This window comes from Streptomyces mobaraensis NBRC 13819 = DSM 40847, from assembly GCF_017916255.1.
GTDB classification, from domain to species: Bacteria; Actinomycetota; Actinomycetes; order Streptomycetales; family Streptomycetaceae; genus Streptomyces; species Streptomyces mobaraensis.
Window position 1 is genome coordinate 797333 of the sequence record NZ_CP072827.1, and the last position, 56839, is coordinate 854171.

General features: G+C 74.3%; 45 protein-coding genes and 5 pseudogenes (2 of these 50 cut by a window edge). 24 read left to right on the forward strand and 26 right to left on the reverse strand.

Going from position 1 to position 56839, the window contains the following annotated elements:
* The 3 genes and pseudogenes from J7W19_RS03005 to J7W19_RS03015 form a co-directional block, all read left to right on the forward strand.
* On the forward strand, window positions 1–2 hold a 2-nt sliver of the coding sequence (locus J7W19_RS03005) for an ATP-dependent DNA ligase (RefSeq protein WP_004942573.1). The gene continues 1060 nt to the left of window position 1, outside the view; just 2 of its 1062 coding nucleotides fall inside the window; its start codon lies off the left edge, out of view; its stop codon straddles the left edge of the window (only 2 of its three bases are visible, at window positions 1–2).
* A gap of 137 nt (window positions 3–139) precedes the next feature.
* Window positions 140–523 (forward strand): hypothetical protein, encoded by a 384-nt coding sequence (locus J7W19_RS03010; RefSeq protein WP_004942575.1) that lies wholly within the window; start codon window positions 140–142, stop codon window positions 521–523.
* A 203-nt stretch (window positions 524–726) separates the two neighbouring features.
* A pseudogene (locus tag J7W19_RS03015) lies at window positions 727–1740 on the forward strand (glycoside hydrolase family 6 protein); the annotation flags it as partial.
* A gap of 411 nt (window positions 1741–2151) precedes the next feature.
* Here the strand turns inward: J7W19_RS03015 and J7W19_RS03020 are convergent.
* Window positions 2152–3219, reverse strand: a complete 1068-nt coding sequence (locus J7W19_RS03020) for a hypothetical protein (RefSeq protein WP_158688754.1) — start codon at window positions 3217–3219, stop codon at window positions 2152–2154.
* A gap of 155 nt (window positions 3220–3374) precedes the next feature.
* The gene (locus tag J7W19_RS03025; RefSeq protein ID WP_233478058.1) at window positions 3375–5447 is read right to left on the reverse strand and encodes a glycosyltransferase family 2 protein; all 2073 of its coding nucleotides are present in this window, start codon (window positions 5445–5447) and stop codon (window positions 3375–3377) included.
* A 188-nt stretch (window positions 5448–5635) separates the two neighbouring features.
* Between J7W19_RS03025 and J7W19_RS32670 the strand changes: the two genes are divergently transcribed.
* From J7W19_RS32670 to J7W19_RS03040, 4 genes are all read left to right on the forward strand, one after another.
* A complete protein-coding gene (locus tag J7W19_RS32670) occupies window positions 5636–5764 on the forward strand; it encodes a DUF6126 family protein (protein WP_221902538.1) in 129 nt (42 codons plus the stop codon).
* Window positions 5765–6040: 276 nt separating this feature from the next.
* Window positions 6041–6403, forward strand: coding sequence for a DUF6233 domain-containing protein (locus J7W19_RS03030; RefSeq protein WP_004942581.1), 363 nt, complete (start codon window positions 6041–6043; stop codon window positions 6401–6403).
* A 207-nt stretch (window positions 6404–6610) separates the two neighbouring features.
* A complete protein-coding gene (locus tag J7W19_RS03035; RefSeq protein ID WP_158688755.1) occupies window positions 6611–7576 on the forward strand; it encodes a hypothetical protein in 966 nt (321 codons plus the stop codon).
* 79 nt (window positions 7577–7655) lie between these two features.
* Window positions 7656–8045, forward strand: a complete 390-nt coding sequence (locus J7W19_RS03040) for a hypothetical protein (RefSeq protein ID WP_004942583.1) — start codon at window positions 7656–7658, stop codon at window positions 8043–8045.
* Between the two features lie 100 nt (window positions 8046–8145).
* Here J7W19_RS03040 and J7W19_RS03045 read toward each other — a convergent pair whose 3' ends face one another.
* On the reverse strand, window positions 8146–8559 hold the full coding sequence (locus J7W19_RS03045; protein WP_152264533.1) for a hypothetical protein: 414 nt from the start codon (window positions 8557–8559) through the stop codon (window positions 8146–8148).
* Window positions 8560–8833: 274 nt separating this feature from the next.
* Here J7W19_RS03045 and J7W19_RS03050 point away from each other — a divergent pair, with 274 nt between their 5' ends.
* Window positions 8834–9112: an acyl carrier protein gene (locus tag J7W19_RS03050; RefSeq protein ID WP_004942585.1), complete on the forward strand. Its 279-nt coding sequence runs from the start codon at window positions 8834–8836 to the stop codon at window positions 9110–9112.
* Window positions 9109–10332, forward strand: coding sequence for a beta-ketoacyl-[acyl-carrier-protein] synthase family protein (locus tag J7W19_RS03055; protein ID WP_004942586.1), 1224 nt, complete (start codon window positions 9109–9111; stop codon window positions 10330–10332). The genes J7W19_RS03050 and J7W19_RS03055 overlap by 4 nt, the downstream gene beginning before the upstream one ends.
* 98 nt (window positions 10333–10430) lie before the next feature.
* Here J7W19_RS03055 and J7W19_RS03060 read toward each other — a convergent pair whose 3' ends face one another.
* Window positions 10431–10643, reverse strand: coding sequence for a DUF5302 domain-containing protein (locus tag J7W19_RS03060; RefSeq protein ID WP_158688756.1), 213 nt, complete (start codon window positions 10641–10643; stop codon window positions 10431–10433).
* 120 nt (window positions 10644–10763) lie between these two features.
* Window positions 10764–12191: a hypothetical protein gene (locus J7W19_RS03065; RefSeq protein ID WP_004942589.1), complete on the reverse strand. Its 1428-nt coding sequence runs from the start codon at window positions 12189–12191 to the stop codon at window positions 10764–10766.
* A 348-nt stretch (window positions 12192–12539) separates the two neighbouring features.
* Between J7W19_RS03065 and J7W19_RS03070 the strand changes: the two genes are divergently transcribed.
* On the forward strand, window positions 12540–14009 hold the full coding sequence (locus tag J7W19_RS03070; protein WP_004942591.1) for a PP2C family protein-serine/threonine phosphatase: 1470 nt from the start codon (window positions 12540–12542) through the stop codon (window positions 14007–14009).
* A 55-nt stretch (window positions 14010–14064) separates the two neighbouring features.
* Here J7W19_RS03070 and J7W19_RS03075 read toward each other — a convergent pair whose 3' ends face one another.
* Window positions 14065–15564, reverse strand: a complete 1500-nt coding sequence (locus tag J7W19_RS03075; RefSeq protein ID WP_004942594.1) for a DNA-binding protein NsdB — start codon at window positions 15562–15564, stop codon at window positions 14065–14067.
* A 354-nt stretch (window positions 15565–15918) separates the two neighbouring features.
* On the opposite strand from J7W19_RS03075, the gene J7W19_RS03080 reads away from it, so the two are divergent.
* Together J7W19_RS03080 and J7W19_RS03085 are read left to right on the forward strand one after the other, a co-directional pair.
* The gene (locus J7W19_RS03080) at window positions 15919–17034 is read left to right on the forward strand and encodes a phosphotransferase (RefSeq protein WP_040889061.1); all 1116 of its coding nucleotides are present in this window, start codon (window positions 15919–15921) and stop codon (window positions 17032–17034) included.
* Window positions 17035–17260: 226 nt separating this feature from the next.
* On the forward strand, window positions 17261–19309 hold the full coding sequence (locus J7W19_RS03085; protein ID WP_004942597.1) for a peptidoglycan recognition protein family protein: 2049 nt from the start codon (window positions 17261–17263) through the stop codon (window positions 19307–19309).
* Between the two features lie 60 nt (window positions 19310–19369).
* Here the strand turns inward: J7W19_RS03085 and J7W19_RS03090 are convergent, their stop codons facing one another.
* The gene (locus tag J7W19_RS03090) at window positions 19370–19870 is read right to left on the reverse strand and encodes a hypothetical protein (protein WP_004942599.1); all 501 of its coding nucleotides are present in this window, start codon (window positions 19868–19870) and stop codon (window positions 19370–19372) included.
* A gap of 171 nt (window positions 19871–20041) precedes the next feature.
* Here J7W19_RS03090 and J7W19_RS03095 point away from each other — a divergent pair, with 171 nt between their 5' ends.
* Entirely contained in the window at window positions 20042–20773 is a 732-nt protein-coding gene (locus J7W19_RS03095; RefSeq protein WP_004942601.1) for a leucine-rich repeat domain-containing protein, read from the forward strand.
* Between the two features lie 138 nt (window positions 20774–20911).
* Here the strand turns inward: J7W19_RS03095 and J7W19_RS03100 are convergent, their stop codons facing one another.
* Window positions 20912–21148 (reverse strand): DUF397 domain-containing protein, encoded by a 237-nt coding sequence (locus tag J7W19_RS03100; RefSeq protein ID WP_004942602.1) that lies wholly within the window; start codon window positions 21146–21148, stop codon window positions 20912–20914.
* A 207-nt stretch (window positions 21149–21355) separates the two neighbouring features.
* Here J7W19_RS03100 and paaK point away from each other — a divergent pair, with 207 nt between their 5' ends.
* Window positions 21356–22642: a phenylacetate--CoA ligase PaaK gene (gene paaK / locus J7W19_RS03105; RefSeq protein WP_004942603.1), complete on the forward strand. Its 1287-nt coding sequence runs from the start codon at window positions 21356–21358 to the stop codon at window positions 22640–22642.
* A 110-nt stretch (window positions 22643–22752) separates the two neighbouring features.
* Window positions 22753–25185, forward strand: coding sequence for a penicillin acylase family protein (locus tag J7W19_RS03110; RefSeq protein WP_086025231.1), 2433 nt, complete (start codon window positions 22753–22755; stop codon window positions 25183–25185).
* A 67-nt stretch (window positions 25186–25252) separates the two neighbouring features.
* Here the strand turns inward: J7W19_RS03110 and J7W19_RS03115 are convergent, their stop codons facing one another.
* Entirely contained in the window at window positions 25253–25837 is a 585-nt protein-coding gene (locus J7W19_RS03115) for a CGNR zinc finger domain-containing protein (RefSeq protein WP_004942605.1), read from the reverse strand.
* Between the two features lie 158 nt (window positions 25838–25995).
* On the opposite strand from J7W19_RS03115, the pseudogene J7W19_RS33735 reads away from it, so the two are divergent.
* Window positions 25996–26835: pseudogene (locus J7W19_RS33735) on the forward strand (MFS transporter); the annotation flags it as partial.
* 544 nt (window positions 26836–27379) lie between these two features.
* Here the strand turns inward: J7W19_RS33735 and J7W19_RS03125 are convergent.
* Complete coding sequence (locus J7W19_RS03125; RefSeq protein WP_411848821.1) at window positions 27380–28357, reverse strand: NAD(P)-dependent oxidoreductase; 978 nt, start codon at window positions 28355–28357, stop codon at window positions 27380–27382.
* Between the two features lie 50 nt (window positions 28358–28407).
* Between J7W19_RS03125 and J7W19_RS03130 the strand changes: the two genes are divergently transcribed.
* The 3 genes from J7W19_RS03130 to J7W19_RS03140 all read left to right on the forward strand — a co-directional run bounded on the left by J7W19_RS03130 (window position 28408) and on the right by J7W19_RS03140 (window position 30548).
* Window positions 28408–28803: a winged helix-turn-helix transcriptional regulator gene (locus J7W19_RS03130; protein ID WP_004942610.1), complete on the forward strand. Its 396-nt coding sequence runs from the start codon at window positions 28408–28410 to the stop codon at window positions 28801–28803.
* A 201-nt stretch (window positions 28804–29004) separates the two neighbouring features.
* On the forward strand, window positions 29005–29949 hold the full coding sequence (locus J7W19_RS03135) for a thermonuclease family protein (protein ID WP_004942612.1): 945 nt from the start codon (window positions 29005–29007) through the stop codon (window positions 29947–29949).
* Window positions 29950–30092: 143 nt separating this feature from the next.
* Window positions 30093–30548: a nuclear transport factor 2 family protein gene (locus tag J7W19_RS03140; protein WP_004942613.1), complete on the forward strand. Its 456-nt coding sequence runs from the start codon at window positions 30093–30095 to the stop codon at window positions 30546–30548.
* A 125-nt stretch (window positions 30549–30673) separates the two neighbouring features.
* On the opposite strand, the gene J7W19_RS03145 is transcribed toward J7W19_RS03140, so the two are convergent.
* Entirely contained in the window at window positions 30674–33259 is a 2586-nt protein-coding gene (locus tag J7W19_RS03145) for a serine/threonine-protein kinase (protein WP_004942616.1), read from the reverse strand.
* Window positions 33260–33832: 573 nt separating this feature from the next.
* Entirely contained in the window at window positions 33833–34864 is a 1032-nt protein-coding gene (locus J7W19_RS03150) for a medium chain dehydrogenase/reductase family protein (protein ID WP_004942619.1), read from the reverse strand.
* Window positions 34865–35034: 170 nt separating this feature from the next.
* Between J7W19_RS03150 and J7W19_RS03155 the strand changes: the two genes are divergently transcribed.
* Window positions 35035–35721: a TetR/AcrR family transcriptional regulator gene (locus J7W19_RS03155; RefSeq protein ID WP_004942628.1), complete on the forward strand. Its 687-nt coding sequence runs from the start codon at window positions 35035–35037 to the stop codon at window positions 35719–35721.
* Window positions 35722–36435: 714 nt separating this feature from the next.
* Here the strand turns inward: J7W19_RS03155 and J7W19_RS03160 are convergent.
* Window positions 36436–37263, reverse strand: coding sequence for an ArsR/SmtB family transcription factor (locus J7W19_RS03160; protein ID WP_201768210.1), 828 nt, complete (start codon window positions 37261–37263; stop codon window positions 36436–36438).
* 288 nt (window positions 37264–37551) lie between these two features.
* Here J7W19_RS03160 and J7W19_RS03165 point away from each other — a divergent pair, with 288 nt between their 5' ends.
* Both J7W19_RS03165 and J7W19_RS03170 read left to right on the forward strand, forming a co-directional pair.
* On the forward strand, window positions 37552–37971 hold the full coding sequence (locus J7W19_RS03165) for a hypothetical protein (RefSeq protein WP_004942641.1): 420 nt from the start codon (window positions 37552–37554) through the stop codon (window positions 37969–37971).
* 397 nt (window positions 37972–38368) lie between these two features.
* Entirely contained in the window at window positions 38369–38908 is a 540-nt protein-coding gene (locus tag J7W19_RS03170) for an ATP-binding protein (protein WP_233478059.1), read from the forward strand.
* 4 nt (window positions 38909–38912) lie between these two features.
* On the opposite strand, the pseudogene J7W19_RS32675 reads toward J7W19_RS03170, so the two are convergent.
* From J7W19_RS32675 to J7W19_RS03185, 3 genes and pseudogenes are all read right to left on the reverse strand, one after another.
* Window positions 38913–39035 (reverse strand): annotated as a pseudogene (locus tag J7W19_RS32675) (DUF721 domain-containing protein); the annotation flags it as partial.
* Window positions 39036–39214: 179 nt separating this feature from the next.
* Entirely contained in the window at window positions 39215–40126 is a 912-nt protein-coding gene (locus tag J7W19_RS03180; RefSeq protein ID WP_078587901.1) for an alpha/beta hydrolase, read from the reverse strand.
* A gap of 755 nt (window positions 40127–40881) precedes the next feature.
* On the reverse strand, window positions 40882–41649 hold the full coding sequence (locus J7W19_RS03185; RefSeq protein WP_004956382.1) for a phosphatase PAP2 family protein: 768 nt from the start codon (window positions 41647–41649) through the stop codon (window positions 40882–40884).
* Window positions 41650–41951: 302 nt separating this feature from the next.
* Between J7W19_RS03185 and J7W19_RS03190 the strand changes: the two genes are divergently transcribed.
* Window positions 41952–43256 (forward strand): sensor histidine kinase, encoded by a 1305-nt coding sequence (locus tag J7W19_RS03190; RefSeq protein ID WP_158688843.1) that lies wholly within the window; start codon window positions 41952–41954, stop codon window positions 43254–43256.
* Window positions 43257–43658: 402 nt separating this feature from the next.
* Here J7W19_RS03190 and J7W19_RS03195 read toward each other — a convergent pair whose 3' ends face one another.
* Window positions 43659–44774: a hypothetical protein gene (locus tag J7W19_RS03195; RefSeq protein ID WP_004951590.1), complete on the reverse strand. Its 1116-nt coding sequence runs from the start codon at window positions 44772–44774 to the stop codon at window positions 43659–43661.
* A gap of 163 nt (window positions 44775–44937) precedes the next feature.
* Between J7W19_RS03195 and J7W19_RS03200 the strand changes: the two genes are divergently transcribed.
* Window positions 44938–45588 (forward strand): response regulator, encoded by a 651-nt coding sequence (locus tag J7W19_RS03200; RefSeq protein ID WP_040891834.1) that lies wholly within the window; start codon window positions 44938–44940, stop codon window positions 45586–45588.
* A gap of 38 nt (window positions 45589–45626) precedes the next feature.
* Here J7W19_RS03200 and J7W19_RS03205 read toward each other — a convergent pair whose 3' ends face one another.
* From J7W19_RS03205 to J7W19_RS03235, 9 genes and pseudogenes are all read right to left on the reverse strand, one after another.
* On the reverse strand, window positions 45627–46784 hold the full coding sequence (locus J7W19_RS03205) for an EstA family serine hydrolase (protein ID WP_004951587.1): 1158 nt from the start codon (window positions 46782–46784) through the stop codon (window positions 45627–45629).
* Between the two features lie 142 nt (window positions 46785–46926).
* Window positions 46927–48714 carry an FAD-dependent monooxygenase gene (locus J7W19_RS03210; RefSeq protein WP_004951584.1) on the reverse strand — a complete coding sequence of 596 codons (1788 nt, stop codon included), beginning with the start codon at window positions 48712–48714 and terminating at the stop codon, window positions 46927–46929.
* Window positions 48701–49510, reverse strand: coding sequence for a bifunctional 2-polyprenyl-6-hydroxyphenol methylase/3-demethylubiquinol 3-O-methyltransferase UbiG (gene ubiG, locus J7W19_RS03215; RefSeq protein ID WP_004951581.1), 810 nt, complete (start codon window positions 49508–49510; stop codon window positions 48701–48703). The genes J7W19_RS03210 and ubiG overlap by 14 nt, the downstream gene beginning before the upstream one ends.
* A gap of 38 nt (window positions 49511–49548) precedes the next feature.
* Complete coding sequence (gene asnB, locus J7W19_RS03220) at window positions 49549–51390, reverse strand: asparagine synthase (glutamine-hydrolyzing) (RefSeq protein ID WP_004951578.1); 1842 nt, start codon at window positions 51388–51390, stop codon at window positions 49549–49551.
* 98 nt (window positions 51391–51488) lie between these two features.
* Window positions 51489–51992, reverse strand: a complete 504-nt coding sequence (locus tag J7W19_RS03225; RefSeq protein ID WP_004951575.1) for an SRPBCC family protein — start codon at window positions 51990–51992, stop codon at window positions 51489–51491.
* Window positions 51993–52009: 17 nt separating this feature from the next.
* Window positions 52010–52699 (reverse strand): class I SAM-dependent methyltransferase, encoded by a 690-nt coding sequence (locus J7W19_RS03230; RefSeq protein ID WP_004951571.1) that lies wholly within the window; start codon window positions 52697–52699, stop codon window positions 52010–52012.
* A 93-nt stretch (window positions 52700–52792) separates the two neighbouring features.
* Window positions 52793–53629, reverse strand: coding sequence for an alpha/beta fold hydrolase (locus J7W19_RS33920; protein WP_459214091.1), 837 nt, complete (start codon window positions 53627–53629; stop codon window positions 52793–52795).
* A gap of 174 nt (window positions 53630–53803) precedes the next feature.
* A pseudogene (locus J7W19_RS33925) lies at window positions 53804–54118 on the reverse strand (acyl carrier protein); the annotation flags it as partial.
* A 126-nt stretch (window positions 54119–54244) separates the two neighbouring features.
* Window positions 54245–56839: pseudogene (locus J7W19_RS03235) on the reverse strand (type I polyketide synthase) (its annotated part continues 3618 nt past the right edge of the window); the annotation flags it as partial.

Below are 56839 nucleotides of genomic sequence, written 5' to 3' on the forward strand. Positions count from 1 at the left end.
GACCCCGGGGCCTGGCTCGACGCCCGTGCCCCCATACCGAGATATGCGGCGACATTGGATTCGAAGTGCCTATTCTCCATGGAATACGGGTAGTTGGTTCGCGAGAAAGCGATCCGAACAGCATGCCCTGGGGGGAGTCATGTCGGACGAACAGGCGGGCAGCGCCGTACGCGCGGGCAGCCCCGACTCGGCGGTCGACCGGGTGGCCGACTTCTACGGCGCCTACATCGACGCCGTCGACGACGGGACCGACGACCTGGGCTCGGAGCTCCGCGCCCACTACCTCACGGAGGATCTCCGGCAGCGGCTGGCCGCCTGGGAGGAGGCCAACCACGCCGACGGCGTCCTGCGCGCGCAGGACGTGCCCACCCGCTGGGAGGTCCGCTACCACGACTCCGGCGCCGGCCACCTGTTCACCACCGTCACCCTCACCTGGGGCACGGGCCCGGACGCCGGGCACACCCGGCTGGCGGTGCAGAGCGACCTGAGCACCAAGCTCATCTCGGACATCGAGGACGGCTGACGAGCGGTCGGCGGGGGCACAGGGCGCCCGGGGCCCTCGGGCGCCCTGCACCCCGATTCCACCCCGCTCACCCCCGGCACGAGCCGCCCCGCTCACCCGGCCGGCCCAGCGGCCGACCCACACGGCGCAAGCCCGCGCGACCTGACGGCCCGCCACCTTACAGCCTGGTACGACCACGGTTGCCCAGGTGAAGGGTGGAGCCCATGCGCACCACGTGTCCGGTCCGCGTTCTCGTGCACGCCCGGCGGGGCGCCGTTCTGCTGGCGAGCGCCGGGGCGGTGTGCCTGCCGCTGTGCCCGGGGCAGGCGGGGGCCGCGGACGGGGTGACGGCCGGGGCCTCCCCGTTCTGGGTGGAGCCCCTGAGTCCGGCGGCGCGTCAGGTACGGGTCTGGCAGGAGCGCGGGCGGGAGGGGGACGCGGAGGCGCTGCGACGCATCGCCGACCGCCCCGCGGCGGTCTGGCTGCCGGGGGACGACCCCCGGGCTGCGGCGGAGCGGGTGACGCGTTCGGCGGCGGCGGCCGGACGTGTTCCGCTGCTGGTCGCGTACAACATCCCGCACCGCGACTGCGGCCAGTACTCCTCGGGCGGGGCACCCGACGCGGCGGCGTACCGCCGGTGGGTGGCCCGGGCCGCGGAGGGCATCGGCGGCCGCCGCGCCTGGGTGGTGCTCGAACCGGACGCCCTCGCCCACCTGGCCGCGGGCTGCTCGTCCCCGCCGGAGGCGCTGGCCGAACGGCCGGTGCTGCTCGCCGAGGCCGTACGGGCCTTCAAGGCGCTGCCCCGGACGTCCGTGTACCTCGACGCGGGCAACGCGGGGTGGGTCTCCGACCTGGAGCGGCTGGCGGACCTGCTGCGCCGGTCGGGTCTGGAGCACGCGGACGGCTTCGCGCTGAACGTCTCCAACTTCCACACCACGCCCGTCACCCGCGCCTACGGGGACCGGCTGTCGGCCCTCCTCGGCGGGGCCCACTACATCATCGACACCAGCCGCAACGGCAATGGCCCGCTGCCCCGGCAGGAGGGCAAGGAGGACGCCGGCGACGAGGCGTGGTGCAATCCGCCCGGGCGCGCCCTGGGCGCACCCCCCACCACGGTGACGGGCGCTCCGCTGGTGGACGCCCTGGTGTGGGTGAAGCGGCCGGGCGAGTCGGACGGCGCCTGCCGGGGCGCGCCACCCGCCGGGCACTGGTGGGCGGAGTACGCGCTGGGTCTGGCGACGACGGAACCGACGCTGCCGGAGACGCCACCGGAGGCCACCGTGCCGCCCCCGGCGCCCGCGGCGCCGCCGGCGGCTCCCGCGTCGTCCCCCGCACCTCCGGCGCCTCCCGCACCCCCCGAGCCCGCTGCCCAGCCCTCACCTCCCGCCCAGCCCTCACCTCCGGTCCAACAGGCGCCTCCCACCCAGCAGGCGCCCGCCGCACAGCAAGCGGGCCCCGCCCCGGCACCGGCGGCGGGTCCCGGCGCGCCCGTACCGCCCGCCGCGCCCTCGGCGGCCCCACCGCCACCCACTACCCCGCAGACACCGGCACCACCACCCGTACCGGCCGCCGCGCCGCCGCTCCTTGCGCGCCCCCTGCCCGCGGCACCGGGCAGGTGACACCGGAGCAGGTGACACCGCCGTACCGCCTCAGAGGCCGCGGTCGGCCCCGCCGAGCCCGTCCGCGTCGACGCCCATCATCCGCATCAGGGCCTCGGTCATCTCGCGCGCCGAGAGCTTCCGTGCGCCCGAGGGCGCGTCGACCTCCACGGACGCGCCCGCGAAACCGACGGTCAGCGGCAGCGGCGCCCGTATGTCCGCGTCCAGGGCGGCCATGTCGACGGTGACGGCGGAGAGCCGGCCGCCCTTCAGGGCGACGTCGAAGACGACGTCCTTGTCCGGCACCTTCCGCGGCGCGCCCGGGTCCTCGCCCCTGCCCGCCGCGCGCAGCTGCTTCTCCAGCGGCTTGAGGGCCTCGGCGAGTCGCCCGGCGGCCGTGCGGGCGGGGACGGTGACCTTCACGTGCTCGGCGCCGTTCCTCTTCCCCGTGTCCTCGGTCTTGGCGTGGTCGGTGAGTGCCTTCCGGAGGGCGTCGGCGACCCGCTTCCGCGTCTTCGCATCCGGTTCGCCGAAGAGGCCCGCGTCCCCGTCCCGCTCCCGCTCCCGCTTCGCCGCCTCCTCGAACTCCCGCGCGTCGAGGACGACCCACTTTCCCTTGAGCGCGTCCCTGACCGCGGCCAGCGAGTCCGGCATCCGGTCGATCCTCTTCAACGCCTCCTCGAATGCGCGGCGTTCGGACCGGTCCGCGGCGTTCCCGGGTCTCGCCATCGCGGCGAACGCCTTGATGTCGCCGCGCAGATACATCCTTCGGTCGACCGACCGCAGCTCCGCCAGGATCGTGCCGTCCTTCCTGGCCAGCCGCCCGGCGGCGGACGCCCGGTGCGCGTCCTCCCCGCCGTTCCGCTCCTCCGGCGGCTCGTCGGAGACGACGGCGTATCGCAGCTTCAGGTCGGCGAGGATGCCGGCCGCCGCACGGTCGATCCCGCGCTTGCCGTCCCTTCCCTCCTTCAACGCGGCGTGGGCCGCGTCGGCGTCCGCGTCGAGCGCGAACTCCACGGCGACGGCCCGCTCCTCCCCCAGTCGCTCGAACGCTCTCTCCACCTTGGCGCCGGCGTCGAGCTTCTCCTCCGCGCCACAGGCCACCGCGGTGCTCGCCACGACGAGCGCGCAGCAGGCGACGGCCAGGCCGGTGTGTTTGGCAGTAGTGACGATCCCCCCAGATCGAATACCTGTTTGAGTACACTCAATTACAGACAGTGAACCCCTGTCAACAGGTTTCGGGCGGTGGCCGTCACCGGGATCCGTCCCGCCGGCTACACCGGCGTCCGCTGCCCCACCGGCCGGGCGGCCTCCGGTTCCTGGCCGCCGCCCTGGGTGCCGCCCGGGCCGCCGTCCGCCAGGGCGGGCAGCGGCCCGCGGCGGCGCTGCGCCCGCAGGCCCGCCTGCCACACGCCCAGCGGGATGAGCGTCGTCAGCAGCCCCAGGAAGGCCCAGACCCGCATCGCCGTGTGGGCGTGGCTGAGCACGACCGAGGCGAGGAGCGCGAACGCGAGGACGGCGCCCCAGGTCAGATGGGTGCGGAAGGTCAGCACCCGGTCCGGGCTGGCGGAGTCGCCCTTCGGCGTGACGACGAACCGGGAGCGGCGGCGCAACAGGGCCTCACCCAGCGACCGGGCGTACAGCGGCGCCGAGAGGGCGGACATCAGCATGCCCGCGGTGCCGGAGGAGCCGGCCGGTTCGTGGGGGCTGACGTTGTGGCGGCGGTTCCAGACGTAGAGGCCGACCTGGAGGGCCGCCGCGTCCCCGTAGAGCATCAGCCACACCTGGGACTCGACGTTGATACCGGACGCGCCGAGGGCGAGAAAGAGGACGCAGGAGACGGCGCCGAGCACCCAGTTGAGGGCCGCCATCGGGTAATAGGCCACCATGAGCGAGTAGTTGACGACGCGCCCGGGTGACATCGTCCAGACGGCCCGCCAGAACTGGCGGAGCAGCGTCTCGTAGGTGCCGCGGGACCAGCGCAGTTGCTGGGAGAAGAAGTCGGTCCAGGAGGAGGGCCCCTCGCCGACGGCGAGGACGTCGGGGGTGTAGACGGAGCGCCAGCGGCGGCCGGTGGCGGGGTTGCGGCGGCGGTGGATCTCCAGGCCGGTGGCCATGTCCTCGGTGATCGAGTCGTAGAGGCCTCCGATCTGGCGGAGGACACTGACGCGGACGCAGTTGCTGGTGCCGACGAACATGGGGGCGCCGTAGGCGTTGCCGGCCCGCTGGATGAGGGCGTGGAAGAGGAACTGCTGGCTCTCGGCGGCCTTGGTGACGGCGGTGGTGTAGTTGCCGTAGACCTGCGGGCCGACCACGAAGGCGACGTCGGGGTCGCGGAAGTAACCCATCATCCGTTCCAGGAAGTTGGGCAGCGGTACGTGGTCGGTGTCCACGCAGGCCATGAACTCGTAGTCGTCGCCGTGCGCGTCGAGCCAGGCGTTGTAGTTGCCGTGCTTGGTGCGGGCCCGGAAGCTGCCCGAGGGCTGGTTCCAGCGCTCGACGCCCTTGCGGGTGAAGTGCCGTACGCCGAGCCGCTCGCAGAGCCGCTTCACCTCGGGATCGTCGCCCTCGTCGAGCAGCCAGACGTCCAGCACGCCGTCGTGCCGGACCCGGACCGCGCCCTCCAGGGTGGCGCGGACCATGGACAGCGGTTCCTTGCCCGGGACGAAGCTGGTGAGGAACGCGACCCGGGTGCCCGGCTGGGCGCGGACCGGGACGGGGTCGCGGGCCACCCAGGTGGCGTGGGCGTTGGAGACCACGTTGACGAGGCGGAAGGTCTCGATGAGGCCGATGGAGAGCGTCATCACGGCGTCGGCGGCGCGCTCCCAGTCGTCGATGAACGGGCGCTCGACCCAGTGGTCCGGCTGCATCAGCCACACCAGCAGGGCGAGGGAGACCAGCGGGGCCGCCGTCACCAGCAGCAGGGCTCCGAGTTGTCCGCGGATGCCACCGGCGACCAGCCGCCGGTAGCGGACCCGGTAGACGCCGGCGGGGGGTTCGGTCAACTCGCCCGCCAGTCTGCTGAATCCGTCGTAGTCGTAGTCCGGCGGGGGTTCGGACGACGCGGGGGCGACCGGTCCGCCGCCGCGCGGGCCGTCGGGACCGCCGCCGCCCGGACCGCCCGGGGTGCCGCCGCCCGAGCCGGGGGTGCCGGGTCCGCCGGGGGCGGAGCCGCCGCGGCCACCCAGGGCGGGGACGACGTCGGCCGGTCCGCCGTCGAACGGCAGGCCCCCGGCGGCGATCCCGCCCGCCGGGAGGCCGGCGGCGGCCGCCCCCTCGCCGGACACGTTCGCGGCCTGCCCTCCACGGGCCGCCGCCAGCCGGGCCTCACGCGCAGAAACCGCCACCACCACACCCCCAGCCGCACAACGGACAGACGGGACCAAGCGGCATCAAGCTAACAAACCGACCCTATGATCATGTGACAAACGCACCGGACATGCCCTGCACTCCCCCACATGGCCCCGACCGCCACCGGCGGGCACCCGGGCGCCGTGACCTACGATGGTCGAACGGTGTTCGACAGGAGCGAGGCATGGCAGACAGCGAGAAGTACGCCGAGAAGGCGATCGGCTGGCGCGTGCTGATCTACATCGTCCTCGGCCACCTGCTGGCCGGTTTCATCTGGCTGCTCTTCTACCTCGGATCGCACGCCTCGCACTGACCCGCGGGCGGTGCCGGGCGACCGGTTGTTCACAAGGACAGGTGATTCCCGAACGTACGGAATCCCCTGTTCCCCAACCGTCCGATGCACCGTGCATACACGCCTGTCCTATGCCCGGCGGGAACGGCGCAGCCACGGCCGCCCGGCGCCGGTCACAGGGCCGCGGGCACATGCCGAAGCGAACCGTACACCCTGGTCAACCCGCAGGTGGGCGCAGTGAGATCATCCTTCGGATCAGGGGTCGGGAGGGCTTCCGCGCTGCTACTGTCCCCCGTCATGGAGGAGCTCTTCAGCCCAGACGAACTCGACCGTATCGAGGCCGCGGCGCATCGAGTCGGCCGCTCCCCGAACGACTGGATCCGCGAGATCGTGCTCAAACGTCTCTCCGGGGACTCCGATCAGACGCACATCTCCCAGCGGCGGACCCTGCGCCCCGATTTCGAGGACGCGGTCTGGCCCATCACCCTCTACCGCCGTTCCGGCGGTGTGCTCCAGGAACTGCACCACGCCGGGTGCTGGGTGCCGAAGGGCGGCGAGGACACCCTGACGACCGCCGAGGCGCGGGCCCAGATGGCCACCCACGACGTCCGCCCCTGCGATGCCTGCCAGCCCGAGCGGTTCCTCACTCCGTACGCCTGAGCACTCCCTCGAGCCCGAGCACCCCGTAGCCCGAGCACCCCGCACCTGAGCCTCGCGGCCTGCCAGGACCCGATCCCGGCACCCCGCGCCCCGCCGCGCCCGGGCTCCCGCGCCGCCCCGGCGCCCGGGCACTCGTACACCCGCGCGAGCACACCAACTACGCTGTCCACGTCAAGATCATCAGATGGCTGGGCGGGGTTGTTGGGCATGAGGGCAGGGACACGGCTCACCGGGTGGGCGACCGTGCTCGTCGGGTACGCCACCGCGCTGCTCGCCGTGCTGCCGTATGGCACCGTCTCCTTCGCCGAGCAACCGCCCAAGCACCACCTGCTCTGGATGATGGGCGCCACGGCGGTCTGCGCCCTCTGCTGGATCCTGGCCTCCCTGGTGACCCGCGCGCGCCGGCGGGCCGCGCTGCGCCGCGAGGCGTCCCGCCGACGGGCCGCGCGCGGCCGGGCGGCGCGCCGGCGGGCCTCCCGCCGGAGTTACGCGGCGTGGCCGGAACCGCCCCGGTCGCGCGCCCTCTCCTGGGTGCTGGGCCTCGGCCTCGCCCTCACCAGCGCCGCCGCGCTCAGCCAGGCGGTGGGTCCGGACGGCGCGCACGGCCGGTGGCTCGCCGAGGTGAACCGGGCCGGCGGGCGCACCCACCAGCTCACGGTCGCGAAGGTGATCGGCACCCCGCAGTCCACCGGCGCGGCGCAGCGGAACGTCGAGGAGTTCAGCTCGACGATCGTCGTCACCGTCCCCTTCGACTCCGGCCCGCGCCAGGTGACCGTCGACGGTGTGCGCACCCAGGGGGAGCTGGAGCAGGGCCGCTCCATCAAGCTCCTGTACGCGCCGAGCCGCCCCGACCTGGGTGTGCGCCCCGCCGGGGACGACGACCTCTCGTCCACCGTCGGCCGCGTCGTGGTCCGGCCGGTGATCTGGATCCTCTCCCTCGTCGCCGGGCTGAGCACGGCCGTCGCCATGCACCGCCGGGAGGCGGGGGTCGCCCGGGCGCGGCGCTTCGAGCCCTGGGTGCACCTGCCCGCCGCGGTGTTCCTGGCCGGCGGGGCGGCGCTCGCCGTCCCGCTGCTCACCGGTTTCCCGGACACCGCGACGGGCTGGGGCCTGGCCGCCGGCGCGGCGGCCGGTCCGTGGCTCGCCCTGGCCTGGGTCGTCCGGACGAGCTGAGCGTGAGCGCCGTCGGCGGGCGCGGGCCAACTCGGGTGGCCGGGCTAGGATTTGACGTGATCTTGAGGAAGGGGCGCCGATGGGTACCAGGTTTATCGAGGTGGACGAGTCACGGCGGGGCGAGCCGGGGGTGCGGAAGGGGGGCAGGACGCTGACGGTCGGAGACCAGTCCATCACCCAGGAGACATGGGTGAAGGTGGAGGCGTACGACGACCTCGACCCGACCGTGACCGAGGACGTCCACCTCCACACGTTCGCGGTCCCGGGCATGGACGTCCGGGTGGGGGCCTCGGAAGGCGACGGTGACGGCGGCGACTTCGAGACCAGACTCGTCCCCTCCGTCCAGTACTACCGGATAGAGCTGGGACCCGAGTCGCTGAACAGGCTCCACGAGGCGCTGGAGCCCTTCATCGCGGCGGCCCAGGAGTGCGAACCGCCGAAGCCGCGCAGGGCCCGCGGGGCGAAGTAGCACGTCGGCGGCGGAGGCGGAGGGCGAGGATCCCTTCCGGGAGGCTCCCGGGGAGGCCCCGGGAACCCCCGGCAAGGGGGAACTCGCCGTTCAGGAGCGTTCAGGAACGCCGGCGGCGGAACGCCTTGCGCACGAAGTGGATGATCAGCCAGATCGCGACGATCACCAGGATGATCACGACGATCAGGATGACGAGCAGGGCGATGCCCAGCTTCTTGAAGAAGCCCTTCTTCTTCTTTTTCTTCTCCTTGGCCAGGACCTGGTCCCCGGCGTCGGCCCGCTGGACCCGCGTCACCGGCGCGGCCTCGGTCCGCGCCCCCGCCTCGGCCGCGGCGGCCGGACCGGCGGCGGTCACCGTCCGTACCTGCTGTACCGTCCGGGCCTCGGGCCGGCTGCCGGCCGCCGTCGCGGGCGTGGCCAGCAGAGCGGTGCCCAGCGCCAGCGCGACGACAGCGGACATCCGGCGGGCCAGACGCCCCCGGTACCGCTTCCCGTGCCGCTGTTCGCTCTTCATCGACGCCCCCATCTATTGGTGCTGATTGTCTGTCGGACATCCGCCGGACGGCCGACACCGTCGTCGGCCGTCCGGCGGAACCCCCTATTATCCGCACATCACCGGAGGGCCGAGCAGAGCGCGTACGACGAGGGGTGGGCGCCGGCCGGCGGGTTGCTCCGGACAGGTGTCATCGCCCCGACCACCCCGCGCGCGTCGGCGATCGTCATACAGCCTGGTTGTTAGGTTGCCGCGGGTGAGCGACGTACGGGCCCTTCGGCAGTGAGGAACAGGCATGACGTCTCTGTACGAGCCCATCAGGTCCTGCTTGGGCCGGTACTTCGACATCCCGGTGGAGACCATCCGCCCCGAGAGCACCATGGAAGACCTCGGCATGGACTCGCTCGCCCTGGTGGAGCTGATGTGCGTGCTGAAGGACGACCTGGGGCTGCGGATCCCGTCCGGTGACGATCCGCTCTCCCTGCGGACGACGTTCGCCGAGGCGGTGGCCGCGGTGGAGGCGGCCCAGCGGGCGTCCGAGCCGGTCGCCGGATCCGCGGGCCCGGCCGCGTGAGCACCGGTTCCGTCGCGGTCACCGGCCTGGGGCTGGTCACCCCCGCCGGGGTGGGCACCGAGGCGACCTGGCGGGGGGTGTGCTCGGGGAAGCCGACCGCCGCCGTCGACCCCGAACTCGCGGGCGTCCCGGTCCCGATCAGCTGCCGCGTCCCCGCCTACGACGTCCGGGCCGTGGTCGGCCGCCAGACGTGGCGGATGGACCGCTTCGCCCACCTGGCCCTGACCGCCGCCCGGGAGGCCGTCGCCGACGCCGGTCTCGACCCGGCGACGTGGGACGGCGCCCGCGTCGGCGTCGTGGTGGGCGTCGGGACGGAGAGCAAGGAGACGGCGGCGCGGAGCTTCGTGAAGCTCCTGCGGGGCGACTACGAGGGCGTCTCGCCGCTCACCGTCCCGCGAGTCACCGTGAACGCGGCGGCGGGCGAGATCGGCATCGCGCTTCAGGCGCTGGGGCCCAGCATGGCGGTGACCACGGCCTGCGCCTCGGGGGCGACCGCCCTGGGCGCGGCCCGTGACCTGCTGCTGGCGGGCCGCTGCGACGTGGTGCTCGCCGGCGGGGCCGAGGCCCCCTGCCACCCCATGTCGTCGGTGTCGTTCTCGCAGATGAGGGCGCTCTCCACGCGGCTGCACGACCCGGCGGGGGCCAGCCGCCCGTTCGACGCCGACCGGGACGGGTTCGTCCTCGCCGAGGGCGCCGGGATCCTCGTCCTCGAACGGCTCTCCGACGCCCGGGCCCGGCGCGCGCCGGTGCGGGCGCTGCTGGCCGGGCACGGGACCTCCACCGACGGATACCACCACGCCGCCGCGCACCCCGAAGGGGCCGGTCTCGAACGGGCGTTCAGGGCCGCGCTGGCGGACGCCGGGCTGGAGCCGGCGGACATCGGACACGTCAACGCGCACGGCACCTCGACCCCGATGAACGACCGGATCGAGGGACACACCCTCAGCCGGGTGTTCGGCCACCACCCGCCGCCGGTGACCTCCGCCAAGGGCGTGACCGGGCACATGCTCGGGGCCGCCGGGGCCGTCGAGGCGGCGCTGGGCGTGCTGACGCTGGAGCACCAGCTCGTCCCGCCCACCGCCAACCTCGAACGCCTCGATCCGGAACTGGACCTGGACGTGGTGGCGAAGGAGGCGCGGCCGTGCCGCGTCGAGGCCGTGGCCAGCGATTCATGCGGGTTCGGCGGGCACAACGCCGTCGTGGTGCTGCGACGGGCGTGACGCGCGGGGCGGCCCGGGTGCTCCCCGGGCCCGCCGCCCGCTCGGGCACGCCCTCCGGCCGCTCGGCCCGCCCGCGCCGGCCGCGCCGGACCGGCCCGTCAGCCGCTCTTGCGGCGGAACGACCGCTGGCCGCCGGCCTTCCCATGGGTGCCGTGGATCTTGGAGCCGTCCTGGGCGCGGCCACCGGCGCCCCCGTCGGCCGCCTTGCCCCGCTTGCGGTCCAGCGCCTCGCGGAACCGGCGCTTCACATCGTCCTCCGCGGCCCCGCCTGTGCCGGCGCCGCCTTGCTCTCCCGCTGTTGAATCGGGCATCAATACCTCCTGAAGACACGGGTGTTCGCCACAGCTTCGCACAAAAGGGGCGCGCTGGGGCCTGTCGGGCGCGGAACCGCCGGAACCGGCGCGCGCCGTTCACCGGGGCCCGCCGGCCGGTCAGACCGGGGTCGCGTCAGGGCCGAAGCGGTCGCAGGCCGCGGTCTGGACCTCCGCCTCCTCGGCCGGATCGGCGGCGAGCCGGCGGAGCTGGTCCACCACCCGCGAGTCCGCGGTGGCCACATGGCGGGCCGCCAACTCGCGGGTGGTCTCCTCGCAGTCCCACAGGCACTCGACGGCGAACCCGGCGGCGAACGACGGGTCCGTCGCCGCGAGCGCCCGGGCGGCCCGGCCGCGCAGGTGGGAGGAGGACGTCTCGCGGTAGAGGTGGCGCAGGACGGGCGCGGCGCAGCCGATTCCCAGGCGGCCGGTGCCGTCGACGAGGTCCCAGAGCACGGGGGCGTCAGGGCCCTCGGTACGGACGGTCCGGCGCAGGGCGCCCAGCACGAGCGCCGCGTCGTAGGCGGCGCCCCGGCAGGCGAGCATGCCCGCGGCGGCGGCGCCCAGCGCGTCGGTCCGGTGCACCCAGACGCGAGCGCGCTCCAGGGCGGCGGGGCCGCGCATGCGTTCGAAGGCGGTGACGGCGGCGTCCGCCACCGCACCGGACGGGTCCGCGGCAGCGGCCTCGATGAGCTCCAGGGCCTGCGGGTCGTCGTGCTCGGCGAGGTAGCGCAGCGCGGTGGCGCGGGCGGCCCCGGGGCCGAAGGCGGCGGCCTCGATGATCTCCAGGCGGTCCTCGGGTCCCGCCACGGCGTTGAGGCAGCGGGTGGCGGGGACGTGGCGCTGCTGGGGCGGGTGGAGGGACAGGCCCTCCTGGGCCCAGTCGAGCACCTCGCGCACGCTCCAGCCGGGCCGGGGACCGGCCGGGCGCAACTGCCGCTGCCAGCGGTCGAAGGAGCCCTGCTCCCGCGCGGCGCGCACCCGGGCGGCGGTGGCGGGGGCGTGCGGGTCCTCGGCCCAGATCCGCCAGGGGCGGGGTTCGAAGGCGTCCCGCACCGCGGCGGCCAGGGCGGCCTCGCCCTCGGGGGTCCGCGGGAAGCGGGCGACGACGGCCTCGCCGAGGGCGGCCAGGGCGGCGTCGTCGTCGCGCACGGCCAGCTCGTCCAGGGCCCAGCTCCAGTTGCCGCCGGTGGCGGCGTAGCGGCGGAGCAGCGCCAGGGCGTCGTCGCGCCCGTACGAGGCGAGGTGGCCGAGGACGGCCAGGGCCAGGCCGGTGCGCTCCTCGGCGGGGTCGAGGAGGTCGTCCGGGTGGAAGAGGTGCTCCTCGAGCTCCGCCAGGTCGCCGTCGAGATCCAGGTAGAGCCGCGCGTAGTACAGGGACCGGTTCTCGACCTGCCAGTCGCGCCGGGGGTCGCGGAGCACGCACTGGTTCAGCGCCGCGAGGGCCTCGGCCCGCGGCGCCGCGAGGGCGTGCAGGGTCCCGTCGCCGCGGCCTCGCTGGAGGAGGCCGAGCAGGGTGCCGCTGGGCGCTATGTCTGGATCGAACATGAGGTCAGCATCCGGTGCGGGGGGTCGGCTGGCAACGGGATTTCCGTCGTCCGGCATTCTTGCCGGTGTCCACCCGGGCTATGCCTGGTGAACTGTGGGGACTCGGGGACCGAGCGCCCGCAGCCTACCCGGAGTCGGGCGTTCCGCCGAGCCTCTGTCCGATTTATTCCAGCACGCCGGTGGCATATGCCGGAGTCACCACCGGATCGGGTATGGCCAAACGGCTTACGGGCCCTCGCCCGCTGTGCAAGAGTCGTCACGCAGTCTTCCGGAGTCGCCACGCGGTCTTCCGGCCGCTCTCGCGGACCACGCCGGCGTCGGCCGCGCCCCGCCCCATCGGAGTACCTGATGCCGTCCCCTTCTTCTGCCTCACCCGCGGAGCACCCGGCGGGCGGCGAACCGTCCGCCCCCGGCGCGGTCGACGCCCTCATCTCCCAGACCCGCCGGCTGCGCGGCGGCCTCGACGCCGTCCGCCGCGAGACGGCCGGCGAGGAGCTCTCCGACGACCCGCTCGGACGCTGGCGGCGCGCGCTCTGCGACCTGGCCGCCCACCAGCTCGACGACCTCGGCACCCACCTCGGCCGGCTGCGGGACGGGCTCCCCGGCCCCGCGGAACCCCTGGTGCCGGAGGGGACACACCCGGACGGGACACAGGAGGCGGCACCCGCGGCGTTATCCCCGGCACCGGCGGGTAGCGCCGAGTGGAACCTCCTCACCGACGAGGTCACCTGGTCCGACGAGCTGTTCCGGATCCTCGGGCGGCACCCGGAGGACGGCGCCCTCACCCTGGACGAGTTCCCCTCCCTGCTGGTCGCTGACGACCGGGACCTGCTGACCGCGCTGGTCACCGACTGCCTGGTGGACGGCAAGCCCATCGACGGCGAGTTCCGCGTCGTCCACCCCGACGGCTCCCCCCGCACCCTGCACATGCTGGGCGAGCCGGTCCTCGACGACGACGGCTGCACCGCCGCCATGTGGGCCGTCCTGCGCGACGTCACCGCGCTGCGGCGCAGCCGGGACGCCGTGGTCGCGACCGGCGACTCGCTCCGGGAGCACACCCGGCGCGCCGTCGCCGAGCGGCGATGGGCGGCCGAGGTGCAGGAGGCCGTGCTGCCGCCCTGGCGGGAGCCGCTGCGGGCGGCCCCCGGCGGGCGGGCCGACGCGGGCGGGACGCTCGACGTGGCCGCGCGCTACCTCCCCGCCACGGACCCCGTCGCCGTCGGCGGCGACTGGTTCGACGCCCTGCCGCTGCCCGACGGCCGCACCCTGCTCAGCGCGGGCGGGCTGACCGGCCGCGGGGTGGCCACGGCCTCCGCCATGGCCGTCCTGCTGGGCGCGGTCCGGGGCATGGCGGTGGCCGGCACCGAGCCGGGACCGCTGCTCGGCTGCCTCAACCACCTGGCCGGCGCCTCCGACCGGCCCGCCCTGGGCAGCGCGGTCTGCTGCCGCTACGACGCCGGGACCCGCACCCTGCTGTGGGCACGGGCGGGCCACCCCGCCCCCCTGCTGTTCCGTGAGGGGCGGGTGAACGCGCTTCGCCCGCCGGCGGCGGGGCTGCTCCTCGGGGCCGTCAGCGAGGCCGGCTACGCCCAGGCCGAGACGCGGCTGCTGCCCGGGGACGTGCTCGTCCTGCACACCGGCGGCCTGTCACCCCACGGCGCGGACGCCGACGGCGGGACGGGCCTGCTGCCCGGGCTGGCGGCCCGGTTCACCGCGGCCCGCAGCGCGCAGGAGTGCGTCCGCGCCGTCCTGGAGGAGTGGAGCGGGGCGGTACGGGAGGACGACGCGTGTGTGCTCGTCGCCCGGGTCACGCCCTGAACGGTCCGCTCGGCCCCGCGGGGCGGGACGGACGGAAGAGCGGCGGTGCGCGGGATCAGGCCGTCGCCGTCCGGCCCCGCCCGCCCGGCGCCTTGGGCAACGCCCGCTCGATCTCCTGCCGCAGCTCGGCGATCTTCGGGAACCCGGAGTACCTGCCGGTGAGCCGGTACATCTCCCGCAGCCGGTCCCAGGTGCGGTGGGACGAGTTCTCCCCGATCGAGCCCAGTGCCTGCCGGGCGTAGACGCTCCCCTGCTCGGGATCGTCGTCGATGAAGCAGGCGGAGGCCATCGAGATGTAGTCGAAGATGAGCGACCGCTTCTGGTTGGTCCCCTCCCGGAGCCGCAGGGCCTCCAGGGCGTGCCGCTGCGCCACCGAGGCGGCCGACGGGTCGTGCTCGGCGAGGGTGCGGTAGGCCAGGGCCTGCATGCCGTGCATGTCCGCCTCGTTGAACATCTGCATCCAGCTCGGCGGCGGCACGTCCCCCTTGTCCGCGACGAACAGGTCCTCGGCCCGGCCCAGGGTCCGCCGTACGGCCTGGCCGCGGCCCATCGACGCCTGCGCCCACGCCTCGATGGTGCAGAGCATCGCCCGGGTGCGCGGCAGGGCCTCCTCGCCCGAGCCGGAGGTGGCGAGCTTCATCAGGTCGAGCGCGTCGGCCGGGCGGCCGAGGTGCACCATCTGCCGGGCGGCCCGGGACAGCGCCTCGCCGGCCCGGGGCCGGTCGCCACCCTCGCGGGCCGCGTGTGCCGCGATCACGAAGTACTTCTGCGCGGTGGGCTCGAGACCCACGTCGTGGGACATCCATCCGGCCAGCACCGCCAGGTTGGCCGCCACCCCCCAGAGCCTGCGCTGGAGGTGCTCGGGGTGGCGGTACGCGAGCATGCCGCCCACCTCGTTGAGCTGGCCGACGACGGCCTTGCGCTGGAGCCCGCCGCCGCGGGCCGCGTCCCACGCGCGGAAGATGTCGACCGAGCGCTCCAGCTCGTCGATCTCGGCCGAGCCCACGGGGGCCGCCTCGTACCGCTCGAAACCCGCTTGTTCGGCGTGGCCGGGGTAGGAGGCGCGGTGCAGGGGGTCGTCGAAACGGGGGGCGTCCGAGGCGAGCGCCGGATCGGAGTGCAGCCAGTCGTGCATCGCCCCGCTGAGTGCTGAGCCTGCGGCGAGCGCGGCGCCCGCGCCCACCAAGCCGCGTCGGTTGAGCATGAGGTCCATTCCCGTGAATTCGGTGAGGACCGCGGCGGTCCGCTCGGGCGGCCAGGGGAGCCCGTCCTGCGACTGCCCCTTGCCCGCTCGCCCGCGCCGGCCGAACCCGAGGTCCTCGATGGTCACGACACGACCGAGACGCTCGGTGAAGAGGGCGGCCAGCACCCGGGGCACGGGATCGCGCGGGGACTCCCCCATGTCGATCCAGCGCCGCACCCGTGAGGTATCGGTCGCCAGCTGCGGATGTCCCATGACCGCCGCCTGCCGGTTGACCAGCCTCGCGAGCTCGCCCTTGGACCATCCGGCCAGTCCGAACAGGTCCGCAAGGCGGGTGTTGGGTTCCCTCGTCACGTCAAGCCCCCAGGTTCCTCGGCTGACTTGAAGGTAGCGGTCCCTCAGATGCCAGGCGACTATTCGCCAGGGTTCGCCAGGGTGCGCCAGATGGTGTGCCACCCATCGACGGGTGTGATGTAGGAACGCGCCACCCCGACCACCCGGCGCGCATTCCCCAGGGTGCGCGACGGCCGGGGCCCGGCCCCGGTTCGTACCGTTTCGCCGCGCATGCGACGCGTGTTCGGCGGTGAAGCGGCCGTTCCGGGCCGGGCCCGGCCTCCGGGCGGCGGGGCCGGAAGCGTCCCCGCGCCGGCGGGGGCGGTCCGGGGGCGCGCCGCAACTCGCCGGCACACGAAGGGATCTGTTCCGCCCATGTATGCAGCATCGGCCTCCGTGTCCGCTCCGCTCCGGCCCCCGCGGCCGCAGCAGATCCGCCCGCCGCAGGGCGGCGGACCGTACCTCGACCCCTCCCATGCCGTGGGAGCCGCGTTCGGGGGCGGACGGGTACGGAGGGGCTCGGGGCTCGGCACACCGCCGGTCGGCGGGAGAATCGACCTGTCCGGCCCCGACGGCCCCGAGCTGCGCGCGCTGATCGCCTCGGTGCAGCACGTCTGCCCGGAGTTCACCCCGAGCCAGGTGCTGCGCCGCAGCGGCCGTTCGGTGCTGCTGGTCGGCACCGCGGGCCGCACCGGCGCCGTCGCGAAGTGTTTACTCGACCGCTCCCCCGCGGGTGCCGAGCGGTTCCGGCAGGAGATAGCGGCGTACCGCACCTTTGTGCGGCACCGCCCTCCGGTCCGGGTGCCGCGGCTGATCGCCGCCGATCCCGAGCAGGGCGTCCTGGTCGCCGAGCGCATGCCGGGCCGCCCGGCCGCCACCCGGCGGCATCCTTCGGACACCCCGCCGCGCGCCGACGTACGGGTGGCGCTCGGCGCGGTCTGCCGGGTCAACCTCTGGCAGCCGCCGGTGGGCATGTTCGACATGCCGCTCGACTACGCCAAGCACATCACCCGCTTCCATGAGCTCGGCCTGCTCACCGACCGGGACATGGGCGACCTGCAGAAGCTGCTGCACGGTCTGGCGCACGTCCAGGGCCAGTTCTGCCACGGTGACGCCCAGCTCGCCAATATGCTCCTCTCCCCCGCGGGGCCGGTGCTGGTCGACTGGGGCCAGGCGGGCTGGTACCTCCCGGGGTACGACCTCGCGACCCTGTGGACGGTGCTGGGGGACGCTCCGCTGGCCCGCCGGCAGATCGCCCAGCACGCGCAGGCGCCGGGTACGCCGTTCCGTGACGCCTTTCTGGTGAATCTGATGCTCGTCCTCACCCGTGAGATCCGGACGTACGAGCTGGCCGTCCAGCGGGCCCAGCAGGAGCCGGTCACCCCGGGCACCCCGGACACCGGCGAGGAGCAGCGGCTCCTGCTCCGGCGGCTGCATGACGACTGCGCGATGGCCCGACGGGCCGTCCGCGCCGCGGTGGGCACCCGCTGAGGCCCGCCGCTCCCTGCCGACACGCCGTGCCCCGGGCGCGGCGTGTCGGCGTTCACCCCTCCGGCTCAGGGCTCCGACAGGTTCCCGCAGCCCAGGCGTTGACGTGCCCATAACACACGATCCAGTCTGATTGACGGATCGTCTGCTCGGCATCGCCGCTTGGTAGGTTCGGGTCGCCACCACTCCGGCGCACGGTACGGCCCGGCCCGTCCTTGAGGAGGCTGCCTTGCGAGCTGTTCCCCCCGACCCAGAGCACACGCCACCCCCGGGATCCCCGCGAAGAGCCCGGGGAAACCGGACAGGTGGCCATGCCCGCAGGGCGGCCGGCGCGCTCGCGTCGGCCGCCCTGCTGCTCCCGCTGGTCTCCGGTCTTCCGGCCGCCGACGCCGCACCCGGCACGCCCGGCACCGGCGCGGCCGCCGGCCCGGACACCCTCCAGCGGGACTTCGCCCGGGCCGCGGCCGAGTACCACGTGCCGCCGAGCGTCCTGCTCGCCGTCTCCTACCTCCAGTCGCGCTGGGACGCCCACGCCGGGGCGCCCAGCGTCACCGGCGGCTACGGGCCGATGCACCTCACCGACGCGGCCGGGGCCCTGGCCGACGCCGCCCGTACCGCCCACCACGGCGAGGCCGGCGAGGACGCCCGGGGGGACACCGCCCGTCCGCACCGGGCCGAGGACCACGCCGTGCCCGCGGCCGGCGCGTTCCCCGAGCGGCTCCGCACCCTGGACCGGGCCGCCGGCCTCACCGGGCTGCGGCCCGAGGAGCTGCGCACGGATCCCGCCGCCAATGTGCGCGGCGGCGCGGCCCTGCTCGCCGACGCCCAGCGGCGGCTGGGCCGGCCGGCCGGGGGCGACGCCGCCGACTGGTACGGGGCGGTGGCGCGCTGGTCAAGCGCCTCCGACGCGGCGACCGCGCGGGTCTTCGCCGACGACGTCTTCGAGGTGATCAGGACCGGCGCCCGGCGGACGACCGACGCCGGGCAGCGGGTGGCCCTGCCCGCCGAGCCCCGCCTCGTCCCGCACCGCGAGCAGGCCGGCCGGCTCGGCCGGGCGACGCCCCCGGCCGAGGGCACCGAGTGCCCCGAGAGCGTCGCCTGCGAGTCCGTCCCCGCCCCCTACCAGCGGCTGGAGGGATCGGACTACGGCAACCACGACGTGTCCGACCGGCCCCGCTCGCAGAAGGCGGACTTCATCGTCATCCACGACACGGAGGCCACCTGGGAGAAGACCCTCCAGCTGATAAGGGATCCGGCGTACGTCTCGTGGCACTACACGGTCCGCTCGACCGACGGCCACATCGCCCAGCACGTGCCGGTCAAGGACGTGGCCTGGCACGCGGGCAACTGGTACGTGAACGCCAAGTCGGTGGGCATCGAGCACGAGGGCTTCCTGGCCCGCCCGGACGCCTGGTACACGGAGGAGATGTACCGCACGTCGGCCCGGCTGGTCCGCCACCTCGCGCGGAAGCTCGACATCCCGCTGGACCGGCAGCACATCCTCGGCCACGACAACGTCCCCGGCACCGTCCCCTCGACGATCAAGGGCATGCACACCGACCCCGGCCCCTACTGGGACTGGGCGCACTACTTCGAGCTGATGGACCGGCCCTTCCACCCGACGGCGAGCCCGTTCAGCGGCATGGTGACGATCGCCCCCGACTACGACGACAACGAACCCGTCTACACCGGCTGCGAGAAGCCGGGCCAGGAGTGCGCGCCGCACGGCTCCGGCGCGGTCCGGCTGCGGGTGGCGCCGCGGGACGACGCGCCGCTGGTCAAGGACGTCGGACTGCGCCCGGACGGCGGCGCGTCGACCACCGACGTCAACGACACCGGGGCCCGGGCCTCGACCGGCCAGCAGTTCGCGGTCGCCGACCGGCTGCCGGGCTGGACGGCCGTGTGGTACCTGGGGCAGCGGGCGTGGTTCCGCGACCCCTGGTGGGAGCCGGTGGCCCTCGGGGCGCGCGGGAAGCTGGTGACGCCGCGCGAGGGCCGGAAGGAGATCCCGGTCTACGGGCGGGCGTACCCGGAGAAGGCGGCGTACCCGGCGGGGGTGCCGGTCCAGGCCGTGACACCGCTGCCGTACAAGTTGCTCGCCGGGCAGGCGTACGTGCTGGGCCAGACGAGTCCCGCGGAGTATCTGTACGCGAACGACTTCGACCCCGCGAAGCACGTGGTGGTGCGGGGGAAGGACCGGTACTACGAGATCCAGTTCGGCCACCGGGTGGCCTTCGTCCGGGCGGACGACGTGACGGTCCGCTCGTCGAACCGCTGACGGGCGCGGAACGCCCCGGGGCCGGCACGGGCGGCCGGCCCCGGGGGTACGCGATCGGGCTCAGCCCGCCTGGAACATCTCGGCCGGGAGCGGCTTGAGCAGCTGGTAGAGGTCGTCCGTGATCGGGCGGTCCCAGCTGGCGATGGTGACGAGGACGCCGTCGCTGCGGTCGAACTGGGTGCACGAGACGCGGCTCTCCGAGCACTTGAGACGGCGCACGATCAGCAGGTTGTCCTCGTGCATGACCGGGGTGTCCTCGGTCTCCAGCACAGTGACCGGCTCGTCGTTGCCGAGCGCGGCGAGCAGCTGCGCCACCTCGAAGGGCACCTGGCCCTCCTCCAGCTCCCGGGCCGGGGAGCCCTCGGGCAGATTGCCGATGATCATCGCCGGGCCGCGCCCGCCGAACAGGTCGTAGCGCAGGAAGACGCCCTGGCAGCTGCCGTCGGGCGCGGGCAGCAGCCCGGCTCCGAGGTCGCCCGGCCAGTCACCGGGGTCCATGGCGAGGACGTCGAAGTCCGGCCCCGTGGGGGTGGCGGCGCTGCGGCGGCGGAGGAAGGACATGCCCACATCGTACGTGCCCGGAGACGGACGGCGCCCCCGGGGCGACCCCGGGCGGCGGGCGGGAGCGGCCTCTTGGTAGCGTCGCGGCGCTCCGGGAGCGCCGGGGCGGTTCCGGAGGGGCCGGGTCCGGTTCCGCAGGAGGCCGGGGCGGTTCCGGGGAGGAGGCCGGTGGTGCGGAACGGCACGCTCGACTACTGGCGGCGCGGGCTCGGGTACGTACCGGAGGAGGTCTGGCGGGCATCCGGAACGGAAGCCCTTAGGACGCTCATCCTCGCGGAGAACGGTCTGACGGAGCTGCCGGCCCGGATCGGCCGGCTGACCGGCCTGCGCACCCTCGACCTCGGGCACAACGCCCTGACCGCGCTGCCGCCGGAACTCGGCGCCCTGACCGGGCTCGACGGCTGCCTCTACCTGCACGAGAACGCGCTCACCGCGCTGCCCGCCACGCTCGGCCGGCTGTCCCGGCTGCGCTACCTCAACGTGAGCGGCAACCGGCTGACCGAACTGCCGGAAGAGATCGGCGGGATGGCGGCCCTCGTGGAACTGCGGGCGCAGTACGCCCACCTGACCCGTCTGCCGGAAGGCGTCGGGCGGCTCACGGCGCTGCGCGAGCTGTGGCTGCGCGGCAACGCCCTGGCGGAGCTGCCCGGTTCCGTCGCACGACTGGGCGAGCTGCGCGAACTGGAGCTCCGCGAGAACGCGTTCACCGCCGTACCCGCCGCGCTGCGCGGGCTTCCCGCGCTGCGCCGGCTCGACCTGCGGGCCAACCGCCTGACGGCGCTGCCCGGTTGGCTGGCCGAGCTGCCGTCACTGGAGAAGCTGGACCTGCGGTGGAACGCGCTCGACCCGGCGCCGCGACTGCTGGACGCGCTGGCCCGGCGGGGGTGCGAGGTGCTGGCCTGACGGGCCGATCGTCGCGCCGGCTTGCGGCGGGCCGATCGTCGCGCCTGCTCGGGACGGGCCGCTCGCCGTGCCGGCGGGCAGCCGAGGCGCAGCGAGGCCGCTCGTCCCGCACGTCCGTCCGCCCGAACACCCCGCCCCCTACGTGAGGTCGAACTCCCCCTCGCGGGCGAGGTCCACGAAGGCGCGCCACTCCTCCGGGGAGAAGATCACGGCCGGGACGTCGGGGGTGCGCCGGTCGCGCAGCGCGACATAGCCGTCGATGAAGCCGATCTGGACGTCCCCCGTGCCCGGAACGCCCGACTGCCAGGTGGCGTTGGCCAGGTCAAGCCGCTGCCGCCGGTCGTCCGCCAGGTGCTCGGTCGCGCTCTTCGCCACGTGCCGTTCCCTCCCCGTCGCGGGTGTTCCGTCCCGCCACCCTAGCGACCCGGCGGCGTCCGGGACAGGCCGCCGCCGCCCGTGGGGCGGATCGCCCGGACGGGTGGGGGAATCACGGATCCGCCTCTTGACGTCCGCGGTCGATGGCTGATTCTTTTGCACGGACGAAAACTACCGAATGATCGGTCGGGACATCGGGGGTGGGTCATGACGGCAGCCGCGGCACTCGACGCGGGAGAGCGCCTGACGCGCGACGGGCTGGCGGCGCTGCAACAGGAGCGGCTGCGGGCGACGTTGCGGCACGCCTACGACAACGTCGCCTTCTACCGCCGGGCGTTCGACGAGGCGGGGGTGCGGCCGGAGGACTGCCGTACGCCCGCCGACCTCCCCCGCTTCCCGTTCACCACCAAGGCGGACCTGCGCGCCCACTATCCGTACGGCATGTTCGCGGTGCCGCGGGAGCGGATCCGGCGCCTGCACGCCTCCAGCGGGACGACGGGCGAGCCCACCGTCGTCGGCTACACCGAGCGGGATCTGGACACCTGGGCCGACCTCGTCGCCCGCAGCCTCCGCGCGGCGGGCGCCCGGCCCGGTGACACGGTCCATGTGGCGTACGGGTACGGGCTGTTCACCGGCGGCCTGGGCGCGCACTACGGCGCGGAGCGGCTCGGCTGTACGGTGATCCCCGCGTCCGGCGGAATGACGTCCCGTCAGGTGCGCCTGATCCGGGACCTCAGGCCGGACGTCATCATGGTGACGCCCTCGTACATGCTCACCCTGCTCGACGAGTTGGAGCGGCAGGGCGTCGATCCGCGCACTACCTCGCTGCGCGTCGGCGTCTTCGGCGCGGAGCCGTGGACGGCGGAGATGCGCCGCGAGATCGAGGAGCGGTGCGGCCTCGACGCCGTCGACATCTACGGCCTCTCGGAGGTGATGGGACCGGGCGTCGCGCAGGAGTGCGTGGAGACCAAGGACGGCCCGCACCTGTGGGAGGACCACTTCTACCCGGAGATCGTCGACCCGGTCACGGGTGAGCCGCTGCCCGACGGGGAGCCTGGGGAGCTCGTCCTCACCTCGCTCACCAAGGAGGCCATGCCGGTCGTGCGGTACCGCACCCGCGACCTCACCCGGCTGCTGCCGGGCACCGCCCGGGTGTTCCGCCGGATGGAGCGGATCACCGGCCGGAGCGACGACCTGATCATCGTCCGCGGGGTGAACCTGTTCCCCGGGCAGATCGAGGCGGTCCTGCTGCGGGTCCCCGGCGTCGCGCCGCACTTCCAGCTCCGCCTCACCCGGGAGGGGCGGATGGACCGGCTGACCGTCCGGGCGGAGGCGCGCCCCGGGGCGACGCCGGAGCAGCGCGCGGCGGCCGCGGAGACGATCGTCCGGCGGGTGAAGGACGACGTGGGCGTCTCGGTGGCCGTCGAGATCGTGCCGCCGGAGACGCTGGAGCGGTCGGTGGGCAAGATCCGGCGGCTCGTCGACGAGCGCTGACCGTCAGCCGACCGAATTCGGCGAATCTTCCATGAGCGCAAGGATGTTCGCCTCAACCGTCACACCATCGTGGGAGTCTTTCGAGTCGTCCCTCAACGATGGGAGTCATCTTGCGCTTGCGTCACTCGCTTCGCGCCCTGGCCGTCGGCGGGCTCGTCCTGTTGACCGGTGCCGGGGCCCTGCCCGCCGTGGCGGCGTCGGACGCCGCCCGCGGTGAACGGCCGTCCGCCGACGGGCTGTCGGCGGTGATCCGCTACACCGAGTACGGCGTCCCGCACATCCTGGCCGACGACTACGCGGACCTCGGGTTCGGCGACGGCTGGGCGCAGGCCGCCGACGCGGTCTGCACCCTGGCCGACGGCTTCGTCACCGTACGCGGGGAGCGCGCCCGGTACTTCGGGCCGGACGCGGCCCCGGACCGCTCGTTCTCCGAGGCTTCGACCAACCTCTCCAGCGACCTCTTCTTCCGCGGCGTCCGCGACGCCCGGACCGTCGAGAAGCTGCTCGACCGGCCGGCACCCGAGGGGCCGTCGCGGCAGGCCAAGGAGCTGATGCGCGGCTGGGCGGCCGGATACAACGCCTGGCTGCGGCAGCACAAGGTCACCGATCCGGCCTGCCGGGGCAAGGGCTGGGTGCGTCCGGTCACCGCCACCGACGTCGCCCGGCGCGGCTACGCGCTGACCGTGCTCGGCGGGCAGGGCGCGCTGGCGGACGCGATCACGGAGGCCCGTCCCCCCGCCGCCCGGACCGTCGGCGGCGGCAAAGCGGTTGCCGATCCGGCCGCCGCCGCCCGCGCCTACTTCGCCGCCCGCCACGACACCGGGATGGGCTCGAACGCCGTCGCGTTCTCCGGCGCCGCCACGGCGAACCGGCGGGGCCTGCTGCTGGGCAACCCGCACTACCCCTGGCACGGCAACCGCCGCTTCTGGCAGTCACAGCAGACGATCCCGGGCGAACTCAACGTATCGGGCGCCTCGTTGCTGGGCTCCCCCACCGTCCAGATAGGGCACAACGCGTCCATGGCGTGGAGCCATACGGTCGCCACCGGCGTGCCGATGAACCTGTACGAGCTGAAGCCCGCCCCCGGCGACCCGCGCTCGTACCTGGTCGACGGCAGACCGGAGCGGATGACCGAGCGCAAGGTCACCGTGGCGGTACGCGGCGCGGACGGGCGGCTCGCGAACGTCACCCGCAGCCAGTGGTGGACGCGCTACGGGCCCGTGGTCACCGGGCTCGGGGACGACCTCCCGCTGCCGTGGACGCCGGGCTCGGCGTACGCCCTCGCCGACCCCAACGCCGCCCAGTTCCGCTTCTTCGACAGTTCGCTGGGCCTGAGCAAGGCGCGCGACGTCCGGGGCGTCCGGGAGGCGCTGCGCCGCACCCAGGGCCTGCCGTGGGTGAACACCGTGGCGGCCGACTCCGCCGGGCACAGCCTCTACACGCAGTCGCAGGTGCTGCCGCGCGTCACCGACGAGGTGCAGCGGAGCTGCGCCACGGCCCTCGGCCGGCGGACGTATCCGGAGTCGGGGCTGGCGGTGCTGGACGGTTCGCGCGGCGCCTGCGCGCTGGGGAGGGACCGGGACGCCCTGCAACCGGGCGTCTTCGGCCCGTCGGCGATGCCCACGCTCGTCGACGCGCCGTACGCCGAGAACTCCAATGACAGCGCGTGGCTGGCCAACGCGGACCGGCCGCTCACCGGTTACCCGCGGATCTTCGGCGACATCGGCACCGAGCGGTCGTTCCGGACGCGCGGCGGGGTGGAGGACGTCGCCGCCATGGCGAAGCGCGGCCGGCTGACCGTCGCGGACCTGGAGCGGCAGCAGTTCGCCGGGCGGGCGCCCACCGGGGACCTGGCCGCGGCGGACGCGGCGGCGGCCTGCGCGAAGCTGCCGGGCGGCAGGGCGACGGGCCCGGACGGGCGGCCGGTGGACGTGTCCGGGGCCTGCGGCGTCCTGGCCCGCTGGGACCGCAGACTGACCACCGGCAGCAGGGGCGCGCTCCTCTTCGACCGGTTCGTCCGCGCGCTGGTCCGCGAGGTGCCGGCGGACCGGCTGTGGCGGGTGCCGTTCGACCCGGCGAAGCCGGTGACGACTCCGAACACCCTCAACACGGCCGAGCCCGGCGTCGCGCGGGCGCTGGCCGCCGCCGTCCACGACCTGCGGTCGGCGGGCATCGCGCTGGACGCGCCGCTGGGCGAGCACCAGTTCGTGGTGCGGAAGGGGAAGAGGATCCCGGTGCCGGGCGGCACGGAGGCGCTGGGCGCCTGGAACAAGGTCGAGTCCCGCTGGGACGGGTCGCGCGGCGGCTACCCCGAGGTGTCCATGGGCACCAGTTACGTCCAGGCCGTGGGCTTCGACGGCGGCCCCTGCCCGGTGACGGCCCGGACGCTGCTGACGTACTCGCAGTCCGACGACCCCGCGTCGGCCCACTCAAGCGACCAGACGGAGCTGTTCTCGAAGGGCCGGATGACCCGCGGCCGGTTCTGCGAGCGGGACATCCTGGCGTCGCCGGGGCTGCGGGTGGTGCGGGTCGCCCAACGATGAGGTGATACGGGCCCGTTGGCGGGGCGTGCCGCGTTGTCGCGGCACGCCCCTTGCGCGTCGGGGACGTTCAGGCGCGCGCCCGGCGGTGCTGGGCCGCCTTGGCGCGGTTTCCGCAGCCCGCCATGGAGCACCAACGGCGTCTGCGCGCGACCGAGTTGTCGAAGAAGCGGGCACTGCACCGCTCCCCGGCGCAGACGCGCAGCCGGTCGCGGTCCGCGCCGCCGAACATCTCCGCCGCGTCCACGGCGATCCGGCCGAGCGCGCCGCGCCCGTCCACCGGCGGGAGGCCGGCTGTCAGCACCGGGATGCCGTCGCGCACATCGAGGCGCGGCGGGTTCTCGGCGGCGCGGGCGAGCCACGCGTTGAGGACCCGCTGGACGGCCACGGGGAAGGCGGCCCGTTCGACGACGGCGAGCAGCCCTGCGTCGATCGCTTCCCGCAGCTCGACGGCCTGCGCCAGCAGCGGTTCGTCGACGGGGATGCAGGCGGGCCCGATCCCGGCCGCCTCGAACCAGGCCGTGAGGTCCGCCGGTTCGCGCAGGAGTTCCCGGCCGCCCGCCCAGCGGTCCCGGCGGGTGTTGACGAAATCGACGCTGACCCGGGTGCCATACCAGACCCAGTCGCGGTCCTGACGCTCTTGCTCCGCACTCATAACCCCATGTTAGGTTACCGACCACGAACGAAGTAACCACATGACCGGTTACTTCGGTGGACGGGGTACGGAGAGGGGTGGGCCCGATGGCCGTGGCGGAGGGGACGTCGAAGGACAGGGGCGGGGGCGGGGCCCGGATCTGGCTGCTGGCGCTGGGCATGTTCGCCATCGGGACGGACCTGTTCATCGTCTCGGGGCTGCTGCCCTCGATGGCGCGCGACCTGGGTCTGTCCACGGCGGCGGCCGGCCAGTCGGTGACGGTGTTCGCCCTCACCTACGCCGTCGCCGCACCGGTGCTGGCGGGTCTGACGTCGGCCGCCGACCGGAAGACCGTGCTGGTGGTGGTGCTGATCGTGTTCGCGGCCGGGAACGCCCTGTCCGCCTTCGCGACGTCCTACGCCGTCCTGCTGCTCAGCCGGGCCGTCGCGGGCGCCGGTGCGGCGATCTACGCCTCGACCGCGTCGGCGGTGGCGGCCGGTATCACCCCGCCCGAACGGCGGGGACGCTCCCTGGCCGTCGTCTACGCGGGCATGACCACGGCGATCGCCCTGGGCGTGCCGCTGGGCAGCGCGATCGGCGACTTCTCGTCCTGGCGCTGGGCGTTCGGCTTCGTCGCCCTGCTGTCCCTGGTAGCGCTGGCCGGGCTCTGGCCCGCCCTGCCGTCGGTACCGGGGCCGGGCGGGTCGGGGGTACGGCGGCGACTGGCCGTGTTCCGCGTCCGCCACGCGCCCGCGGCGCTGCTCGTCACGGCGTTCTGGGTGGTCGGGACCTTCGTCGTCTACACCTACCTCGGCGCCCTGTTCGACCGCGCCGGACACGTGGGGACGGGCCTGCGGCCGTGGCTGCTGCTGCTCTTCGGCGTCGGCGGCTTCGCCGGCGTGATGGCCGGCGGCCGGCTCGCGGACCGTGTCAATCCGCGTACCGCCCTCGCGACGTCCGTCGCCCTGCTCGCCGTCGTCCTCGCCGCCCTCTCCCCCGCCCTGCGCTCCCCCGCGGGCACGGCGGTCGCGCTCACCGCGTGGGGGTTCGCCCACTGGTGCGCCTTCCCGCTCATCCAGCACCGCCTGCTGCACATCGGCGGCCGGCACGGCGACATGCTCCTCGCCCTCAACCAGAGCGCCCTCTACCTGGGCCAGACCCTGGCCGGCGCCCTCGGCGGCCTCCTCGTGGGCGCGGGCCGGCTGGAGTCGCTGCCGTGGGCGGGGGCGGCGTTCGAACTGCTGGCGCTGCTGGTAGTGGTGGTGGGGGCAACGGGCGCGGCGCACCGCCGCCGCACAGGCCCCGCGCGCTCCGGGCAGCTCCCCGGAGCGGGCGCCCGCCGCGGACGCACGGGCGGGGGCCGGCTCCGCTCCCGCCGCATCCGCCCGCCCCACCCCAAGCGACGCGGGCCGGGCCCCCGCCGGCCCGGCCGACTGAGCGGCGCGGGCAGGCCGGCGCTGATGCGGCACGGCTCGGGGCGGGACGGCACGGGACGGGACGGCAGGGCACGGGACGGGACGGCACGAGACGGGACGGGACGAGACGGGACGGGACGGCCGAGGTCTACGCCTGCGGCACCGGCTTCCGGAGCGTCTCGATCAGCGCCGAGACGCTGTGGTCGCGGTGGCCGTCGGCGATGGCCCGTTCGAGCATCTCGTACATCGGAAGGTGCCACGACACGTCGATGTCGGCCTCCCGGCCGAGCTGGAGTTCATGGGCGACCGCCTGGTGGAAGATGCCGACGGTCGCCCGGGGCCGGGTGTAGTCGCCGCTGTCGATCTCCGCGGCGATGGCGGGCAGTTCGGACGCGATCATCTCCAGCCACTTGGTGGTGAACCGCACCAGCGTGTCGGCCTTCAGGCCGCGCGCGGAGACCAGCGCGGCCCCCTGGAAGAAGCCGAGGAGGGCGGGCAGCAGGAGGCCGCCCACGGCCTGCTCGTAGAGGGCGGCCAGGTCCGGCTCGTCGCCGAGGTGGACGGTGTCCCCGCCCAGCACCCGCAGGGTCGCCTCGTACGCGTCGAACACCTCCCTGTCACCCCCGTAGTACAGCAGGGTGTCGGGCGCGCCGACGGCCGGCGGCACGTTCTTGACGGCGCCGTCCAGGAAGCGCGCTCCCCGCTCCCGCGCCCAGCCGGCCATCCGGCGGGCGCCCTCCGGCGTCCCCGTGTTGAGGGTGACCAACGCGCGCCCGGCCAGCTCGGCGGAGGCCGGCTCCAGAACCGCGCACGTGGCGTCGTACGTGGTCAGGCAGACGACGACCAGCGGACTCGCGGCCACCGCCTCCCCGACGGCGAGGGCGTGCCGCGCCCCCTTGGCGACGAGGGGCGCGGCCTTCTCGCCGCTCCGGTTCCACACGGTCGTCGGGTGCCCCGCCCCGAGGAACGCCTCGGCCAGCGCCGAACCCATCGCTCCCAGGCCGATGACGGTCACCGGTGTGCGGTCGTTCACAGACATGTACTCAACTCCGCGCGTCGCATGGACAATTCGGCTCCATTCGGCCGTTGCCACTCCATGCTCCGTCCGGCACTGATGTTTCCTCAAGTACCGTCTATTTTGTCGGGTACTTACCTACGAGTCAGTGCGGAGCGTTGATGAGGAAGCGGACGTTCACCTGCGGGTTCGATGCCGCGCTGGCCGTCGTCGGCGGCAAGTGGAAAATTCTCATCCTCTGGGCGCTCCACTGCGAAGGACCGCTGCGCTTCGGAGCGCTGCGGCGTGCGGTCGACGGCATCAGCGAGCGCGTCCTGATCAACCAGCTCAAGGAGATGGAAGCGAGTCAGCTGGTGCACCGCGAGGAGTTCCCCCAGGTGCCGCCGAAGGTGGAGTACTCGCTGACCGCGTTCGGCACGTCGCTCCTCGACGTCCTCATGCCACTCGGCGAATGGGGCACGGCCAACATGGAGCGCATCGCCTCGCTCGGCGCCGGTGGGTCCGGCGCCGGTGGGCGCGAGGAGGGTCCCCGTCCGACCGCGCCCTCGCCGAGGTGACGGCCGGGGGTGAGGGGCGGATGGGGGCGCTGGTGCGGCAGGCCGTGGGCTGAGGCCCGTCCTCTCCGACGGCCGAGGGGCCGGAGGCTCCGGGTTGCGGGGCCGGCGGGGCGGGCCGAGGCTGTCAGCAGGACCGGTGGCGGGGCGGGCGGGCCGGGAAGGGCCCACCGGAACGGGTCGGAGCCAGAAAGGACGCGAACCGTGGTCGATCCCGTACAGATCCTGTGGTCACCGGCCGGGGAGTCCATGCCCTCGCTGGGCTCGGACGCGCTGGTCGACGTGCACGACGGCGATACGCCGAACATCCGCATGCCCGTCCGCATGCTGTCCGTCGACACCCCCGAGGTGACGGCGAAGTCCGCCGCGGGCGCCGCCAACGTGGACGAGAAGTTCAAGGAGCTCGCCGGGTGGATCGAGCAGGGCAAGGCGCCCATCTCGAAGGAGCTCGCCGAGTTCCTGCTGCCGAAGATCCGTACCGGTCACGCCGGCACACTGCAGTTCGAACAGGGCACCAAGGCAGCGCAGTTCAATACGGACAACATCAACAAGCGATTGACCGAGGGCGTTCCGGAGGGCAAACCCCCGCACGCCAAGCCGCGGCGGATCTTCATCCGCACGGCCGACTCGCCCTTCGACGACCACCACCGCCTGCTGGCCTACGTCGCCCCCGACTACTCGAAGGAGGAACGGGCCGCCCTCACCCGACGGCAGCGTTCCACCTTCAACTTCGACCTCATCGAATCCGGGTGGGCGGCCACGTTCATCATCTACCCCTCCATCCCCGGGGAACTCGACCTTCCGATGACCCTGGAGGCCGCCGAGAAGGCCGTGAAGGGGAAGAAGGGCATCTGGAAGGAACCGGCCACCCTGCTGGGGTACGAGTACCGGGCCCTGGAGAGGCTGCACGAGGTCACCCGGAAGATCGTCGACGGTACCCCGCTGCGCCCCGGCGAGTCCTTCTCCTGGCGCGAGCGCTACTGCGCCGACCTGCGTACCCGGGAACTCTTCGGCCCGGAGGACTACTTCAAGGTGCCGCCGGTGTACCGGCTGTGGTTCTGGCCGAAGGACGTCAACGAGGCGATCGGGCGACTCAACCTCGTCCCGTCACGGGAGTTGGGCGGCGGGCGGCGAGGCGGCGGAAGGTGAACGGGCCGCCGGGGCGGCGTCGGCGGGCCCGGGCGGCTTTTACCTTCCGGGTAATCGCTCTGCCCCACTCTCCCATTCCACACTGATGCGCAACCGCCCCAGCGGCGGCCCGCATCACGGATCAGTGGAAACAGGAGAGCGCCATGAGCACCGCAACCCCCGCCACCCCCACCGAAACGACCGCCGCCACCCGGACCGTCGTCGAGGAGCTGCTCCGGCGGATGGCGGACGGAGACCCGGAGCGGATCGCGGAGTTGTACGCGGACGGCGCGGACTGGGCGTTCGACTGGCCGGCGGAGGAACTGGGCCGGGGGGAGACGCCGTGGATCCGGGAGCGGTCGAGCCGGGCGGACGCGGCGGCGCACTACCGGGAGATCGGGGCGCACCACGTGCCGGAGGCGGCGGACACACGGATCGAGCGGGTGCTCGTCGACGGCACCGACGCCGTCGTCACCGGCGAACTGCGGCTGATGGCGCGGCCGACGGGACGGCGGTACCGTGCGCGGTTCGCGCTGCACCTGACGATGGAGGACGGGCTGGTGACGCGGCACCACGTGTACGAGGACAGCCTGGCCGTCGTCCGGGCGTTCGCGGGCTGAGGGGCGTCGCGGGCTGACGGGCGTTCGGGCGGCGGGCGATCGGCCGGGGGGCCGAGCGGCCGGGGGCGTTCGGTCGGCGTTCGGCCGGTCGGCGTTCGCGGGCGGGCGTTCGCGGGCCGCGCGGTTCAGCCGGGCCCTCGGTGGCGAGCCGCGCGGGTCTGCTGCAGGGCGGCGACCTGGCGGTACAGCTCCGCCGCCTCCGCCGTGCGGCCGAGCTGCTGGAGGCAGCGGGCCTCGTCGTTGCGGCTGGCGAGCGCGTCGGGGTGGTCCGCGCCCAGGACGCGCTGGCGCGCCTGCGCGACGTCGCGGTACACGGCCAGGGCGTCCGTCCAGCGCCCCAGCCAGCCGAGGCCGACGGCCACCTCGCGGCGGCTGACCAGGGTGTCGGGATGGTCGGCACCGAGCACGCGCGCACGGATGGCGCAGACGTCGCGCGCCTCGGCGAGTGCCTCCTCCCAGCGGCCCAGCCGGCCGAGGTTGACGCCCATACCGTGCCGGGCGCGGAGGGTGTCCGGGTGGGCGGGGCCCTGGACGCGGGTGCGGTCCTCGATCAGCGCGCGGTACAGCTCCAGCGCCTCCGTGCTGCGCCCGAGGCGGCCCAGGCAGATGCCGGCCTCGTAGCGGGCGGCCAGGGTGTCCGGGTGGTCCGGGCCGAGGACGCGGGTGCGGGCCGCCGCCACCTCGCGGTACGTGCGGAGGGCGTCGCTCCACCGGTCGAGCTGGCCGAGCGTGTAGGCGACCTCGTAGCGGGTGACGAGGGTGTCGGGATGGTCCCCGCCCAGCACTCGGGCCCGCGCGGCGGCCACGTCGTGCGCCATGCGGTACGCCTCCTCCAGCAGGCCCAGTCTGCTGAGGCTGAAGGCGAGGTTGTGACCGCAGCGGAGGGTGTCGGGGTGGTCGGGGCCCATGATGCGTTCGCGGGCCGCCAGGACGTCCGCGTACACCTCCCGCGCCTCGAAGTGGCGGCCGAGCCGGCCGAGGACGTACGCCGTCTCCTGCCGTGCCGCGAGCGTGTCGGGGTGGTCGGGGCCGAGGGTGCGGGAGCGGGCCGAGGCGGTCCGGGCGAACTCGCGGAGCGCCTCCTCAGGGCGGCCGAGCCGGCTGAGCGAGAACGCGACCTCGTAGCGGCTGGCGAGGGTGTCGGGGTGGTCGGCGCCGAGCAGCCGCTCGCGCTCGGCGAGCACGGCGCGGTGCGTCTCGTCCGCCTCCGCCCAGCGCCCGGCGCGGCCGAGGCGGAGGCCGCCGCTGTGCCGGGCGGCGAGTTCGTCCAGCACGTCCGGGGGGACGGGGGCGGGCGCCGCCGGGGAGGGGCGTTCCGTCCCGGCGGAACCGGCGCCGGCGGAGAGCGGCGCTCCCGAGCCGGCGGACGACCGGCGCGGGTCGGCACCCGGCTCCCACGCGGGAGCGGTGGACGCGAGCCGGCCCGTGCCGCTCCCCCTGTCCTTCCGGCCGTCCTTCCGCGCGCTCCCGGGGACCGTCCAGGCTCCGGTCAGCACGGCGGAGGGGTCCGGCGGAAGCGCCGTGGCAGCGGTACCGGCCGCCTTCGAGCCGGTGGTCATGTGCCGTGCCCAGGCGGGGAGCCGGGGCGGCGGTTCGGACAGGCGGTGCGGGTGGGTGGGGGACGTGCCGTGGGTGCGGGAAGAACCGCCGCCGGCGTACGAGGTGTCGGCGGCGTAGGAGGTGCCGACGGCGTCCGACGTACGGGCGGCATACGAAGTACCGACGGCGTCCGGCGTGCCGACAGCGTCCGACGTACGGGCGGCAAACGACGTACCGACGGCGTCCGAAGCGCCGACAGCGTCCGACGTGCCGGGGGCGTACGCGATGACGGGCGCGTACGCGATGCCCCCCGCGTGCGTTCCGGGCCGCGCGCCGGTCAGCCGCCGCACCAGTTCCCCCGCGTCGTCGGGACGGTCGTCGGGCTCCTTGGCGAGCAGGTCGAGGACGACGTCCTCGAACACCGGCGGCAGCTCCGGGCGGAGGTCGCGCGGGGGCGTGGGCGGGGTGTCACGGTGGCCGACGAGGACCGCCCAGGCGTCGTCCATGTCGAACGGCGGGGTGCCGGTGGCGATCTCGTACAGCACGCAGCCCAGCGAGTACAGGTCGCTCCGGTGGTCGACGCTCCCCCCGCCGATCTGCTCGGGCGACATGTAGTGCGGGGTGCCCATGGCGATGCCGGTCCCCGTGAGCCGGGCCGTGAAGCCGATGTCGTGGCCCAGGCGCGCTATGCCGAAGTCGCATATCTTCACCGTGCCGTCGGTCAGCCGCATGATGTTGGCCGGTTTGAGGTCGCGGTGGACGATCCCCTGCCGGTGGGTGTACGCGAGTGCGGCGCCCACCTGTTCGGCGATGTCGACGACTTCGGGGACGGGGAGCGGGTGCTGCTTGTTGTCCTCCAGGAGCTGGCTGAGGTTGCGCCCGTCAAGGAGCTCCATCACCAGGTACAGGACCCCGTCGCTCTCGCCGAAGTCGTGGACGACGGTGATGCCGCGGTGCTGGAGCGCCGCCGCGACGCGGGCCTCGCGGCGGAAGCGCTCCCGGAGCACCCGAAGGTAGGACGGTTCGTGCCGCGGTCCGAGCGGTTTGAGGCATTTGACGGCCACGTGCCGGCCCAGGGACTCGTCGCGGGCGCGCCACACCTCGCCCATGCCGCCCCGACCGATCCGGTCGAGCAGCTGGTACCGGCCCTGGATCAGCCTGGTCTCCGCCATCCCCGCCCCGCCGCCCCCGTCGTTGCCTCCGCGCCGCCCCCGGCCTCCCCCAAGTATGGCGGCCCTGCCCAACGGCTTGTAGGGCGGCGGGACCGCGAGAGGCGGCACGAAGACGGAAGGCCCGCCGAGGACGAGGTCGGCGTCGTGTCGTAGGCGGCGGAGCCGGGAATGGCCGCCGCGCCCAGCGCGCCAGCGCACTTGGTGGAACTCCAGGTGTCCCGGACGGCGCCGCCCACGGTCTCCTTCGTCTTGTCCCACCACTTTGGGGTCGGCGACGACGGGGTATTACGGCGTCCCCTGTGGCGGTGCCGGCCTCCGCGTCCCCGGTGGAGCGCCGGGGGATCGTGGTGCCCGGGGTGGGGGCCGGGGCGATGTCGGCGGTGCCGGTGGCCTTCTCGACCTCAACCGCCGTCCGCTGTCGGCGAAGGCGGCGGGGGTGGCCCCGAGGGTGAGTGCGGTCGCGCTGATGGTGGCGACGATCCCGCCGGCTTTGCGTTGACGGCCATCCATGGAGACCCTTCCGAGGCGCATGCGCAAGGTTCCGGCGCAGTCAGCGGGGTGCCGCCCCACGCGTCAGGCGCGCAGGACGATCTTTCCGGCGACGGTGCCGGACTCGGCCAGCCGCATCGCCTCGGCCGCCTGGGTGAGGGGCAGCTCGGCGGCGATCCGGGCGGTGATCTCGCCCCGTCCCAGCGCCGCGAAGACCTCGCCGAGGTCGGCGCGCAGGCGGGCCCGGAAGCGGGCGGGGGCGAGGGCGCGGCCGGCCCAGACGTTGAAGAAGTAGGCGCGGCGGCGGTTGGGCAGGGCGTTCCAGAGCCAGACCCGGCCGAGCAGCTTGAGGACCGGCCACTGCTTGGAGCCCTCGTCGTCGCGGGTGGAGGCGCTGCCGTAGGAGACGAGGGTGCCGCCGGGCGCGAGCAGGCGCCAGGAGTCGACGATGCCGCGACCGCCGACGTGGTCGAAGACGGCGTCCACGCCGCCCGGGGCGAGGGCGCGGACGCGGGCGGGGACGTCCTCGGTGCGGTAGTCGATCGGGGTCACGCCTTGTTCCCGCAGCGCGTCGTGGTGGCGCGCGGCCGCCGTGCCGATCACCTTCGCCCCCGCCGCCCGGGCGAGCTGGACCAGGACCGAACCGACTCCCCCGTTGGCGCCGTGCACCAGGACGGTCTGCCCGGTCCGGACACGGGCCTTGCGGTGCAGCATCTGCCAGGCCGTGATGCCGTTGATCACCACGGTCTCGGCCTCCGCCGCGCCGATCCCGTCCGGGACCGGCACCGCGTCGGCGGCGTCGAGGACGACGTGGCTGGCCCAGCCGCCCACCTTCAGCAGTGCGGCCACCCGGGTGCCGACGAGGCCGGCGTCGACTCCGTCGCCGACCGCCGACACGGCGCCGACCATGTCGTAGCCGGGGACGAAGGGGAAGGGCGGCTGGTCGTAGTAGCGGCCGCGGCGCATCTGCTGTTCGGCGAAGGAGACGCCGGTGGCCTCCACGCGGACCACGATCCGGCCCGGGCCGGGGGTCGGGACGGCGCGGTGGCGCACCTCCAGCCCTTCGGGCTCGACCTTGCCCGGCAGCACGACCTCGACCATCGCTGCGGCGTTCATGACGACCTCCCTCGATCCACCAGCCCGTTAGCGGCTGGCGCTTTCGTTAGAAGTTATAACCGCATCGGAGTGACGGTCAAGCACGTTCGTAATAGGGTCTAACTCGGAGCGGGCGTCCAGCCGCTCCCCCGGCTCCCGGGAGTCGGGCACCCCAGGGAAGGGATGCGCACATGGCCGTCGCGGGCGAGGAGACCCGACGCGAGACCCCACGCGAGCGCTACCGCGCCCAGCTACGGGCCGAGATCAAGGAGCGCGCCTGGGAACAGATCGCCGCGGCGGGGGCGCCGGGACTGTCGCTGAACGCCATCGCCAAACAGATGGGCATGAGCGGCCCCGCGCTCTACCGGTACTTCGCCGGCCGGGACGAGCTGATCACCGAACTGATCCGCGACGCCTACCGCGGCCTCGCCGACGCCCTGCGCACCGCCGCCGCGTCCGGCGCCGGTCTGCCGGAGCTCGGGCAGGCGCTGCGCGCCTGGGCCCTGGACGACCCCCAGCGCTACTTCCTCCTCTTCGGCACGCCCGTCCCCGGCTACCACGCGCCCGACGACACCACCGTGATCGCCTCGGAGATCATGAACGCCCTCCTCGACGCCGCCCGGTCGGCCGATGACGGTTCCCCGCCCGACGACCGTCCCGCGGCCGCGACGGAGGAGTCCCCGCTCGACTCCCACCTCGCCGGACACCGGCAGTGGGCGGGCGACCACCCCGCACCCCCGGCCACCCTGCGCCGCGCCCTGCACTTCTGGACCCGCCTGCACGGCGTCCTCTCCCTGGAACTGGCGGGCCACTTCACCGGAATGGGACTCGACCCGGCCGCGCTCTACGAGCACGAACTGCGGCACTTGAGCCGTTAGCGCCGACGCGGCCGCGGGCGCTCCGGAGAGCGCCCAAGGCCGCGGCGACAGCGCCCCGCGCTACAGCCGTCCCCCGCCTGATCGAGCAATTCACCCGGCTCGGCGTCGACGAACGACTGGACCCGCGCGAACTGCCCGTCACCACCCCGGAGCCCATGAGAACGACGACTGGACCGTAGAAAGACGGCTGTCGGGCCTGTGCGTTCGAACGGGAGGCGGTTCTGAACGACCGGTGCAGTACCTCCTCACCCGCCACCGCGCAGCGGTATCGCCATGGACCACCGTCTTCTCCGGGCTGCCGGTCACGGTCCAAAACGCACGCTCCCCCCACGCCGAGGCTGAGCACTCCCTCGGCGCGTATCTCCCACGGCCTGCTGCGGTCGATGCCCGGGGCGCCGTCCCAGACCTCAGCCACGAAAAGGATCTCGTGGGTGTGACCGGCGCTGCGGATGTCTCTCCGCCCCTCACGGACGGTCAGGAACTGCCCGCTCGCTCCACCGGCATCCACCTCGTCCGGGTAAGGGACGGGCACGGTGGAGTCGTCGATGTCCTGGAGGGTGAAGCCGTAGAAGTCGATGAGGACATCCACCGACTGCCGCCTGATCAGCTCGGACAACAGAAGCCCCTTCTACGGTCCTGTTTTCGAACCCCCGTGTGCGCCCCGGCGCCCGGTGCGCCTTTCGCGAACAGGCTCGGATCCGGTATGCGTTGCGCTCAAGGCCCGGAAGTGGTTTCCGGCTGTGTCAGGTGGTAGCCCAGGGGGGTCGCGACGTGCGTGACGGCCTGCCCTCTCCGCAGGGTACGGATCAGGCCGGCATGCCGTAGCACCGCGGCGTGCCGACTGGCCGCGGCGTTCGACACGCCGAGCAGGGAGGCCAGTTGCCTGCCGGTGACTCCTCCGGACATGACGATGCGCGTGAGTGCTTCCGCTCTGCCGGTGCCGAGCAGGGATTGAAGTGCCGCCTGGTGGCCCGGGTCGGTTCGTGGGGCCGTTCCCGCGGGGATCCGGACGGTCAGGAGATCGCCGGCCGGCTCGGCCAGGGTGACCCCTTGGTTGAGGGCCACCGCCTGGATCCGAAGTGAGCCCTGGCCGAGTTCGAGGTCCGCGTCGAAGGCCGTCGGCAGCTCCAGGACGCCTCGGCGGAGCCTGATTCCGTGCCCGAGACGCCGGAGCATCGCCGAGGCTCCGCCGTCGACGTAGACGTGGGACAGGGCGACGGACCGGGTCGCGACCGCGGACCGGATCCTTGAGCGATGCGGCTCGATGACGGTGCTGCGCAGCTGGTCGACGGCGTGGGCCAGGACGCGGCCGGCCCGCTCGTCGCCCTCGGCGAGGGCTTTGGTGAAGGGCGTGGGGCTGCGGCGGGCGAACAAGTGGGAGAGGTACTGGGAGTCGACGCCGGCAGCGAGATCCGGAGAGGTGCTGCGCGAGTAGAGCTGCGCCAGGGGGCCCTGGGGTTGCCCGCCGCCGGCGTGGGTCCTGCCGGCCGCTGTCAGTTCGGCGTCGAAGTCCGGGAGGGCGCAGACAGTGACGCTGCCCAAGCCCTCGGACCCGAGGTGAATCCGTATCAAGTCGGCCCCCTGTGCTCTTGACACCCTCACCAGGGCTTTTGTGCGTACATGACGAAAGCTGGCCGAGGGCGCGCGCAGTCGACACGATGCGTACACATCACGGCGCGACGCGACAGGGGGTAGGTGACCTGGTCACGCTGCGCCGCCCAACCATAGCCCGTCGCTGCCCGCCGAGTTCCCGCCCACGCGGCCTGCCGGCCACGGAGGACGGCAGCTCTGCGGCCGGCCACGGACACCTGAGAGGGAAGGGACTGTCTCATGAACATGACGAGGACCGCCGGGAGTTCCACCCGCCGCCGCGTCAAGCGAACTCCGGCCACGCTCGCCCTGGTCGGCGCTCTGTTCGCCGTTGGCGCCACCATGGCGCCGAGCGCGTCGGCAGCGGTTCCGTACACGGACATCCACCTGACCGCGCACCACAACGTGGGGGTCTACGAGGAGCCCACCAGTGTCAGCTGGAAGACGGCCCCGGACGTCATCGCGCCCTACGGATACGTCACCGCGGACTGCTGGAAGAGAGGCCAGACCATCGACAACATGGGCAACGTCTGGTACCACGTCTTCCAGGAGCACTACACCAACGGCAGCGTCCAGAACCAGTACGGCTACGTGTACGGTGCCTACGCGGACGGCAACGCCACGTTCCACAACAAGACGATAGTGGAATGCCCCTGGTAGAACCCCCGCCCTCAGGCTTCGGAACGGCCTGTAGAACGGCCTATAGGGGGAAGCGCCGCAGCGCCGCGATGGTGTCGGCACCGGTCCGGCGGGCCCGGCCGGTGCCGTTCGCGGCGGCGGGCCGGGCCGGTGCCGTTCGCGGCGGCGGCCCCTGGGCCCATAAACCGTGCCCTAAGGCCCCAACGGTCAGTGGGCGGTCTCTCATGGCCCCGCCCCGGGGGCGAGCGTCCGCGGCCCGCGGTGCGCTGCGGGCCTGACGTTGTCGGGGATCTTGCCGGCTGATTCTGAACCACCGGGTGCGACGGGTCTCCGCGTCACTCGTTGACGGGTCTGTGAGGGGTTTCTGGGGGTATCCGGTTTTCGTCAGCGGTGGTGCGGGGGACTTGGACAGGGCCGTATGGGGCAGGCAGCAGAGGATGAGGGTCGGCGTGCGGTGGCCGGCGCGGCGCCGGCGGTGGCTGCCGCGTTCGAGGCGGACGCCGAGATCGGTCAAGCCCGTGACCTGGCCCGTTCCTTCCTGATGGACGCGCAGGCGGTGCACGGGCTGCCGGTGTCCGAGCGGGCGATGGGCATGGTGCTGCTGGTGGTGAGCGAGCTGGTGACCAACGCGCGCAAATACGCTCCGGGGCCGTGCTTGCTGTCGCTGGAGCTCGGCGACGGTGCCGTCGAGGTGACCGTGTGGGACAGCGACCCGGGACTTCCGTCGGTGGGGGCTCCGGACGCGGGGCGGATCGGTCAGCATGGTCTGGAGATCGTCATGGCGGTCTGCCGGAGCTTCGCGATGCACCGCGAACCCGTGGGCAAGCGCATCACGGCCGCCGTCGTGCTGGCCGACGACCGGGCGGCGACCCGGCCGGCCGAGGTGTTGGCGGCCTCGATGATGTCTGCTCCAGGCGCGTCTGTGTGGCCCAGGCCGCCGAGTCCGGTCGCACGGTGAGTCGGCCGGAGGCGGCGTCGTAGCCGACGGCCGCGACGTGGTCGGCCAGTGCGGGGGCGATCGCTGTCCACCGCTCGCGCGGGGTCGCGCCGGCCGTCGGGAGTTCCCAGGCCCGTTCGGCGACCAGCGCCGCGACGCGCGCCGGCCGGGTTCATCGGATCGCGCCCGTATCGGCGGGCCGTCAGCGGGTGCTGCCGGTAGTGCGCGTTGGACCGTTCCGGCTCGCCCGGGTACCGGTCGACGGAGACCCGGATCAAGGCGGCCCGGGTGCGCCGCGGCGGCTGGGCGATCCCGCCCCGGCGTCGCCTACGGGGCGAGCGCCGCCAGCGCGTCCACCACCGGTGCGGGGTCGAGCGGGCCGATGTGGGGCGCGGCCGGGAAGTCGTGGACATGGAAGCGGTTGCGGGGCGTGCGCGCATCCGCCTCCGCGATCATCCGGTCCTGGAGCTTCGTGGCGATCGTCCGGTCCTTGCCGAAGCGGAGATAGGTGCGCGGCAGGCGCCCCCAGGTCTCCGTCCGGCCCACGGCCCGGCCCGCGTAGGCCGTGGTCGACTCGTCCGTCTGCATGCTGCCCAGGCGCTGCCGGAACACGTTGTCCGGATAGCCCGCGCACATCATCTCCCGCAGCGCCTCAAGGTAACCCGGGTCCGGCGACCGGGGGTTGAGGCGCATGACGCCGAGCCGGTCGGGGTCGCCAATGATCTGGCCGAGCGGGATGAGCGCGTCCGCGTTCTCCGGGGCCGCCGTGCAGGCGTCGGGGCTCGGCAGGGCGGGGCTGGGGCAGAAGGCCGCCACGTAGCAGATGTGGTGGAGCATTTCGGGCACGGCGTCGCTCACGCGGCTGACCGTGGCGCCCCCCAGACTGTGGCCGACCAGGACGACGGGGCTGTGTGCGGCCGCCCGGCGCACGACGCGCGTGACATGCCGCTCGTAGTCGTCCAGGCTCAGCGCCGCGACCGGTGAGGGCTCGGTGGCCATGGCGGCGAGGTCCTGGCGCTGGTACGACTCCGGCACAAAGGCCTGCGAGCCGTGCAGGGGGAGATCGACGGCGACGACGCGGTGGCCGCGCAGGGTCAACTCCTGCGCGACGGGCAGCCAGTACGCTCCCGCGCTGTGTGTGCCGTGGACGAGTACATAGGTGCACGGCCCGGTCCGGCCCCGCCTGCCACCGCCGTCGCCCAACTCGTGCAATGCGTTCAACTCATGCTGAGGTGCCATGGGTTGACGGTACGGGCGGCCGCCGTCCGTCAGGAATGGGGACAGCCCCCGGTTCCGGGGTGCGGTCAAACCCCCGGCATCCACCGGATCCCGGGGCCCCCGGCCCTCGGCGTCACCCCCTGCGGACCGCCGTGATCCCCGCCGCGAGCGGCGCTCGGGGATGACGAGCCCGGTTCCGTCGGGTTCGGGACAGAGCGTCCGGTGTCTGCCGGGGCCCGGTCGGGTGGGGCGAGGACATGGGGTTCCTCGGCGCCGCGAGGCGCGAGCGGGGGGCAGCGGGTACGGCGCTCCGCCGCGGTCCGGTCGCGCCGGTCGCCGGCTGCTCCCCGGCCCGTTGCCCCCTCGGCACGAGCACCTTCCCGGCTCGGCCGCGCACTCCGTCAGCCCGGCCTGGAGGTTCTGAGGGAACTGCCGAGCGATTCGCGCGCGTCGCGGGGACTTCACCGTCGCCGCGCTCGGCGGTGATCGGGTCGGCTTCACCCGCGCGCGGGGACTTCATCCGAAGCCGGTGCACGGACACGATCCGGTTCCCCGTTCGGGGCCGGCCCGACCGGCCTCTCCCCCGCATCAGGTCCGCGACGGCCTGGCCGCACTGCGTGACCAGGCCGCGGAGAAGGGCCGGCCGCCGTTGAAACGAACGAGCACGACCCGCTATCGGCTCGGCGCCGAGCCGGCCGCGCCGGAGCGACGCCCGCCGGCGGGCGCACGGAGAAGCGCCCCCGCCGGGAGATCGTGGTCGCGATCCACTACGTCGCTCAGCGCGCGGCGTGCCTGCGGTGGCGGCCGGGGCGGCGGGGGCCGCCCGGGCCCGGTACGGCGGCGTGGCCGGCCTCGCGGGCCTCCATCTCGGCGCGCTCCTGCTCCAGGCCGAAGCGGCCGAGCAACGGCAGCCGGTCCACCCGCGGGAGGATCCAGACGTGCCAGATGCCGGTGACGAAGAAGATCGCGGAACCGGCGACGAGGACCGACCCGAAGGTGTCGGTCGGGTAGTGGGCGCCGATGTACATGCGCGAGAAGGCGACCAGCAGCACCGCGAGGACGCCGCAGACCGCGACGGTGCGGCGGTGGCGGGACTCGCGGAAGAGGAAGTACACGGCGACGGCCACCGCGACGGTGAAGGCCGTGTGGCCGCTGGGGAAGCTGTTGGAGCCGATCTCCGGGTCGAGGGAGAACTGCCGCGGCGGCCGGTCGCGGGCGACAAGGGCCTTGGCGATCTGGGTGCTGTTCCAGCCGACCGCCACCACGAGGAACGTGGCGACGGCCTGGATCGGCCGCCGCTGGGCGATCAGCAGCCAGCCGGTCCAGAGCGCGAGGATGATCACGCCCGCGACGGGCGAGGCGAGGTAGCTCACGCCTTCCATCACGTCGTTCAGCCAGCCGGTGCGGGTGTTCGTCTGGATGGTCCGGTCCAGGTCCAGGTCGTGCGGCTGGATCAGCGAGGTGTGCGCGGCGGTCATGCCGAGCACGATCGCTGCCGCGAACAACAGGACGGAATTGCGCAACCAGTGGCGCACGTAGGGCATGGGTGGGGCGTCCTTCGTATCGGCATGGCGGCGCCGGGGGCGGCAGCACGCGCTTGATGACGAGTACGTGCCGCATGCTCCGGGGTGACCGGTGCGGCCGTAGTACAAAAACTACACGTGCGGGCCGGTGTCTCCCCAAGCGCGGCCGCCGCGCCGGGGGGCCGGGACCTCTGCGGGTGATCGATACGTCACGCTGCGCTTTCGGGGTTGTCCGGTCCCGCGCGCTTTACCGTCCGCTTTCCGTCCGCTTTCCGGCGACTTTCCCGGCGACAACTGATCATGGTCTGCCTAGACTCCCGCGGATGGAGCCTACAGGGAAGCGGCGGCCCGGCCGCCGGGCCGTCGTCAGGGCCGGTTGCGGCACCGCAGGGGTGGGAGTGGTGGCGGCGGGGGCCGCGGCGCTGCCCGGCGCCGGGGGGATGGCGGTCGGCACGATGACGGTGTCGGCCCTGCTCACCCTGGCGGCGACGGGCTGGTGGCCCCGCGACGCGCGCCGGCTCGCCCTGACGGCGGTGGCCGTGGCGGCGGTGTGCGGGCTCGGCACCGTGTTCGCCGGTCCCGGCGCGACCACCGAAGGGTCCCCCGCGATCAAGCTGGCCCTCGTCGAGTACGCGTCCGGCACCTGGCTCGTCCTCCTGGTCACCCGGGCGCTTCCGCTCCGGCGGTCGGCCGCGCTCTGGCTGGTGCTGGGAGTGGCCGTGGCCACGCTGCTGCTGCGGGCGGACGCCTACGACGGGGCGCTGGAGGCCGCCGGGCAGTCCGTCTTCCTGTCGGCCGGGCCGCTGGCCGCCGGCGCGCTCGGCAACGGCCTGTACACGGCCGGGGAGCGGCGGGCGCGCAGCGTACGGGAGGCCCGCCGGGCCCAGCGGCTCGAACTCGCCGCCGACCTGCACGACTTCGTCGCCCACGACGTCTCCGGCATCGTCGCCCTCGCGCAGGCCGCGCAGGTCGTCCACGGGGCGCGGCCCGAGCAGGTGCCGCCGCTGCTGCGGCAGATCGAGGAGGCGGGGGTGCGGGCGCTGGGGGCCATGGACCGTACGGTGCACATGCTGCGTGACGGGGACGGGCGGCTCTCCGCCGCCGGCTCCGGGCCGGACGCGCCGGTGGCCGACGACGCCGGCGCCCGGGCGGCGGCGTACGGGCTGGACGACGTGCCGGGGGTCGTGGAGCGGTTCCGGGCGTCCGGCACGGCGGATGTGCGGCTGGCGGACGAACTGCCGCCCGAGCGGCGGGCGGACGTGCCGCGCGAGGTCGCGGCGACCGCGCACCGCGTCGTCGTCGAGGCGCTGACCAATGTGCGGCGGCACGCTCCCGGGGCGGAGCGGGTGCGGGTCGTCCTGTCCTGCGGGGGCGGCGGGTCCCGCGAGTCCGCCGGGTCCCGCGAGGACGGCCTGGCGGGGGCGTCGTTGTCCGTTTCGGTCACGGACTCCGGGCGCGGGGCGGCCGGGGCACGCGCGGGCCGGCCGTCGGCCGGCGAGCGGCGGAGCGGGTTGGGGCTGGCGGGGCTTGCCGAGCGGGTGGAGGCGTTGGGTGGGGTGTTGACGGCGGGGGGCTGCGGTGAGGGTGCGGGGTGGGAGGTGCGGGCGGAGTTTCCGTTGCGGTGGTGAAGGGGGTGTGGTGTGGGGGGTGCCCCGGCCCCTCCCCCAGGGGGCATCCCCGTTGACCGTTTTCTCGCGGGGCCGGGCCCCGCACCCCGTACGTCCGGCGGCCCGGGGTGATGCGCCGGGCGCCCGCGCGGGCGCGGCCGAGCGCGGGGCCGCGCCCGCCCCCGTCCCTCCCCGGCGCCGTCGCCCGCCGGGCCGGGCCCCACGCCCTCGTACGGCCACCGCCCCGGAGCGACGCGCCAGGCGCACGCGCAGCCGCGCCGCGCCGATGGACGCTCCCGTCCCCCTTCCAGGCCGGGCCGCGTCGCCCCGAGCGCCCGCCGCGTGTGTACGCGCGACACGCGAGGGCGGCTCCCACCAGGGGAGCCGCTCGCTGCGTGTCGTCGCCTTCCGGTCGGCGCTCGTTCAGGCGCGTCCGCAGCGGGCGCACGCCCCGCGGCGGCGGAGGTGGTAGGCGAGGGTGGCGGCGCCGAGGGCCAAACCCCAGACCGTCCAGAGGATGCCGGGACCGTTGGCGCCCCACATTTCGGCGGTGACGTGGCGGGCGTTCATGAGGCCGCCGGGCACGAGGACGAGGGCCACGGTGGTGGCGGGGACGACGGCGGTGAGGGGGTGGATGCGCTTGCCGGCCTTCCACCACACCCAGCGGGGCCAGACCTCGCCCCAGCGGCTGATGAGGCCGTGGGTGAGGAAGCCGCCGGCGGTGGAGAGGAGGCCGAGGCCGAGGCCGATCTCCAGCATGCCGGGGGTGTTTTGCATGTCCTCGAGGAACGGCCGGGTGATGCCGAGGGGCCAGCCGAAGTACCAGGCCAGGCGGGTGAAGTCGTAGGGGATGGAGGACAGGGCCGCGATGTACACCGCCCAGCGGCCCCAGCGCCGGGCGGCCTCTGGTGTCGTCCAGCGGGCGGCGCCGTGCGGGGCCCGGCCGCAGGCCGTGCAGCGGTTCGCGGTGCGCCACTGGTAGGCGAGGGTGGCGGCGGCCCACAGCAGACCCCCGACGAAGATGATGATCAGGTTGCCGCGGTGCCAGTAGAGGACGTCACCGACCCCGTCCTGCGGGCCGGGCACCCCGGTGAAGGCGAACACCACGAGCAGCGGCGCGAAGACCAGCAGTCCGAGGAGGGAGTAGTCGGGGACGGCGAAGGCCATCGCGCAGGCCGAGATCCATCCGTAGGCCAGCAGCCAGGTCCGGGCCCGGCCCTTGCCCACACCCCGGGCCATCAGGACGCCCGCGACGACGCCCGCCGCGCCCACCGCCGCGATCACCGGTCCGACGATCTCCGCCCGGCTGGGTTCCAGCAGGGAGGCCGACGAGCGGTCGTCCGCCACCTTGGCGAAGGGGTAACCGGCGCCGCCCGCCGCCCAGTAGAGGCCCGCGGCGCCGTACAGCAGGGACCACAGGGCCGCCAGACAGCCGGACCAGACCGGCCACCGGGACCGCCACCGGTCCCGGGGCGCCCCCGGGGACGGCGGGGTGACGCCCTCCCGGACCGGTTCCTCGGTGGTCACCTGTGCGCTCATGGCGGTCTGTCTCCTCGTCGCCGACCGGCGGTCCTGTCCGCCGGTGCGGTGACCAGCCTTCCGTCCGGAGCCGGTCCGGCACATCTGCCGATCGGCAGACTCCGGGCGCCCGCCGCCCGGCCCGGGGTATGCCTCCCGGCGGAGGGCCGCTACGGTGACGATCATGAGCATCCGCATACTCCTCGCCGACGACCAGGAAGCGGTCCGCATCGGCTTCCGGCTGATCCTCGATTCGCAGCCGGACATGGAGGTCGTCGGTGAGGCCGAGGACGGGCGGCAGACCGTCGAACTGGCCGGCAGGCTGCGGCCGGACGTCGTCCTGGCGGACATCCGGATGCCGCGCCTGGACGGGCTGGAGGTCACCCGGCTGCTGGCGGGCCCGGACGTGCCTGACCCGCTGCGGGTGGTCGTGGTGACGACGTTCGACCTCGACGAGTACGTGCACACCGCGCTCCGCAACGGGGCGTGCGGCTTCCTGCTCAAGCGGTCGAGCCCGACGCTGCTGGTGGAGGCGGTCCGGGCGGCGATGGCCGGGGACGCCATGGTCAGCCCGTCGGTGACGGTCCGTCTGCTGCGGCAGCTGCGGGCGCCCGAGCCGCCGCGCGCGGAGCCGCCCGCCGAGGCGCTGACCGAACGGGAGGCGGAGATCGCCCGGTTCGTGGCCAAGGGCCTGACGAACGCCGAGATCGGCGCCGAACTCTTCATCTCCCCCGGCACGGTGAAGACACACCTCGCCCACGTCCAGCGCAAGCTCGGCGTCCGCAACCGGGTCGGGATCGCGGCGTGGGCGTGGGACAACCGGGCGGCGTCCTGACCGGCCCGGCCGTCCGCGCACCCGACCGGGAGCGGGATTCAGTCCGTCGCGGCCGCGGCCCGCAGGACGCTCGCCCCGAGCCGGTGGTTCTCCGGCGCCCCTCCACCGCCCCCGAAGGCGAAGCGCCGACGGGTGTAGGCGTACGCGATGCCGCTGCCGGGGTCGGCGAAGGACTGGGCGCCCACGGCGCCGCTGTGCCCGAAGGCGTCCGGCCCGAGGAACGGGTACCGGCGGCCCTGCGCCTCGAAGCCGAGCCCGAAGTGATCGCGTTCCCCCGTCACCAGGTCGACGCCGGGCGTGTGCAACCGGGCGAACTCGGCGACGGTGTCCGGCCGCAGGAGCGGCGGACGGCCGTCCAGGACGCCGATGGCCGCCGCGTACATCGCCGCCAGTCCGCGGGCCGAGCCCACGCCACCGGTGGAGGCCGGGCCCAGCGCCCGCACGGCGCGGGAGTTGGCGAAGTCCACCAGGTCCGTCGGAGGATCGGCGTCGAGGTTGAACGCGACGGCGACGACGCTCCCGGGCGCGGGTGCCGGCGCCTCGTGCTGGTCCGGGGTGCGGCGCACCGGCTGGACCGGCAGGTAGCGCGGCTCCAGGGCTTCGGGCAGGCCCAAGTGGAAGTCCAGCCCGAACGGGACGCGCACCCACTCTTCGTAGAGCTCCTGGATCGACCGTCCGGTGACCCGGCGCACCACCTCGCCGGTGAGCGCGCCGATCACAAAGCCGTGGTAGCCGTAGGCCGTACCGGGCGTCCAGTACGGTTCCTGGGCCGCCAGCCGCGCGGCGAGCAACCGGTCGTCGGCCAGTTCGGCGAGAGTGAGGCCACCGTCCACGCCGACGACCCCGGCCTGGTGGGCGAGGAGCTGGCGCAGGGTGACGGACCCCTTGCCGCCGGCGGCGAATTCGGGCCAGTAGTGGGCGACCGTGCGGTCGAGGTCCAGGACACCGTCCTGCACCAGCATGGCGACGATCAGGTGGGCCGCGCCCTTGGCCGAGGAGTACAGGCCGAACAGTGAGTCCCCCGACGCCTCCGGCCCGCCCCACAGGTCGACGACACGGTGTCCCCGCCGGTGGACGGCCAACTGGGCGTCGAGCCCGTCGGGTTCGCGGGCCAGGACGGCGGCGAACTCGTCCCGGACCTCCTCGTAACCTTGCGCGACCGTTCCCCGTACGTCGATCCCACCGGTCACCGGCATGGCTGTCCTCCTTGTGTCCCGTGCCCGCGGACGACCCGCGGAGGCCCCAGCATCGGCGACCGGAAGGAAAAACAGGCAACCATGCCGGTTTTTATGTCAGAGAGCGGTGCGCCGCGGGGTGCGCACCGCTCCGGCCGGGGCGTCAGCTTTCGGCGGTCGCCTCCACTCCCGCGATGCGGAGCAGCCGTGCCATGACCCCGGGCAGCTCCCCAGCCCGGCCGCTGTCGGCGGCCCGCCAGGCGACATGCGCGTCCGGGCGGACCAGGACGCAGCCGTCCGGGCCGACCTCCCTGGCCCGCGCCCACTGGCCGTACGGGTCGCGCAGGTCGTCGGGGGTGCCGATGGAGCGGACGGTCACCTGGACGCCGGTGCGGCGGGCGGTCTCGCGGGCGGCGGCGTGCCAGCCGGTGCCGCCGGGGCCCGTGAGCAGGACGAACGAGCCGCGCCCCACCACGTCGAGGGTGGAGAGGGCGCGCCGGCCGTCCTCCAGCCAGGCGTGCGGGAGGTGGGCGCCGGGCCAGGTGGTGGGCCGGTAGTAGAGCTCGGGGTCGCGGTCGGCGTCCGGTTCGGGGGTGTCCGGGACGGTGGCGCCGTCCCGGTAGCGGTAGCCGAGTTCGACGCCGTGCGCGTTGACCTGGTAGTTCATCCGGCGGGTGGCGGCGGTCAGGGCCGTCGCGCGGGCCCGGGACTCCTCCGTGTCGTCGTGCAGCGACTCCAGGATGCGCCGCTGTTCGTCCGCGCTCTGCCCCTCGGCGAAGCCCAGCGCCTCGGGGACGGCCAGCAGGTCGGCCATGCTGCGGAAGGCGCGGTCGACGACCTGCTGTCCGACCGGGTGCCGTTCGCTGTGGTACGTGTCCAGCAGCTCGGGTCCGGCCGGCCCGTCGAGGACGAGTTTGAGCTTCCAGCAGAGGTTGAACGAGTCGGCGACCGCCGAGTTGAGGCCGAGTCCGTTGGTGGGCGGCCCCTGGTGGACGGCGTCGCCGACGCAGAACACCCGCCCGGACCCGTACCGTTCGGCGACCGTGCCGTTGACGTCCCAGGGCGAGACGTCCTTGATCCGGACGCTGACGGAGTCGTCGCCGATGCTCTCCAGGATCCGCGCCCGGACCGCCTCGTGGTCCTCGGGGTCGAGGGGCGTGTCGGGGTGCGGGAAGGTGAGGAAGACCCACTCGTCCCAGGGGCGGACGCTGACGAAGACCCGGCCGTCGGTCGGGGGACGGCCGGGGACGGCGCCGACGTAGAGGATGCCGGGCCGGTGGGCGGCGTAGCGGCTCAGGTCGGCCTCGAACCAGACGGACACGGCCCGGGCGACGGACTGCGCGCCGGTGAGGCCGAGGCCGAGCCGGCGCAGGACGCGGCTGCGGGCGCCGTCCGCGCCGACGAGGTAGTCGGCGCGGACGGTGTACTCGCGGCCGGTCCCCCGGTCGCGGACGAGCGCGGTGACGCCCTTCTCGTCCTGCGCCAGGGACAGGAACTCCTGCCCGAACCGGAGCTCGCCGACGCCGGCCTCCTCGACCGCCTCGACGAGGACCGGTTCCAGCAGGTGCTGCGGCAGGTTGCACATCAGGGCGGGGCTGGCCGCCCGGTAGTCCCCGATCCGGTCCGGTCCGTTGCCGTACGCGTCGAGCCGGGCGACCTCGGGGCCGGTGAAGGTGGACATGAACACGTGGTTGGCGAGGAGTTCGGGCGGGGTGGCCCGGTCCAGGACCCGCCGCTCGACGCCGAGGTCGCGGAAGATCTCGCCGGTGCGCTGGTTGAGCAGGTGGGCGCGGGGCGTGTGCGCGGTGCCGCGGTGCTTGTTGACGAGGAGGTGGCGGACGCCGTACCGGGAGAGGGCGAGGGACGCGGCGAGGCCGGCCGGGCCGCCGCCCACGACCAGGACCGGCACCCGGACGTCGGCGGCGTCCCCGCCGGGGTCACAGGCCGGCATCCGTGCTCCCCCCGGCCTTGCGGGCGTACCCGGCGTAGATGACGGAGATGTCGGTGCTGGTGCCGAGCCGGAACTCGCGGCCGAGTTCGCCGTACGAGATGTGGCCGCGCGCCCGGCGGCGGAGCAGCCGCAGCACCTCCAGCCGGCCGCGGCTGGAGGAGAAGCCGACCTGGCCCTTGTTGCGCAGGCCGTGCCGGCCGAAGACCCGGTAGAGCTCGTCGGGCTTGATGAACTGCCGCCAGACGTGCAGGTCCTTCTCGGCCCAGCTGACGGACGGCCAGTCCTGCGCCATCTTCACCATGACCAGCCAGGAGGCGAAGGTCCGGTTGATGGTGTCGTAGAGGTAGTGGCCGCCGGGCCGCAGCACCCGGGACGCCTCGGCGACCGCGCGGTCGACGTCGGTGACGTGCTCCAGGGTGTCGCAGCAGTAGACGAGGTCGAAACTTCCGTCGGGGAACGGCAGTTCCTCGGCCGTGCCCTGCCGGTAGGTGATGTCCAGGCCCTGTTCCTTCGCGTGTGCGGCCGCGGCGTCCAGGGACGGCTGGGACGGGTCGATGCCGGTGACGCGACAGCCGGCCCGGGTGAACTCCTCGGCGAGCAGGCCGCCGCCGCAGCCGATGTCGAGGACGTTCAGCCCGTCGAGGTCCATCCGCAGCCGACGGGTGAGGACGTCGTGGAAGTAGGCGAAGCGGGCGGGGGTGAACTCCTGGAGGGTGGCGAACGGGCGGTCGTCGCGCCACCAGGAGTCCGGGCGGTCGTAGACCGCGTTGTTGACCTTGACGGGTGCGTCCTTCACGGGGATTCCTTAGGGGTTGGCGGCGGGTGGGGCGGTGCTCAGGTGAGCTTGACGACCGGGCGGCGGACGTCCAGCCAGACGGCCAGGTCGAGGACGCGCTCGAAGGCGTCGCGCGCGTCGCGGCGGACCGCCTCGGGCGCGCCGTGGGCGGCCTCCCGGAGGGCGGCGCCGTCGAAGAAGCCGACGGCCTGGTGGTCGGCGGCCAGCAGCTCGGAGACCTGCGCCTGGAGGGCGGAGACGTACCGCAGTTCCTGCGTCCGGGGGTACAGCGCCTTGACGCGTTCGACGACGGAGCGCGGCAGGACGTCGGCGGTGGCGGCCCGGAGCAGGCTCTTCTCGCGCCCGTCGTGGGTCTTCATGGCCCACGGCGTGTTGTAGACGTATTCGACGATCCGGTGGTCGCAGAAGGGGACGCGGACCTCCAGGCCGACGGCCATGCTCATGCGGTCCTTGCGGTCCAGCAGCATGGGCAGCAGGCTCGTCAGGTGCACGTGGCAGAACTCGCGCATGCGGCGCTCGTGCGCGCCCTCCCCCGGCACCTCGGGGACGGCGGCCACGGAGTCGGCGTACCGCTGGGCCCAGTAGCCGGGCACGTCCAGGGTGCGCAGCAGCAGCTCGGGGTCGATGAGCTTGGTGGGGTGGCCGGAGGGGTCGAGGGAGGAGGCCGTGACCCAGGGGAACATGGGTTGCTCCTGGACGGCCGGGATGTGGAACCACGGGTAGCCGCCGAAGACCTCGTCGGCGGACTCGCCGGAGAGGGCGACGGTGGAGTGCTCGCGGATCGCCTTGAACAGCAGGTAGAGGGAGTTGTCGGCCTCGCCGAAGCCGAACGGCAGGTCGCGCGCGGTGACGACGGCCCGGCGTACGGCGGGGTCGGCGAGCTGCTGGTGGTCGAGGCGGATGTCCTGGTGGACGGTGCCGACGTGGCGGACGACGTCCCGGGCGAAGGGGGCGTCCTGGGTGTCGTGGAGGTCGTCGGCGACGAAGCCCTCGCTCTGCACGAAGTCCACGGTGAAGGTGCGGGCCTGCTTGCCCTGGCCGGCGAGGTGGCGGCCGGCCAGGGCGGTGAGCGCGCTGGAGTCGAGGCCACCGGAGAGCAGGACGCACTGCGGGACGTCGGCGACGAGCTGGCGGGCGACGGTGTCGTCCAGCAGTTCGCGGATCCGGCGGACGGTGGTCTCCGTGTCGTCCGCGTGCTCCTTCGCCTCCAGCGTCCAGTAGACGTGCTCCCGGACGCCGCCGCGGTCGACGGTGACGACGGTGCCGGGGCGCACCTCGCGCAGGTTCGACCAGACCGACCGGCCCGGGGTCTTGACGAAGCCGAAGAGCTCGCGGAAGCCGTCGGTGTCGACGACCGGTTCGACGAGCGGGTGGGCCAGCACGGTCTTGGCCTCGGAGCCGAAGACCACGCCGTCCTTGGTGAGGTGGTAGTGGAGGGGCTTGATGCCGAGCCGGTCGCGGAGCAGCACGAGCCGTTCGCTGCGGCTGTCCCAAATGCCCAGCGCGTACATGCCGTTGAGCCGGTCGGCGACGCCGGGGCCCCACTCCAGGTAGCCGCGGAGGACCACCTCGGTGTCGCTCGCGGTGCGGAACTCGTGGCCGCGCCGCCGGAGTTCGGCGCGGAGCTCGGTGTAGTTGTACGCCTCGCCGCTGTAGGTGAGGACGACCGGGCCGTCGTCCGTCTCGGCGACCATGGGCTGGACGCCGCCCTCCAGGTCGATGACGGACAGCCGGCGGTGGCCGAGCGCGGCGTGCCGCGACAGCCAGCTGCCCTCGGCGTCCGGGCCGCGGCAGACCATCGTGTCGTTCATGGCCCGCAGCACGGGCCCTTCGCCCTCCAGGTCGCGCTGGAAGGAGATCCAGCCTGCGATACCGCACATGGTTGCCCAGCCCTCGTTTCCGGTCGTTCGGTGTCTTCGGTGTTCGGTCGTCGTGCGATGGGCGCCGGAGCCCCCCTGGCGGGCTCCGGCGGTCCCGGTCAGCGTCGGGTGGTCATGTACGCGCGCAGTCCGTCGATGTGCGAGCGGCCCGTCGGCGCGAACAGGAACCGGTCGAGCCCGTGCCGGACGAGCGGGAGGTCCCAGGGGGCGCGCAGTTCGGCGGCCCACAGCCAGCGCAGCCGGGAGCCGTGCGGGGTGGGTTCGACCACGTAGTCCTCGACCAGCCGCCGGAAGATCGGGCGGGAGGCCGCGGTCCCGGTGAAGGTCTTGCGTTTGCCGTCGTCCCAGCGGTAGAAGCGCTCCTTCAGGACGAAGTTCCCGCTCATGTGGATCTCGCGGGTGGTGCCGACGCCGAAGGGCCGTTCGGAGGTCCAGGTCAGCTTCTCCATGCCCCGGGTCCAGCTCGACGCCTCGTCGCCGGTCAGCACCGCCCAGGTCTCCTCGGGCGGGAAGGGCAGGTCGACGGTGCGGGTGTGGCGCATGGGCGCCGAGGCGAGAAAGGAGTCCCCCGCCTCCAGGATGGGGTACCAGCGGTGTGCCATGACGGTCTCCCCCGCGCTCAGCCGGCCGTGCGGGCGCGCCAGAGGCCGACGCTGCCGCGCACGACGAGGTCGTGGTCGGTGAAGTGCTGGGTGAGCTGGTCCCGCAGATCCTCCAGGCTGTCCTCCTGGTTGTGGAAGACCCCCTTGGCGTTCAGCTTGTCCATCAGCGAGCGGCCGGCACGGGTGACCGGGACGCCCTGGGAGAGGACCGTGCTGCCGAAGACGTACCCGCCGGGCTTCACGGCCCGCGCCGCGTGGCGGAGGGCCACGCCCTTCTCGCGCAGGCTGCCGGGGATGCAGTGCAGCAGGAAGCTGAGGGCGACCGAGTCGTACGAGGCGTCGGGCACGGGCAGCGGTTCGAGGGCGTTGCCCTGGACCTGGGTGACGCGGTAGCGCTTCAGGCGGCGGGCGGTGAATGCGAGGGCGGTGGCGTTGAGGTCGACGAGGGTGATGTCCGGGTCGGCGGTGGGGAACGGGCAGTGGTCGAGCAGGTAGCCCGTGCCGACCCCGACCTCCAGGTGCTTCGCACCGGCGCAGGTGGCGTACATCCGGTGGAAGTTGCGCGGCGAGCAGCGCCAGAACAGGGGCGCGCTGCCGCGGAAGACGACCAGGTCGTAGAAGGTGAGCGCGCGGCGGTGGTAGGCGGACTGGCCGTCGAGGACGTCCTGGTCCACGGGTTCCGGCCGGCGGACCTGATCGATGCTCATGGGTGCGGTGTCCTTCGCTGTTGTCCGGGTTTTTGCGGATGGATGGTTCGGTGGTGGTGGGGTGCGTGGGGCCGGTGGGCGGCGGGCGGTGGCTCAGCGGCGGTGGGGTGGCTCGGTGGCGGCGCCCGGGCCGGTGCCGTCCGGTCCCGTGCCGTCTCCGGTACCGTCCTGCCCCTCGCCGTCCCGGCCCGCGAGCCGGTCCAGGACGGTGCGCAGGGTGCCCGGGGCGTGCTCTCCGGCCAGGCCGAAGTGGTCGCCGGGCACCTCGCCGGTGGTGTCCGCCGCGGGCCAGGCGGCCCGCCAGCCGACGCCCGGGGAGCCCGGGAGGTCCGACGGGTCCGAGAGGTCCGGGACGTCCGCGAACGCGGCCAGCGGTTCGGCCGCCCGCAGGTGGACGACCGGGGTGGCGGCCAGCGGCTCCGGCCGCCAGCCGGTGAACAGCCGGTCGTAGCCGCCCATGGCGGTCAGGCAGGTGTCGTCCCAGCGGTCGTCGCCGGGGCCGAGGGAGCCGCCGCCGGCGCGCAGCCGCCGGCCGATCTCCTCCTGGATCGCGGACAGCGCCGGGCTGCCGGGGACGTAGCTGTCGAGCAGGACGACGGCGTCGGCCGGGGTGCCGAGCGCTTCCAGCCGGGCGGCGACGGCGTGGGCGATCCAGCCGCCCGCGGAGTGCCCGAGGAGGGCGAACGGGCCGTCGGGGGCGCAGCGCCGGACGTCCTCGGCGTGGTGGCGGGCGAGCGCCTCCAGGCTGTCGGGGAGGGCCTCGCCCGGGGTGAAGCCGGGGGCGGGCAGGGCCCACAGCTCGGCCGTGTCGTGGGCCGCCGCGGCGAGCCGGGCGTACTGGTGGGCCCCGGAGCGGCCGGCGAACGACGGGAAGCAGAGCAGGCGGGTGCCTGCCGGGCCCCGGGAGAGCCGGACGGGCTCCGGGCTCACCGCCGGGCGCTCGCCCGCGCCGAAGACCGGACGGTAGCGGGAGGCGGTCCGCAGCAGTTCCTGGAAGGCGGCGAACTCGCCGAGTTCCCCGGCCCGCAGGGCGAGCGCGGCGAGGGTGCCGCCGTCCGCCTCCTCCTCGGCGGTGGCCTCCAGGGCGGCCAGCAGGTGGGCGGCGAGCGCCTTGAGGGTGGGGTGGTCGAAGACCAGCGAGGTGGACAGGGTGAGGCCGGTGGCCGCCTGGAGGGCGGTGCGGAGCTCGGCGGCGGCGAGCGAGTCGAAGCCCAGCTCGGGCAGGCCGACGCTCGCCTCCACGGCCTCCGTCGTGGGGTGGCCGAGCACGGCGGCGATGTGCGTCGCCGCCAACTCGGTCACGAGGCGCTCCCGTTCGCCGCCGGAGAGCGGCAGGAGGCGGTCGCGCAGCGACGGTCCTTCGGTGACGGGTTCGGCGGCCGCCGGAGCCGGGCCGCCGGTGACGGGGGTTCCCGGCATGGCGGGGGCGACGACGTCGGGCCAGTAGCGCCGCCGTTGGAAGGCGTAGGTGGGCAACGCGACGCGCCGGGCGCCGCGTTCGGCGTGGAAGCGTGCCCAGCCGGGGCCCGCCGCGCCGCGTGTCCGGGCCCGGGCGAGGGCGGTGATCAGGCTCGTCTCCTCGTCCTGCCCGCGCCGGAGCAGCGGTACGGCGGCGGCGCCGCGCCCGTCCCCGTCCGCGTCCGCCAGCGCGTCCCGGACCAGCGCCGAGAGGACACCGCCCGGGCCGAGTTCGAGGAACGTCGTCACGCCGTCGGCGGCCAGCCGCCGGACGCCGTCGTGGAAGCGCACCGGGCGGCGGATGTGCCGCACCCAGTAGTCCGGGGTGCACACCTCCTCCGCCTCCAGGATCTCTCCGGTCACGTTGGACACCAGGGTGACGCGAGGGGCGCGGTAGTCGAGCCCGGCCGCGACGGACCGGAAGGCGTCCAGCACCTCGTCCATCAGCGGCGAGTGGAAACCGCGCGTCACGCGCAGCCGCTTGGTGCGGCGGCCCCGGGCGGCGAGGAGATCGGCCACCCGTTCGACGGCCTCGCACGGGCCGGACATCACCGTCGCGCGGGGGCCGTTGACGGCCGCGATCCCCACCCGGTCGTCATCGGCCAGGGCGGCGGCCACCTCGTCCTCGGCGGCCTCGACGGCGACCATGATCCCGTCGGGTGAGGAGGCCGCCATCAGCCGGCCGCGGGCGGCGACCAGGGCACAGGCGTCCTCCAGGGAGAGCACGCCCGCCACGTGGGCGGCGGTCAGCTCGCCGATCGAGTGCCCGCCGAGCCGGTCCGGGACGACGTCCCAGCCCTCCAGCAGGCGGGCGAGCGCGACGCCCGTCGCGAACAGGGCGGGCTGGGTGTACGCGGTGTCGTCGAGCAGCGCGGCGGCGGGCGTCCCCTCCTCGGCGAACAGCACGTCCCTGAGCGGGTGTTCGAGGTGCGCGTCCAGGTGGCCGCAGACCTCGTCCAGCGCCTCCGCGTAGGCCGGGAACGCCGCGTACAGCGCGCGGCCGGCGCCCGGGCGCTGGCTGCCCTGCCCGGGGAAGAGGAAGGCCGTCCGGCCGCCGGCGGCGACGTCGCGGACGACGTGCGGCGCCGGTGTGCCGCCGGCCAGCGCGGCCAGCCCGGCGAGCAGGCCGTCGCGGTCGGCCGCGAGGACGGCGGCCCGGTGCTCCAGCGCTCCGCGCGTGGTGGCGAGGGAGTAGCCGACGTCCAGCGGCGTCAGACCGGGCCGCTCGGCGACGTGGGCGCGCAGCCGCTCGGCCTGGGCGCGCAGGGCCTGCTCGCCCCGGGCGGAGAGGACACAGGGGACGAGCGCGGGCGTGCTCCCGGGGGCTCCGGCGTCCGCCGCTTCACTCCGCGCGGGAGCGGAGGCCGCGTGTGCGGACGCGCCGCCGTCGGCCGGTGCCGACTCGGACACCACCGGCGCGGACACGTCCCGGACGGACCCGCCCTGGGCCGACGGCGAACCGTCCTCCACGGATACCCGCGCGCCCGCCGCGGACGCCGGCCCGCGCTCTGCGGGCCGCGCCTCACCCACCGCCGGTGCCGGTACGTCCCCCACGGGGGCCGACACGTCCTCGGCCGGCACCGAACCGCCGTCCGCGAGCACAAGGCCGTCCTCCCCGGACGCCGTCTCCCCCACCGCCGGCGCGACCGCGTCCCGCGCGGGCTCGGGAAGGGCCTCCCCCGCCCCCTGTTCCAGGATGACGTGCGCGTTGGTGCCGCTGATGCCGAACGACGAGACCGCCGCCCGGCGCGGGCGGCCGGGCTCCGGCCAGTCCCGTTGCTCCGTCAGCAGGGACACCGCGCCGGACGACCAGTCGACGTGCGGGGTGGGTTCGTCGGCGTGCAGGGTCCGGGGCAGGACGCCGTGTTCCATGGCCTTGATCATCTTGATGACGCCGGCCAGGCCCGCCGCGGCGGCCGTGTGGCCGATGTTGGACTTCACCGAGCCCAGCCACAGCGGACGGCCGGCGGGGCGGTCCTTGCCGTAGGCGGCGATCAGCGCCTGGGCCTCGATGGGGTCGCCGAGCGGGGTGCCGGTGCCGTGGGCGTCGACGGCGTCCACGTCCGCCGGGGACAGTCCGGCGTTGGCCAGGGCCTGGGTGATGACGCGCTGCTGGGACGGGCCGTTGGGGGCGGCGAGGCCGTTGCTGGCGCCGTCCTGGTTGGTGGCGGTGCCCCGGACCAGGGCGAGGACGGGGTGGCCGTTGCGGCGCGCGTCGGACAGCCGCTCGACGAGGAGCAGTCCGGCGCCCTCGCCCCAGGCCGTGCCGTCGGCGGCGGCCGAGAACGCCTTGCAGCGCCCGTCCGGCGCCAGCCCGCGCTGCCGGGAGAACCCGACGAACGCCTGCGGCGTGGACAGCACGGTCACCCCGCCCGCGAGGGCGAGCGTCGACTCGCCCGAACGCAGCGACTGGCAGGCCAGGTGCAGGGCCACCAGGGAGGAGGAGCAGGCGGTGTCCACCGTGACGGCCGGGCCTTCCAGGCCGAACGCGTAGGCGAGGCGGCCGGAGATGACACTGGCGGCGTTGCCCGTGAGGACGTACCCCTCCAGGCCCTCCGCCGCGCCGGCGGCCAGCGCGGTGTAGTCCTGGCCGCTGGAGCCGGTGAACACGCCGGTGCGGCTGCCGCGCAGTGACGTCGGGTCGATGCCGGCGCGTTCGAACGCCTCCCAGGCGGTCTCCAG

What these genes read in the sequence shown, in the direction of transcription:
- J7W19_RS03150 (WP_004942619.1), bottom strand. Translation starts at nt 34,864, where the DNA reads ATGAACGCCGCAGCGATGGTCGAGGTCGTGCTGCCGGGCAAGGTCGAG.
- J7W19_RS03190 (WP_158688843.1), top strand. Translation starts at nt 41,952, where the DNA reads ATGGAGCCTACAGGGAAGCGGCGGCCCGGCCGCCGGGCCGTCGTCAGG.
- J7W19_RS03155 (WP_004942628.1), top strand. Translation starts at nt 35,035, where the DNA reads ATGGCCGTCGCGGGCGAGGAGACCCGACGCGAGACCCCACGCGAGCGC.
- paaK (WP_004942603.1), top strand. Translation starts at nt 21,356, where the DNA reads ATGACGGCAGCCGCGGCACTCGACGCGGGAGAGCGCCTGACGCGCGAC.
- J7W19_RS03140 (WP_004942613.1), top strand. Translation starts at nt 30,093, where the DNA reads ATGAGCACCGCAACCCCCGCCACCCCCACCGAAACGACCGCCGCCACC.
- J7W19_RS03205 (WP_004951587.1), bottom strand. Translation starts at nt 46,784, where the DNA reads ATGCCGGTGACCGGTGGGATCGACGTACGGGGAACGGTCGCGCAAGGT.
- J7W19_RS03030 (WP_004942581.1), top strand. Translation starts at nt 6,041, where the DNA reads ATGGAGGAGCTCTTCAGCCCAGACGAACTCGACCGTATCGAGGCCGCG.
- J7W19_RS03035 (WP_158688755.1), top strand. Translation starts at nt 6,611, where the DNA reads ATGAGGGCAGGGACACGGCTCACCGGGTGGGCGACCGTGCTCGTCGGG.
- J7W19_RS03090 (WP_004942599.1), bottom strand. Translation starts at nt 19,870, where the DNA reads ATGTCCTTCCTCCGCCGCCGCAGCGCCGCCACCCCCACGGGGCCGGAC.
- J7W19_RS03050 (WP_004942585.1), top strand. Translation starts at nt 8,834, where the DNA reads ATGACGTCTCTGTACGAGCCCATCAGGTCCTGCTTGGGCCGGTACTTC.
- J7W19_RS03065 (WP_004942589.1), bottom strand. Translation starts at nt 12,191, where the DNA reads ATGTTCGATCCAGACATAGCGCCCAGCGGCACCCTGCTCGGCCTCCTC.
- J7W19_RS03145 (WP_004942616.1), bottom strand. Translation starts at nt 33,259, where the DNA reads ATGGCGGAGACCAGGCTGATCCAGGGCCGGTACCAGCTGCTCGACCGG.
- J7W19_RS03060 (WP_158688756.1), bottom strand. Translation starts at nt 10,643, where the DNA reads ATGCCCGATTCAACAGCGGGAGAGCAAGGCGGCGCCGGCACAGGCGGG.
- J7W19_RS03080 (WP_040889061.1), top strand. Translation starts at nt 15,919, where the DNA reads ATGTATGCAGCATCGGCCTCCGTGTCCGCTCCGCTCCGGCCCCCGCGG.
- J7W19_RS03115 (WP_004942605.1), bottom strand. Translation starts at nt 25,837, where the DNA reads ATGAGTGCGGAGCAAGAGCGTCAGGACCGCGACTGGGTCTGGTATGGC.
- asnB (WP_004951578.1), bottom strand. Translation starts at nt 51,390, where the DNA reads ATGTGCGGTATCGCAGGCTGGATCTCCTTCCAGCGCGACCTGGAGGGC.
- J7W19_RS03040 (WP_004942583.1), top strand. Translation starts at nt 7,656, where the DNA reads ATGGGTACCAGGTTTATCGAGGTGGACGAGTCACGGCGGGGCGAGCCG.
- J7W19_RS03180 (WP_078587901.1), bottom strand. Translation starts at nt 40,126, where the DNA reads ATGGCACCTCAGCATGAGTTGAACGCATTGCACGAGTTGGGCGACGGC.
- J7W19_RS03070 (WP_004942591.1), top strand. Translation starts at nt 12,540, where the DNA reads ATGCCGTCCCCTTCTTCTGCCTCACCCGCGGAGCACCCGGCGGGCGGC.
- J7W19_RS03195 (WP_004951590.1), bottom strand. Translation starts at nt 44,774, where the DNA reads ATGAGCGCACAGGTGACCACCGAGGAACCGGTCCGGGAGGGCGTCACC.
- J7W19_RS03010 (WP_004942575.1), top strand. Translation starts at nt 140, where the DNA reads ATGTCGGACGAACAGGCGGGCAGCGCCGTACGCGCGGGCAGCCCCGAC.
- J7W19_RS03045 (WP_152264533.1), bottom strand. Translation starts at nt 8,559, where the DNA reads ATGAAGAGCGAACAGCGGCACGGGAAGCGGTACCGGGGGCGTCTGGCC.
- J7W19_RS03170 (WP_233478059.1), top strand. Translation starts at nt 38,369, where the DNA reads ATGGGGCAGGCAGCAGAGGATGAGGGTCGGCGTGCGGTGGCCGGCGCG.
- J7W19_RS03210 (WP_004951584.1), bottom strand. Translation starts at nt 48,714, where the DNA reads ATGCCGGCCTGTGACCCCGGCGGGGACGCCGCCGACGTCCGGGTGCCG.
- J7W19_RS03130 (WP_004942610.1), top strand. Translation starts at nt 28,408, where the DNA reads ATGAGGAAGCGGACGTTCACCTGCGGGTTCGATGCCGCGCTGGCCGTC.
- J7W19_RS03230 (WP_004951571.1), bottom strand. Translation starts at nt 52,699, where the DNA reads ATGAGCATCGATCAGGTCCGCCGGCCGGAACCCGTGGACCAGGACGTC.
- J7W19_RS32670 (WP_221902538.1), top strand. Translation starts at nt 5,636, where the DNA reads ATGGCAGACAGCGAGAAGTACGCCGAGAAGGCGATCGGCTGGCGCGTG.
- J7W19_RS03200 (WP_040891834.1), top strand. Translation starts at nt 44,938, where the DNA reads ATGAGCATCCGCATACTCCTCGCCGACGACCAGGAAGCGGTCCGCATC.
- J7W19_RS03225 (WP_004951575.1), bottom strand. Translation starts at nt 51,992, where the DNA reads ATGGCACACCGCTGGTACCCCATCCTGGAGGCGGGGGACTCCTTTCTC.
- J7W19_RS03165 (WP_004942641.1), top strand. Translation starts at nt 37,552, where the DNA reads ATGAACATGACGAGGACCGCCGGGAGTTCCACCCGCCGCCGCGTCAAG.
- J7W19_RS03185 (WP_004956382.1), bottom strand. Translation starts at nt 41,649, where the DNA reads ATGCCCTACGTGCGCCACTGGTTGCGCAATTCCGTCCTGTTGTTCGCG.